We start from the raw sequence: 46,722 nt of genomic DNA on the forward strand, positions 1-46,722 counted from the left end.
CCATGCGTTCAGCTTAATTATTAATGTGTCCAGGGATCTGGGTACATATCAGTGATAGCTCGCTTTTTTTGTACTCATTTTGTACTCAATTTTATACTATTGTACGATTTAGCAGGAAGCGTAAACATTGATTTTACAACACTTTGAAACGATAGGAAACGTTATGAAACGTTAAATATGGAGCCGAGGGGAGTCGAACCCCTGTCCAAGTATATCGACACAATCAAATCTACATTCATAGTTTATCTATTTAAGTTTCGCTACTGATTAGCTGATAAACAAGCATCATCTTAAGCTAGCCTGATAATCTCTTATTCACTTAGACAGGCGGAAAAGTGAATCGTATCCCACTGATTATAGGACCTGGACCCGAGCACATGGGCGATGCCGGACAGATCTTAGCTAGCAGTTATTAAGCTGCGAAAGCTAAAGTGTTTGTTTGTTGTTTGTCAGTTATATTTAACTGTAACGTTTTTACGTAGACGTAACCTACGGAATGCATTGAAAGCTCAACCTATACCTGTCGAATCCGTAACGACCCCGTATAAAAGTAAAAACCTAGGGAATTCCCTAGGTTCCTATTGTAACAAAGTTTTAAATGACATGCAATTCTTTAATAATCACGCATTTTTATTGGAATGAAACTAAATTCATCGTCTTTTGCTTCTTTACGGAGAGCAAAGTGATTCGTTTGGTTTAATGCCTTTAAGTTAAATTTCCCTTCAGAATATTCAACAATGTTCAATGAAGCATTTCCAATAAGTTCTGATAATTGAAAGTCTGGGATTAATTCATGAAGCATATTTCGAATAGTCATGCCGTGGCTGACAATCAGTACATTATGATTCGTATCTCTGTGTTGATTCACTACTTTTAGAAGTCCTTTTTCAACACGTAACCAAAACTCCATAAAGTTTTCCCCAAGGTGATCAGGGTCCAGCTCTTTCAGACCATTAAGTTCTTCTTGGATATTTCTTCCACCTAAGTCGTCAAAGTTTCTTTGAAGTTTTTTATACAACTCGCTCCATAAGTCGTTCGCCGATTTTCCTTCTAAGCTTCCAAAGAAAACTTCGCGAAATTCTGGCATCATTTCAATAGTGAGGTTATCACGGTTGGGATGGTTTTTAAGAAATAGTTGGGCAGTTTCAACGGTTCTACGCAAGTCACTAGTATAGACGGCGTCAAAATGAACATCTCGCATTCCTAAACCAGAACGAATAGCATCAAGGCGACCTTCTTTTGTTAGAGGAGTATCAGACCATCCTTGCATTAAATTGTAGCGGTTAAAGACGGTTTCTCCATGTCGCATAAAATATAAAGTTACCCCTTTTTTCGTCATAAAAAGACCTCCGTTCTTGTTCTTTATTCTATTGTAAACTGATTTTTAAAAAATTGCTAATTTAAAATGAAGAATTACCAAGAAAAAATCCGATTCCCACACAACAGAGACCTCCAATTAGACTTACAATCATATAAAGAATCGCAAGGGGAGTATTACCATTTTGGATTAACTGAAGGGATTCTAAACTGAATGTTGAAAAAGTAGTAAATCCACCACAGACTCCAGTAATTAAAAGCCACTGATCTCCTTCGAACCAATGTCCCTGTTGGAATTTAGCACCTAAATATCCGATGGCAAGCGAACCTAATAAATTAATTAGTAGTGTTTTTGATGGAAATTCATGTTGGAAAGGAAGTTGAGATAGTAAATAACGTAGAATTGCCCCAATCGCTCCACCAATTCCGACAAAAAGTAATGACATAGTATCCTTCTTTCTAATTTGAATATATTCATTATACCTGTTTTTTGCAAAAAATAAAAAGCTGGAGTAAATCCAGCTTTTACTTTATTTAAAGAATAGACTTCCAAGAACAATAATTCCGAGTGCAATTCGGTACCAACCAAACGCTTGGAAATCGTGTTGTTTGATGTATTTTAATAAGAATTTAATTACGAATAGCGAAACAACAAATGAAACAACTGATCCAACTACTAAAATAATAAATTCAGCAAATGAATAGTGGAATCCAAATTTTAATAGTTTTAATCCACTAGCACCAAACATAATTGGAATGCCCATGAAGAATGAAAATTCAGTAGCGATTGAACGACTTGTTCCAACAAGTAAACCACCAAGGATGGTTGATCCAGAACGGCTAGTACCTGGTACAAGAGCTAAGCATTGGAAAAGTCCAATTTTAATAGCCGTCAAAATGTCTAACTCTTTAAAGCTTTTAATTTTCGGCTCGATATTTTTGTGTTGTCTTTCGATGTAAATGAAAGCAACCCCGTATACAATTAAAGCAAGTGCGATAATGATTGGTTTATTAAAATATTCATCCATAAAGTCATTTAAAATGAATCCTAGAATAACGGCTGGGATACATCCGATAATCACTTTCTTCCAAAGATCAATGGTTTCAATGAATTCTTTACGTTTCTTATTTTTTGCAAATGGATTTAATTTGTTGAAATAAACAAGGACAACCGCCAATATGGCACCAAGTTGAATGACAACATTAAACATCTCTAGGAATTTAGCAGAAACGTCTAATTGAATAATCTCGTTCACTAAAATTAAATGACCTGTACTACTAATTGGTAGCCATTCAGTAACGCCTTCGATAATTCCTAAAATAATAGTTTTAATAATCTCTATAAGATTAAGCATTTTTCCACTCCTTTATAAAGTCTGCTAACAACGATTATACTGCTTTCTGGCAAGGATTACCACAATAAAGAAGAAAGTCTCTTCAAAAAAAGAAGAGACTTAAAAGTGGGTTTTATTGAGGTACGACACAAACCACTTCTGGGGCGTAGAAATCTTTTTGAAGAAGTGTGAGTTCACCAGTTTCTAAGTCGCGTTTAAATAGCGTTAAGTTGTCTGATTCTTGGTGTCCAACAACGACATAAGCTTCATCATTACTTAAGTGGAAATCACGAGGAACTGACCCACAACTATTAATAGTTTGTACGAGTGTGAGTAATCCGCTTGATTCATCTACTGAGAAAGTGTATAACGCGTCAAAGCCTCGGTTTGAGGCATAAACAAAACGTCCGTCGCGGGTGATATGAATAGCGCCTCCCCAAGCTTGTTGGTCTTCAGTCGTTAATGCTATCTTGTCTAAGTTTCTAAAAGTTCCATTTTTGTTATTGTAAGAGAGTACTTCTACAGTTGCGTCTAGTTCGCAAATCAGATAAGCAATAGGCAGCGTTGGATGAAATGCAAGGTGACGAGGACCGCTACCAGCTTTTGTCTTATACTGTGCGACTTCTTCTAAGCCTTCTGCTGTACGTTTATATGTAAATACAGTATCGATTCCTAAGTCACATACCACAATCCATTTTTCATCTGGAGTGTAATCTGTATAGTGAACATGTGGAGCTGTTTGATTTTCATGAATGCTAGATCCTGAATGCACTTTTTTATCGACAAAAGAAATCGAATGATTTTTATTATCATAATGGTATAGTTCTACAAAACCTCCGTGATAGTTTGCAGTTAGTAAATCATGCGAACGCTCATTATATCGAATATAGCAAGGAACGGCTTGTTGATCGTAGAATGATGATAAACGTTTGACTGGAGAGGTGAGGGTAAGGTTTGCAGTGACTCCTGCATCCTTGTGCTCTTTTCCAACTGCAAAAAGTAGATGATTCTCTTTTGAATAATATAAGTAGGTTGGATTTTCTAGTGCTGCTTCTAAAGTCAGGTTTTCTAATTGTTCAGTCTCTTTATTCAAAATTACAGAGTAAACACCTTTACTTTCTCTTTTGGTATAAGTTCCTAAATAAAATTTTTCTTTCATGAGATTCCCTCCATGTCACAAGATAAAATAATTATACAATTTTTTCTAAAATCTAATCAAATGTTAATCATAGACGGAGAAAATATGATACACTAGAGGAAAATGTGATAAGGAGGAATCTTATGGATAATAAACCAGAAAACCAAGGAAAGACATGGTTTTGGAGATGGTTTTTAGATAATCAGCTAGTGAGCGGTCTTTTAATCTTATCATTACTACTCATTAATTTAATTTTATTTTCTCAAACGTCTTATTTATTTAATCCGTTAAAAGACTTTATTTCGGCAATTGGAGTTCCTGTTGCTTGTGGAGCAGTAATTTATTATTTAGTAAAACCGATTTATGATTATTTGCTGAATAAAAAGGTTCCAAAGGGAATTGCTATTTTATTAGTAATGGTTGGCGTAATTGTTATTTTTATTATGATTATTACAAGCCTTGTTCCAATTATTCAAAAGCAATTATTAGATTTAGTATCACAACTACCATACTATTATCAAATTATTAGTGAGCAAGTTGAAAAATTCATGCAGACTGGCTTCTTTGAAACGATTCAAGAGCAATTCAACAAGATTAACACTGATTTTATTCAATCAATTACAGAACGATTAAATGGAATTTTGAATTTTACTTTTAGCGGTATAGGTAGTGTTGTAGGAATTATTGGGGATATCGTAATTACGATAATGACAATGCCAGTAATTCTTTATTACCTTCTCAAAGACGGAAATAAAGTGATTCCATTTGTGACTAGAATGTTTCCAACACGATCTCAACACAAGATTAGTGTGATGTTAAATGAAATGAATCAACAAGTGAGTTCTTATATCCGTGGACAAATTACAGTTGCTATCTGTGTTGGATTTACTTATATCATTGGATATACGCTTATTGGATTACCTTACGGAGTTACTATAGGGATGATAGCAGGTCTTCTAACCATTATTCCTTATTTAGGATCTATAATTGGGTTGACGCCAGCTTTAATTATTGGTTTTGTTACCAATCCTACTCTAGCACTCCACGTATTTTTGGTTTTTGTTATTGAACAATTAATTGAAAGTCGTGTCTTACAACCTTTAATTTTAGGATCATCATTAAAAATGCATCCTGTAACAATTTTGATTATTTTACTGGCTGCTGGAAAGATGTTTGGACTTGTTGGGTTATTAATAGCTGTCCCAGTCTATGCAGTGGTTAAAGTATTCATTACGCATTTCTTTGCGTGGTATAAGGAATACTCTGGTCTGTACTACAATGATAAAGTTGAAGAAGTACAGATTGAAGAATAAACTTCCGAATCTCTCTTACAAAACGTATTGTTAAGTAAGGGAGGTTTTTTTATGCTTTATATTTTCATTGCACTAATGGGTGCTTCTATTGGAAGTTTTATCAATGTTGTTAGTGTTCGACTAAATAATGGAGAAAATTTTATATCTACAAGATCTCATTGTCCAAGTTGTGGACATATTCTTCACTTTTGGGATTTAATTCCGATTTTCTCTTATCTTTATCTTAGAGGATGTTGTCGCTACTGCCATCATAAAATTGGGGGACGATATTATTTTATTGAAGTATTCGTCTCTTTATTATTTATTTTGGTAGCTCTATTAAAAGGTCCGCTAGATATCTTAGGATTCTTTTTTTGTTCTTTTTTAGTATTAATCGCATTGATGGATATTGATTCCTATGAAGTTGATTTAAGAGTACTTTTATTGCTATTACTTTTTGAAATAATACTTAGTTCTCATACATGGGAAGAACGAATATTTTCAATGATAATTGGATTCTTGTTTTATGGGATTATTAAGAGTTTAGGGCACTTTATTTGGAAAGAAGAAGCTTTTGGAATGGGAGATGTTTATTTTTTAGCAACATTAGGAATCATTTTTTCTCCAACCCAGATTTTTTTTGTAGGCTTGCTTTCTTTTGTATGTGGAGGAGTATTTTGTTGTTTTTTGCATTTTTTCTTTAGACTAAAAGAGCGAAGTAATAAAATCCCATTTACACCTTTTATAAGTATGAGTGCCATTATAACTTATTTATTTTCAATTCAATGGATTGGCTAGTTAAACGTTATTCTCTTTTGAGTTTTAGTTTGATTTTAAGTATAAAAACTATACTAAGACTATTCTATCTGGCAAATATAAAAACAAAAGAGTGTATCCGAATTGTGAACAAATGTTTTTGATATGTGGATATCTTTTGACAGAAAGCTATAAACTTGTGTAAGATAGACGCCATATAAGAAAGAGAATAGAGGAAATATATGAACAACATTGTAGAGAGACTGAGTAAGCTCAGTTTAATTAATCGAATCGTAATTGGAATGGGAATTGGCATTTTTTTAGGAATTTTTGTTCCTTCTTTAACAGTCGTTGGAATCTTAGGAACTGTCTTTGTAAATGCATTAAAAGCAATTGCGCCTTTGCTAGTATTTTTTATCGTAATGAGTGCTTTAGCTCAACATAAAGAAGGTCATGAAACAAATATGAAGTCAATCGTTCTTCTCTATTTATTTGGAACTTTTGGAGCTGCTTTAGTTGGAGTAATTGCAAGCTTTGCATTTCCTATAACAATGACTCTTGCAGAAAGTACGACAGAAGTCACTGCACCGCAAGGAATCGCTGCAGTATTGGAAACTTTAGTTCTTAAATTAGTAGATAACCCGGTAAATGCATTAGTTTCTGCAAATTATATTGGAATATTATCTTGGGCAGTTCTATTTGGGATGGCATTTAGAAGAGGGGACGAACCTATGAAGAATCTTTTAAAGCAAGTATCAGATGCAACTAGTCATGTAGTGAAGTTAGTAATTAGTTTTGCACCTATTGGAATAATGGGGTTAGTATATACAACTGTCTCAGAAAATGGAGTAGGGGTATTTGCGAATTATGGTAGTTTAATATTAGTACTGATTGGAAGCATGTTTTTTGTAGCTTTTGTTATGAATCCAATCATCGTATTCTTTATGATCAAAGAAAATCCATTTCCGCTTGTTTTACGCTGTTTAAAAGAAAGCGGAGTAACTGCTTTCTTTGTTCGTAGCTCTGCAGCAAATATTCCAGTAAATATGCAACTCTGTAAAGATTTAGGATTGGACGAAGATAGTTATTCTGTATCAATCCCACTAGGGGCAACGATTAATATGGCGGGGGCTGCAATTACAATCACAGTATTAACTTTAGCAGCAGTAAATACTTTAGGAATTCAAGTTGATTTTCTAACAGCATTAGTACTTAGTGTGTTATCAACAATTGCTGCTTGTGGGGCATCTGGTGTCACAGGTGGATCATTATTATTAATCCCTGTAGCATGTAGTTTATTTGGAATTTCTAATGATATCGCTATGCAAGTTGTAGGTGTCGGTTTTATTATCGGCGTTCTACAAGATTCTTGTGAGACTGCATTGAATTCTTCTACAGATGTATTATTTACAGCTGCAGCAGAATTTAGACAATGGAAAAAAGAAGGACGCAACATTCAACTGAATCCTCAGTTAGCAGAATTAGAGTAGTATATTGAAAAACCTCTATTCAACAAATTTGTTGAATAGAGGTTTTTGTTATGCATTTTTTGCATGTCTTCTTTGAGCAGCCGTTTGAATAATTCGATCTGCAAGGTGTTGATTTCTAACGAGAATTGGTCCGTGGAAATAAGAGCAAAACACGTTTTTGTAGTGACAACCTTCCGCATGATCTTCTTCATTATTTCCAAAACCTTTTACTACTTTTCCAAGAGGTTTCATATTTTTACCTAAGTAAGTTCTACCAATATGATTCTCGTATCCTAAATACGTTTCTCCAAATTCTTCGTTAAAGATTTCAACATCACCAATTAAACGATTTGGAAATTGACCGTTAGTGCAAACGTCGATAGCACTAATCCCATTGAGACGTTCGCCACTAGCATTTACGTAATAACGGCCTAATAATTGGAAACCACCGCAAATAGCTACGACAACTCCATCATCTTCAATATACTCGATTAAAGTATCTTTTTTGTTTTGAAGATCTTTTGCAACAACAGTTTGTTCATAATCTTGACCACCGCCAAACATTACGATATCAAATTCTTCTGGATTGAAGTCTTCTTCTAAGCTAATAAGAGTAGTTTCGACTTCGTATCCTAATTTTTTTGCACGGTGTTGTAACATGAGTAAGTTTCCATTATCACCGTATGTGTTCATTAGGTTTCCGTATAAATGACAGATTCTTAATTTCATCCGTTCATCCCTTCCTTAAGGTATCCTTCTTTAGCAAAGTCTTTACGTAAGTCGAGTAGAGCAGTATAAGTTGCTAGTACATTGACTTTTTTTGTTGGAGCTTTGCGAATCCAATCGATTAATTCTGCATTTGTCTTAAAGACTTTCATATTTTCAAAACCTGCGACTTCCATACGAACACCAAGGTCTTCCACACGGATACCACTGATGGCTGTATCGACTGCATTCAAAGCATGTAACCCTTCGAAATCGCCATCCCAAATCCAACTGACATCTTGACCATCTGCAGGGTTATCATTTAAGAGAACACCTAAACTGAAGGGTTCTTTTTCATAACTTAGTAGCTGAACGATTTGGTTAAATCCAACTGGGTTTTTAATTAAGTTCAACATCACTTCTTTATCTTCAACGGCAAAGGTTTCTTGACGACCGAATACGCGCTGAGCTTTAGAGAAGCCTTCTTGGATTTCTTCCGTAGAAAGGCCAAAGAATTTTGCAGCAGAGTATGCAGCTAAGGCATTATAAATATTATATAGTCCAGCAATTGGAATTGAGAAAGTTGTACCGTCAATATCAAATGAAGAACCTGTTAAAGACAATTCATTTAAAGCAGTGACTGCATAATTCAATTCAGGACGTTTGAAGTCGCATTTTGGACAATAGTATTTACCAAGGTTGCTATAAGTAATACTCTTATAATGCAAGATAGATTGGCAGTGAGGACAAAGAACACCATCTGTATTGTAGTGAGCCATCATTTCACTATCTTCAGTATGATTAAATCCAAAATATAGACGTGGATTAGGTAATTCGTCACTATTAAATATTGGCGCATCTCCATTTGCAAGAATGGTTGCAGATGGAGCAAAAGCCGCTCCGTCTAACATAAATTGATAAGTTGTATATATCTCACCAAATCGATCCATTTGGTCGCGAAAAATATTCGTAAACACAAATAGTTTAGGTTCGATATAAGGAGTGATATGCTTAATCGTAGCTTCATCCACCTCTAGAACAGCAATGTTCTTTTCACCCTTTTTAGGAGAATGATTTAAAAAAGTAGATACAATCCCTTGAGTTAGATTTGCTCCAGTTGGGTTTGTTAAAATATTAGGATATTTTTGTTTTAAAAGTTGAACGATAAGGGAAGTTGTTAATGTCTTTCCGTTTGTTCCGCTGACGATAATCACATCGTAGTTCTCCGCTAGAGATTTTAAAATTGTAGGATCAATAGCGTGAGCCACTTTTCCTGGCATGCTACTGCCACCTTTTGTAAAAGTTTTAAGAGCCCATCTAGTGAATTTTCCTGCTCCTAAAGCAACTTGTGTTCTTATATTCAATTTTGACGATCCTTTCCTATAGATTCTTCACTATTGTAGCATACTTTAATCAAAAGTGGTTTAAAAAAACTTTTTAAATACCATGCAAATTTATTAAGGGTAATGTGCTTATAAGAAACGGTTTTTCTTTGCACAAACGTAGCAGTTTATCGTAAGATATTAAAGGTATAGTTTATCAATTGGAGGAATAGAAAGTGGCACAATTATTTTTTAAATATGGTGCAATGAATAGTGGTAAATCCATTGAAATTTTAAAGGTTGCTCATAATTATGAGGAACAGAATAAGCCTGTTTTATTATTTACGAGTGCAATAGATGATCGTGATCAAGTTGGCTATGTATCTAGCCGTATCGGTGTTCGTCGTGAAGCAATTCCAATTTTTGAAGAGACACCTATTTACGAAATTGTCGAAGGGCAAGCTGTAAAACCTTATTGTATTTTGATTGATGAATCTCAATTCTTATCAAAACATCACATTCTTGAACTCGCTCGAATTGTTGACGAATTAAATATTCCAGTAATGGCATTTGGACTTAAGAATGATTTTCAAAACGAATTATTTGAAGGTTCTAAATACTTATTACTTTATGCTGATAAAATCGAAGAAATAAAAACGATTTGTTGGTATTGTCATAAAAAAGCAAGTATGAATATGCGTGTAGTGGATGGTGTACCAGTGTATACGGGAGAACAAATCCAAATTGGGGGTAATGATGCTTATTATCCAGTTTGTCGTTATCACTATAACCATCCTGGTGAAGAACGCTTATAAGAGAAGAAAAAGGAGAAAAGTATGTTCGATCAATTAGATAGTTTTATTATTCGGTACGATGAACTTTCAGAACTATTAAGTGACCCGGAAGTTATCGGCGATACAAAACGCTTCATGGAACTAACAAAAGAAGAAGCGAATTTACGCCCAAAAGTAGAAACCTTTAAACGTTATCAACAAGTGGTTGAAGAAATTAGCGACACAGAGGAAATGCTTGGTGAAAGCTTAGATGCCGAAATGGCAGAAATGGCGAAAGAAGAATTAAGCTCCCTCAAAAAGGAAAAAGTAGAATTAGAAGATAAAATCAAATTCTTACTATTACCAGAGGACCCAAATGATGGTAAAAACATCATCATGGAAATCCGCGGAGCTGCTGGTGGAGACGAAGCTGCGTTATTCGCTGGTGACTTACTAACGATGTATCAAAAATATGCAGAGTCACAAGGCTGGCGTGTAGAAGTGATGGATGCCAACGTTACAGGTATCGGTGGATATAAAGAAGTTATTTTAATGATTACAGGGGATAATGTATTCTCTAAATTAAAATATGAATCTGGTGCGCACCGTGTACAACGTGTTCCATCAACTGAATCTCAAGGACGTGTGCATACTTCAACAGCTACTGTCGTTGTAATGCCTGAAGCAGAAGAAGTAGAAATTGAATTAGAAGATAAAGATATTCGTGTGGATATTTACCATGCATCAGGTGCCGGCGGACAGCACGTTAACAAAACAGCATCTGCCGTACGTTTAACTCACTTGCCAACAGGAATTGTTGTTGCAATGCAAGATGAACGTTCGCAACTGAAGAACCGTGAGAAAGCAATGAAAGTATTACGTGCGCGTGTATACGACAAGATTTCTCAAGAAGCCCAATCTGAATATGATGCAAACCGTAAGTCTGCAGTTGGTACTGGGGACCGTTCAGAACGTATTCGTACGTACAACTTCCCACAAAACCGTGTTACAGACCACCGTATTGGTTTAACACTTCAAAAGTTAGACCAAGTTTTAGCTGGAAAAATTGATGAAATTGTCGATGCTTTAATTCTTTATGATCACACAGAAAAATTGGAGCAATTAAATAATGGAAACAACTAATCCAACGAACCAAGAAGTCCTCATAAGGGCTTCTTGTTTTTTAGAAGAGAAACAACCGAATATAGGGCTTAAAGAATGCCAGAACCTAGTTAGAGAATTAATGCTATTCAAGAATCATTGGACCCTGTCGCAATTTTTATTGAATTTACGACAAGTTGCCAGTGTGACTTTCGAGGACTTGGAACCTGAGTTGTTGCGCTTAAGCAAGTTTGAACCCTTGCAGCAAATTACAGGAGTTGCTGAGTTTCTAGGGAAAGAATTCATGGTCACAAAGGACACTTTAATTCCTCGTCCGGAAACAGAAGAACTTGTCTTAAAAGTTCAATCATTTTTAGAACAGTGCCCTGTTGGGAAAGTTCTAGAAATCGGTGTCGGAACAGGATGCATTATTTTGAGTCTGGAAAGACTGGTTGGAAGACATCGTTATATGGGGTGCGATATTTCTGAAGAAGCACTCATCGTTGCTCAAAAGAATCGAGAAAAGTTCAATCTTCAAACCGAATTGATTTACAGCGACGTGTATAGCAATGTACCTCAGGAGAAGTTTGAGTGTATTATTAGTAATCCACCGTATATCGCTTATTCAGAAGAAGCATTAATGGATGAATCAGTGCGACGGTATGAACCGTCTCAAGCGTTATTTGCAGAGAATGAGGGGCTTGCGATTTACGAAAAGATTGCTAACCGATTAGAAGAATTTTTAACAGATAGTGGGCAAGCCTTTTTTGAAATTGGATTTAACCAAGGAGCAAGCGTACGACGAATTTTTAGTGAAGCTTGTCCAAATCGAAAAGTAACGATTCATAAAGATATTGCAGGTATGGACCGAATGATTATTGTGAGTGGAAAGGAGGCGCAGTAATGGAAACACAAATTTTTACAAAAGAAAACTTAGATATTGCAGCTAAAGCTTTACAACAGGGAGAAATTGTTTCTTTTCCAACGGAAACGGTATATGGATTAGGAGCAATCGCAACAAGTCAAGAAGCTGTTTTAAAGGTGTTTAAAGCCAAAGGACGTCCAAGTGATAATCCGCTGATTGTTCATATTAGTGATATCCAGCAGATGACTTCTACTGTAGAAGAAATCCCTGAAATTGCGCTAACCTTAGCGAAGGCTTTTTGGCCTGGACCACTGACGATGATTCTAAAGGCAAAACCAGGAATTTATGCACCGGCTTTATCCGCTGGACTGCCAACGGTGTCATTTCGTATGCCAAATCATCCATTAACACTAGAATTAATCACAAAAGTGGGTATTCCTCTCGTGGGACCAAGTGCGAACCTATCGACGAAGCCAAGTCCAACAAAAGTAGAACATGTATTTGAAGATATGAATGGTCGTATTCGTGGAATTTTGGATGGAGGCTCATCTACTGTAGGTGTAGAGTCAACGGTGATTGATTTGACGAATGAAGAGGGGCCAGTAATTTTAAGACCGGGTGTGATAACAAAAGAGCAGATTGAATCGGTTATTGGGCCTATTCAGTCTTCTGTCACCACAAAAACTGGAGAGCGTGAAGTACCGAAATCTCCAGGGATGAAATATCGTCATTACGCCCCCAAAACACCAGTGTTGGTTGTAGAAGGGACAGTAGAGTCCTTCACAAAAGCTATCCAAGAAGCTCAAAATAATAGGAAGACAGTCGGTATCATGGCTCAAAACGCAATTGTAGATGCGTTTGAAAGGAGAGTGAAAGGTATTTACAAGATGGGTACGAACGTGGATGCTATGAATCGCTCGTTATTTGATGCGCTTCGAACATTAGATCATTTGGAGTTAGATATAATTTTAGCTCAGAGCGCGCCAGAAGAGGGCGTTGGAATCGCGTATATGAACCGTTTGAAAAAAGCGGCATCCACCGTCCTTTAGGAAAACTCATAGCTTTTCTACAAAAAGTGATAATGTGATAGAATAGGAATGTAAGAATAGAAAGGGGTAGTTGAATGAGTCAATTTACAGAAGATAAAATCATCTTTGAGACGATTGAAAAAGAACTTCATCGTCAGCAACAGGGGATTGAATTGATTGCATCAGAAAACTTCGTATCAGAAGGAGTTTTACGTGCACAAGGAAGTATTCTAACGAATAAGTATGCAGAAGGATATCCAGGACGTCGTTACTATGGCGGATGTGAGTACGTCGATGTCATCGAACAACTAGCGATTGATCGCGTAAAAGAATTGTTTGGAGCTGAATATGCCAATGTTCAACCTCATTCAGGTTCTCAAGCAAATATGGCTGCGTATCGTGCTTTAGTAAAGAAAGGCGATAAGATTTTAGGGATGGACTTAAACCATGGTGGTCACTTGACTCACGGAATGGGAGTAAACTTCTCTGGACAAGATTATCATTTCGTTTCTTATGGAGTAAATCCAGAAACAGAAACAATCGATTACGATGAATTAGAACGTATTGCTAAAGAAGAAAAACCACAATTAATCGTGGCTGGAGCTTCAGCGTACCCACGAGAAATTGACTTCAAACGCATTGGCGAAATTGCTAAGGAAGTTGGAGCTTATTTTATGGTGGATATGGCGCATATTGCTGGTTTAGTCGCCAAAGGAGCCCATCAAAGTCCAGTACCTTATGCTGATGTAGTAACATCAACAACACATAAAACATTGCGTGGACCACGTGGTGGCTTAATTTTAGCAAAAGAAGAATTTGGCAAGAAACTAAATAGCGCCATCTTCCCTGGGATCCAAGGTGGACCGTTAGAACACGTGATTGCTGGTAAAGCAGTTGCTTTCCATGAAGCTCTTCAACCAGCATTTGGTGAGTATATCGAGCAAGTCGTGAAGAATGCTAAAGCAATGGCACAAGTTTTTGAAGGAACAGCTATTCGTGCGATTTCAGGTGGTACTGATAACCATCTATTACTCCTCGATATTAAAGAAACTGGATTAAACGGTAAAGAAGCGCAAGAATTACTTGACACTGTTGGAATTACAGTAAATAAAAACGCCATTCCATTTGATACATTACCACCTGTTAAAACAAGTGGGATTCGTGTCGGAACGGCAGCTATTACTACTCGTGGCTTTGATGAAGCTGCTGCGAAGAAAGTAGCAGAGTTAATCCTTACAACATTAACAAATCCTGAAAATAAAGAAGTGTTAAATAGTGTCCGTCAAGAAGTAAAACAATTGACTGAAACTTTCAAACTATATGCATAAACAACTTCATGTAAAGGTTTGTTACTATTTATGAAAATAATTAAAAGTTTTCAAACTGATACTAGAAATTTACTAGTTTTTTAGGTAAAATAACAGAAGTGACACTAATGTATTGGAAGGAGAATGACAAATGGGAAAATTTCACGTACTTGATCATCCGTTAATTCAACATAAATTAACAATGATTCGTCAAAAAGATTGTGGAACAAAAGTATTCCGCGAAGTTGTAAACGAAATTTCAATGCTAATGGCTTATGAGGTTTCTAGAGATTTACCTCTTGAAGATGTAGAAATCGAAACTCCTCTTGTTAAAACAATATTAAAAACATTAGCTGGTAAAAAAGTAGCAATTATTCCAATCCTTCGTGCTGGTTTAGGGATGGTAGATGGAATTTTAGAATTGATTCCAGCTGCTAAAATTGGTCACGTTGGTATGTATCGCGATCATGATACTTTGCAACCTGTAGAATATTTCGTGAAATTGCCTTCAGATATTTCTGAAAGACAGTTGTTTGTCGTAGATCCAATGCTAGCTACAGGGGGAAGTGCTGTTGCAGCAATTGATGCATTACTTAAACGTGGTGCACAGCCTAACTCTATTAAGTTTTGTTGCTTAGTAGCTGCCCCAGAAGGAGTAGAAACCTTACGTAGCGCACATCCTGAAATCGACATTTATGCAGCAGCATTAGATGAACGATTAAATGAGCATGGATACATTCTTCCAGGATTAGGGGATGCTGGAGATCGTTTATTCGGAACCAAATAATTAATTAATGTAGTCAACGCTTTTGCGATAGACTATTGCCAACGAATCTGACAATAATCACCGTACTGAGCGAATGCCTCAATGTAAGGAGATGTTGTCAGATTTTTTATTTGGTGAAAAGGAGGGAAAATAAGATTCATGGAAGCAACACCAAAAGTGATTGAGATTTTTGGAGTGTCGTTTTCAGTTCCGATTTTGATTTCGTGTGGGGTTAGTGTTTTACTCATTGCGCTATTTACAATATTATCGGCCAGGAAAGTGTCCATGAAGCCAGGAAAGCTACAAAATGCTTTAGAGGCTTTAATGGAATTTACAAAAGGCATTGTTAATAACGCAGTAGATGAGAAAACGGGACAAACATATTATTTATATATTTTTTCACTGTTTTCTTTTGTGTTAGTCGCCAATATGGTGGGCCTCATTTTCTATATCCATTATGAGGATCATAGTTATTTTGCAAGCCCTACTGCCAGCCCAATCGTATGTTTGGCATTGGCGTTGATGACTACATTAATCGCACATTATTCTGGCGTACAGAAGATGGGACTCAAAGGATATATTCAACATTCTTATTTAAGTCCAATGTCGTTTATGCTCCCAATTAAGTTAATTGAAGAGTTTACGAATACAATTACACTGGCTTTTCGTCTTTACGGAAATATATATGCTGGTGAAGTGTTATTAGGCTTAATTGTGATGTTCTCATCCGCAGCCGGATTAATAACGTATATTCTTGCCATTCCGTTAGGTGTAATTTGGCAAGGTTTTTCAGTTGTGATTGGAGCTATTCAAGCGTACGTATTCTGTACGTTAACGATGGTATATATCTCACATAAAGTAATGAAACATTAATTTTTAAGAAATGAGGAATTTAAAATGACAGAATTAGCAGCAGCAATTGCAGTAGTAGGAGCAGCTTTAGCAGCAGCCTACGGGAACCAAGCAGTAATCGTAAAAACAATCGAATCAATGACTCGTCAACCAGAATTAAGCAACGAATTACGTTCAACAATGTTTATCGGGGTTGCCTTAATCGAAGCGATGCCAATCTTCGCAGTATTAATCGCTCTTATCCTTGTTTTCGTCAAATAGATTCAAATGAAGGGATTATTGTCGAAAAGGAGGGGTGAGCGATGTTTGAAGTAATGTTGTCAGGTAATACGAGTACCGTTTTAGGTGATACTTTGGTCGTGCTAGTTTCTATGACATTATTACTTTTCCTAGTAAAATATTTTGCTTGGGATAAAGTAAATGCAATGTTAGAGTCTCGTAGAGATAAAATCTCTAAAGATTTAGATGAAGCTGCAGAAAAGAAAAAAGTAGCGGAAGAAATTCAAGCGAATGCGAATGAAATTATTCATAAAGCAGAACTGAAGGGGAGCGATATTTTAAATAACGCTCGTGAAGCAGCATCAAAAACGCAAGATGAAATGATTAAAGAAGGTAAAGAAGTAGTCTCTCGTATGAAAGCAGAAGGGCAACGAGAAGTAGATTCGATGAAGCAACGTGCCATTGCTCAAGTACAAGATGAGATTGTGGACTTGTCTATTCAACTTGCAAGTCAAATTCTTGAAAAAGAAGTGACAAAAGAAAGACATCAAGAAGTGATTGAGTCCTTTATTAAGGGGTTGGAAGGATAATGGTAAAATATCATAAAGATATCGTTAAAGAAGCCAGCCATTTTTATGCAAAGGCAAAATATGAAGGTCACTTAGATCAAGTAACAAATGAAATTCAAGCAATTTTAGATGGAATTCAAAATACATCTACTTTTAGACAGCTGATGCATTTGGAACATGTTTCGTATGATAAAAAATTGGCAGTTCTAGAATCAACATTTGGTCACTTATCTAGTGAAACGCAGGAGTACTTAGCGACTTTTCCGTCAGAAGATGGTTCTATGAATATCGTAGAAGCACTAGAAGCGTTTCTTGAACTTTATAACGCAAATAAATTAGAAATTGTTTCTGCAATTCCTTTAACGGATGAGCAAATTGAACGTATTGCTATTGCTTTTCAAAATAAAACAGAAAAAGAATACGATTCTTGGGTAAATACAGTTGATCCTTCTGTTATAGGCGGTGTTCAATTAAAAACCAAAGAATTTCTTTTAGATGGAACAATTTCGAATAAATTAAAACAATTCAAAGAAAAAGTTAGCCAAACTGGATTGAAGAGGTGAGATGGCATAAATGGAAATGAGTAATATTACAGCGAGAATTCGTGACCAAATCTCTTCTTTTGAAACGAAAGAACAAATCGAAGAAATCGGAGAGGTTTCTTTCATTGGTGACGGAATTGCTCGTGTCATCGGCCTTACAAACGTAATGGCTGGAGAATTAGTAGAATTTGAAAATGGCGCTTATGGTATGGCACAAAACTTGGAAAAACAAGATGTGGGTGTCATCATTTTTGGTTCTTATGAGAACATTCATGAAGGAGAGCCTGTAAAACGTACAGGCCGTATTTTGGATGTTCCTGTTGGAGATGCGCTTATCGGGCGTGTTGTGGATGCGTTAGGTCGTCCAATTGACGGACTTGGTGCTATCGAAACAACAAAAAAACGTCCAGTAGAAAATGAAGCACCTGGCGTTATGCAACGTCAAAGTGTAAAACAATCATTACCTACAGGGTTAAAAGTAGTCGATGCCTTAGTGCCAATCGGTAAAGGGCAACGTGAGTTAATCATTGGTGACCGTAAAACTGGTAAAACGAGTATTGCAGTGGATACGATTTTGAACCAAAAAGGTAAAAATACATTATGTATTTATGTTGCAATTGGACAAAAAGAATCTACTGTTAAAGCCCTCGTCGAAACATTAAAACGTTATGGAGCCATGGAATATACAACCGTTGTATCTGCCAGCGCTTCTCAACCAGCGCCAATGCTTTATATTGCACCATATGCAGGTACTGCAATGGGTGAAGAGTGGATGTATCAAGGTCGCGACGTGTTAATTGTGTATGATGATTTATCTAAACAAGCGGCCGCTTACCGCGAAATTTCCCTATTACTTCGTCGTCCACCAGGTCGTGAAGCTTATCCAGGGGATGTATTCTACTTACACTCACGTCTACTAGAACGTGCAGCGAAATTAAGTGATGAATTAGGAGCAGGGTCATTAACTGCCTTACCAATCATCGAAACACAAGCCGGAGATATTTCTGCATATATCCCAACAAACGTAATCTCTATTACAGATGGACAAATCTTCTTAGAAAGTGACTTGTTCTACTCTGGGGTACGTCCTGGTTTATCTGCCGGATTATCTGTATCGCGTGTTGGGGGTTCTGCCCAAATTAAAGCGATGAAGAAAGTTTCTGGTACATTACGTATTGACTTAGCAAGTTACCGTGAGTTAGAAGCCTTTACGCAATTTGGTTCTGACTTAGACGCAGCAACTCAACAAAAATTAAATCGTGGTAAACGTACAGTTGAAGTCTTGAAACAAGATGTACACCAACCATTACCAATCGAATATCAAGTTTCGATTTTATTTGCTTTAACACATGGTTTATTAGATGCGATTCCAATCGATCGTATTAAATCATTTGAAAAAGCGTTATATCAACATTTAGAAAGCGAACATAGAGATTTATTGAATGAAATCCGCGATCAACATGTGATTTCGGATGAAGAGAAATTCTACAAAGTGATTGAGAGTTTCAAACAAATTCATTTATTTGAACGTGTTCAATAAGCGTAGAAAGGAGAGGTGACCTGAATGACGGCTTCCTTAAATGATTTAAAGAAGAGAATTGTTTCAACAAAGAAAACAAGTCAAATCACTAGCGCCATGCAGATGGTCTCTGCAGCAAAATTAGCCAAATCAGAGCAAGCAGTGCGTCACTATCAAGACTACGCTCAAAAAATCCGTGAAGTTGTAACTCACTTACTATACGCAAATCACAATAGAGAAGAGATTGTCGATGAAACGTCAGAGGATGGAGAAGTAGTTACTTCTTTTATCGACTATCACGATTTATTAATTGAACGTCCAGTTAAAAAGACTGGATATTTAGTGATTTCATCTGATCAAGGACTTGCTGGGAGTTACAACTCTTCCATTTTCCAATCAACAAGAGAAATGTTAGAGTTAGACCACCAATCAAAGGATGAATATGTCATCTTAACCATTGGGGATGCTGCAAGTCGCTTCTTCAAAAAAATGGGTGTGGATGTACGTCTTGAAATTAATGATGTATCAGATATTCCAACCTTTGAAGAAGTAAGAAAGATTGTGTCAAGTGCGGTCCAAATGTTCCGTGACGGTGAATTTGATGAATTTTACGTTTGCTATAATCACCATGTAAATGCACTTTTATCAAACTATCGTGTTGAAAAAATGTTACCAATTATCGACTTGGATGAAGATGAAGCAAAAGAGTACGAATTGGATTATATTTTCGAACCAAATAAGGAAATAATTATGGACATCTTGCTCCCACAATATGCGGAATCGCTTATTTACGGAGCCATTATCGATGCTAAATCTGCAGAGCATGCCTCTCGTATGACTGCGATGAGAAGTGCTACCGATAATGCCAAAGATTTAATCAGTAACTTAACGCAAGATTTGAACCAGAGACGACAAGCGCAAATTACACAAGAAATTACAGAAATTGTCGGTGGAGCAGCCGCTCTGGAAGAACATTAGGATTTTAGAAGGAGGAAAATGGATTGAGAACTGGAAAGATTTTACAAGTAGTAGGGCCAGTTGTAGACGTGGTATTTCCTTTAGAAGAAGGCGTTCCAGATATTCATAATGCATTACAAGTTGTGAAAACAACAAGTGACGGAAGTGAAAAGACTGTTACATTGGAAACTGCTGTAGAATTAGGGGATGGTGCAGTTCGTACGATTGCTATGGAATCTACAGATGGTTTGCAACGTGGCATGAAAGTAGTGGACTTAGGACGCACAATTAGCGTTCCTGTGGGACCTGAAACATTAGGTCGTGTATTCAACGTTCTAGGAGATACAATCGACTTGAAAGAACCATTCCCAGAAGACTTTACAAGACATGAAATCCATAAACCAGCACCAAAATTTGAAGAATTAAACAGTCAATATGAAATTCTACAAACAGGGATTAAAGTTATTGACCTTTTAGCACCTTATCTTAAAGGTGGTAAAATCGGTTTATTCGGTGGTGCCGGTGTAGGGAAAACCGTATTAATTCAAGAATTAATTCATAATATCGCTGAAGAACTTGGTGGTATTTCAGTATTTACAGGGGTAGGGGAACGTACTCGTGAAGGGAATGACCTTTACCATGAAATGCAAGAATCAGGCGTATCTGCTAAAACAGCGATGGTGTTTGGACAAATGAACGAACCACCAGGAGCTCGTATGCGTGTAGCACTAACAGGGTTAACTATTGCGGAATACTTCCGTGATATGGAAAAACAAGACGTGCTTTTATTCATCGATAACATTTATCGTTTCACGCAAGCAGGTTCAGAAGTGTCAGCGTTACTTGGGCGTATGCCTTCTGCCGTAGGGTATCAACCCACTTTAGCGACAGAAATGGGTCAATTACAAGAACGTATCAGTTCAACTAAAGACGGATCTATTACATCTATTCAAGCGATTTATGTGCCAGCTGATGACTATACAGACCCGGCTCCAGCAACAACATTCGCTCACCTAGATGCAACTACAAACTTAGAGCGTCGTTTAACAGAACAAGGGATTTATCCAGCAGTGGATCCACTTGCTTCAACTTCAAGTGCCCTAACTCCAGAAATTGTTGGGGAAGAACACTATGAAGTAGCGATGAAAGTACAACAAATGCTACAACGTTATCGTGAATTACAAGACATCATTGCCATCTTAGGGATTGATGAATTATCAGATAGCGAAAAAGTTATTGTAAACCGTGCAAGAAGAATTCAATTCTTCTTATCACAAAACTTCCACGTTGCTGAAGCCTTCACTGGACAACCTGGTTCATACGTTCCAATTAAAGATACGGTTCGCGGATTTAAAGGAATTATCGATGGTTTATATGATGATATTCCAGAAGATATGTTCCGTAACGTAGGACCAATCGAAGACGTGATTAAAAAAGCTAAAGCAGCAGGATTTGTTGGAGGAAATTAAAGATGGCTGAACATGAATTACTGGTCGTTGTCACAACACCAGAAGGAAAAGTGTATAACCATCGTTCCTATTCTGTGAGTGCCGATGCAGTCGATGGCGGAATCACCATACTACCGCATCATGCTCCAATCATGCTTCCTTTAAAAATCGGGGCACTTCGAGTGAAACGATTCTTAGAGGATTCGCCAACTGATTATATTGCAATCGGTGGTGGAGTTATGGAAGTGCGGGATAATGTCGTAACGATTATTGCCAACGTGGCTGAACGTGCAAGAGACATTGATGTGACACGTGCCGAACATGCAAAAGATAAAGCTGAAAAAGTTTTAAGCGATACAAGTCGTTCAAAAAGCGATATGGATCGTGCAAAAATTGCTTTAAGTAAAGCAATCAATCGTATTGGTGTTTATAAGCATAGAAGAAAGTAAAAGAGAGGATGCGTGCATCCTCTCTTTTATTGTTCAGACAAAAAAACTAGCAGATATTTCTGCTAGTTTTTAATTTTATAAAATTTCTTTGATGTAGGATTCGATTTCTTCTTGGGAAAGAACACCGGCTGACTTCTTAACGATCTTTCCATTTTTATCCGTGAAGATTAGGGTCGGAATTTCTGTAATTTCGTGATATTTTTGGAAGCTTGAATCAACATCTGAGTAATAATTGAGCGAAAGAGAATGTTCTTTCAAGTATTTTTTCCCATTCTCAATCGGTTCTTTTTGACTAATCATCGCAACGCCAACGAATTCTACTTTATCTCCATATTTCTCTTTTAAAGTATTTAAGATAGGAAGTTCTTGTTGACAGTCTGGACACCAACTTGCCCAAGCATAATAGACTGTTGGTTTTCCAGTGAAGTCTTTTTCTGTTAATTTCTTTCCGCTTTCGTCTTGAAATACGACGTTTGCGTTAGCAGTATTACTGTTATCTGGTAAAAAATAGAAGATAGCTAGTCCTGCAACCATTAATGCTGCAAGTGCTAATAAAAGTTTTTTCATAAAATCCTCTTTCTAATCCTTATTCGTGTATGTCAAACACGTATTTATGTCCTTGAGTAAGGCTATGGTAGAAACCTTTCCCTTCGTATAAGTGGAATACTTGTACGCCAGCAATGTCTTCTTCGTTAGGGTAAACATCTTTAACGAATGGATTATCTTTTAGTACTTCTTCAAGACGTTCACGCCCGATTTCTTTCACAACACCTTCAATACGAATTACTTGGATTAAGTAGTCTTCGCTCTTCATAGCAGTAATAGCAACTTTCGGATTTTGTTTTAATTGTTTGTAGAAGTTTGTTTTTGGACTTGTCATAAAGAACACACCTTTTTCGTTTGCAACACCGATATGAATATGGCGTGCATGAGGTTGGTTGTTCTCGTCTGCAGTCGCAACAACAGCTACATTCATTTCTTCTAAAATACGTAAAATTTCATTGACTTCCATAGTGCTTTCTCCTTACCGTTTTCTTTTTATTCTATCATATATTTGATTATGAAAGAAGACTTGCGATTTCGTCTCGAATTTGTTCAGGCGTTGTAGTAGGAGCAAATCGTTTTAAAATCGTTCCATCTTTAGCTACGAGGAATTTTGTGAAGTTCCATTTGACCTTTTCGCCTAAAAGTCCAGTTGTCTCTTTTTTCAATAAAGCAAAGAGAGGATGAGTTTGGGGGCCATTTACTTTTACCTTGCCGAACATTGGAAACGTCGTATTGTACGTTAATTGGCAATGGGTGGCAGCTTGTTCGGCAGTTAAAGGTTCTTGCCCTGCAAATTGATTACAAGGGAACCCAAGAACAGAGAAGCCTTTCTCATTAAATTCCAAATAGAGTTTTTCCAGGCCTTCAAACTGGGGTGCGAGTCCACATCCGCTTGCGGTATTGACAATCAGCAATAATTGACCTCTAAATTCTTCAAGAGTAGTTGAGCCACCGTCAATAGTTGGAACTTCGATTTCATAGATTGACATTCGTCTTCCTTCTTTCTTATATAAGTCCGTAGTGTTTTAAACCATTTACAATCCCATTATCTGTATTATCTGTTGTAATATATTCAGCAATTTCTTTTAAAATAGGGAGGGCATTGCCCATGGCTACAGGATGAGATACTGCTTGGAGCATTTCGATATCGTTTGGCCCATCTCCGAATGCATAAGTTTTGGCATCTTCTTGGTTTAAGTGTTCTAAAAAGCGTTTGATGCCTTCCGCTTTAGAATTTCCTTTTGAAATTACGTCGACTGAGTACGGTGTATTTCGAAGGAAATCAAGATTTGGGAAAGCTACTTTATATTTTTCTTCGGCTGGTGGAAGCGAGATAAAGAGCATCATGTTAATTGGATTTTCTTTATAGAAATCTGGATTAAGTGCTGGTGGGTTAGAGTGGATAAATCCATAAGCATCTTTAGCTCCTGGAGAGGATGCTACTAAATAGAACTGTTTATCATTGTATGCAGTAAGGCCATATCCATCTTCTTTTACCATTTGATGAAATTTTTCAACTGTTTCAGTTGGAATCTCTGAAGAATAAACAAGCTGATCTCGATAAAGAACGACTTGACCATTCATAAATATTCCTGAGTGGATATTCGCACTCTCCATAATATCGCGTGTTTCTGCAGGAGAACGTCCTGTTGCGATAAAGGGTTCATACCCATTGTTTTTTAGCGTTTGAATGGCCTCTGCAGTAGACGCATCTACTTTTGACTCCCCATTTAGTAGCGTCCCATCCAAATCAAAAAATACAAAACCTTTCATTCCGTCACTCCATTCATTTTTGTCTTTTTCTATTATACCATGTTTTCAAAGTTTTGAATTGTAGTTCGAATTGTAGGCTTTTTGCGTGAAAGAGTAGAAATATCGTGATTTTTGTGTTAAAATTGAAAAGAATTTTAGTTAAGGAGGGAATCCTTTGTACAATTTGATTTTATCACTGATGGTAGTGGTATGCGTATTATTAATTATTGTTGTAGCTATGCAACCTTCTAAGACAAATGCGGCAAGTTCTTTAACAGGTGGAGCGGAGCAATTATTTGGAAAACAAAAAGCACGTGGCTTTGAGGCGTTCTTAATTCGTGTTACTGTTGTTTTAGGAACAATCTTCATGTTATTGGCATTTGCTTTAGCATACATTTCATCAAAATAATGATTTTTAAGTACAATTGTTCGGACATCCAACCAATTGTACTTTTTTTATTTTATAGATTCAGAGGAGTTTAATATGGAAGCATTATGGTTAAGAAAAGAAGGTAATACAAGAGCGGTGATTTTATTTCATGCTTATACTGGGACACCGGCAGATGTGAGAATGCTTGCACAGTTTCTACATCGTCATGATTATGCAGTCTATGTTCCCGTATTTTCTGGCCATGGGACTCCTGATGTCGATGATATTCTTAATAATTCACCTAAGAAATGGTATGAAGATGCTAAAAAAGCAATCGAATTTGTTAAAAATTCGGGGTTTAATACGATTGCATCTTTTGGTCTATCTATGGGAGGAATTATGGCTACAAAGGCCGCAACGGAGCAACTGGTAGATTATGCTGGGACTTTTTGCTCACCGATTTCTGTAAGAAATCCGCAACTTCCTGGGTTGTTAAAAAGTTTTATGATGTATGCTCAAGCTTCTTATTTAAAACTAAATCGTCCTTTTGATAGTATCGAGATGAAGTTGAAAGCCCAAAAACAATTAGATGAACTACAAATCTTTTCAAGTGAAGTAGCATCTAATTTAGATAAAGTAACTGGAAGTTTTTATATTGCACAAGGGGAACAAGATACACTTGTAAATCCTGAAGCCTCTTTAGAATTAAAAGAAGCTTTGGTGAATGCTCAAGTGGAATTGCATTGGTATGAAGAAGCCGGGCATGTCATTACAGTCAGTCCTGTTAGAATGGAATTCCAAGAGACTGTTCTCTCTTTTCTAAATCAACAAGAATGGAGGTAAAGAAATGAGACAATCATTAGAAGAAATCTTAATGGCTTTCTTTATGGAACATGAATCCGAAAGTTTTTTTGTTCAAGAAATTAGTGAGCATTTCGGATTTACTGGTTCAAAGGACTTTAAGATTTTAGTGAAACAATTAGCTGACCTCGAAGATTCTGGAAAAATTGTATTAACACGACAAGGTAAATTTGGATTCAATCAAAAAAATCGTACGTTAGAAGGAACATTCCGATTAAACGATAAAGGATTTGGTTTTGTCACAGTTGAAGAAGGAAAACCAGATATTTTTATCCCAAGAACGGATGTCCATGGCGCTATGGATGGAGACACAGTTGCGATTCGTATCGTACAAGAAGAAAATCCTTATAACGATAAATCTGCAAGCGGAACAATCGTGAAAATCATAGAACGCGCTGTGAAGCAAGTGGTGGGGATTTATACACGTTACCCATCGAAGATTATGATGCAAACAGGCTATTGTGGCGAAATTGCATTAAAAGATTCTAAATTAAAGAAAACGAAATGTTATGTGACTAGAAAGGGATTAAACCCAGTTGACGGAACCGTCGTGATTGCCGAAGTTGACAGTTATGAAACAGAGCGTCACGAACTCGTCTTGAAGGCGCATATCGTCAAAGAAATCGGCTATAAAGACGCTGTCGGCATGGATATTTTAATGATTTTACATCAATTAAAAATTCCAACAGTATTCCCAGACTCTGTTATAGAGGAAGCCAACCGTGTGAGTGATGTGATCTCACCGGAAGAAATCGAAGGGCGTGTGGATTTACGCCAAGAATTAACCGTGACAATTGACGGAGCAGATGCCAAAGACTTAGATGATGCGGTAGCTCTAGTCAAACGCGAAGATGGAACCTTTGTCTTAACGGTATCCATCGCCGACGTTTCTTATTATGTAACGGAAAATTCTGAAATGGATAAGGAAGCATTCGAACGCGGAACAAGTGTGTATTTAACAGACCGTGTGGTTCCAATGTTACCGCAACGATTATCAAACGGAATCTGCTCGCTACATCCATATGAAGAGCGATTAACGTTAACTGCACGCATGGAAATTGACCGTAGCGGAACAATTTATCAGCACGAGATTTTCCCAAGTGTGATTCAATCGAACGAGCGATTAACTTATGATGAAGTGAATGTATTATTCAATACGAATGAAGCTTCCGAAAAAATCACTCCAGAGATTGAAGAAATGCTCTGGAATATGAAAGAATTACATAAGATTCTTGAGCGTAGACGTATGGAACGTGGAGCGATTGACTTTGATACACAAGAAGCAAAAATTCTTGTGGACGAAAAAGGCGCCCCAACTGAAATTGTACTACGTGAACGTGGCGTAGCAGAGCGACTCATTGAGTCCTTTATGCTGGCTGCTAACGAAACAGTGGCTCGTCACTATGAACAATTGAAGGTTCCGTTCATCTATCGTATTCACGAAAATCCGGATAGCGAAAAGCTTCAAAGATTCTTAGAGTTTATTACCGCATTTGGAATTACGATTAAAGGAAAGAACGATTCGATTACACCGAAGAAGTTGCAAAAGGCCTTGAATGAAGTGCGCGGTGAGCCGTATGAAGCGGTAGTATCAACGATGATGCTCCGTTCAATGAAGCAAGCCAAATACGATATTACGCCAACGGGACACTATGGACTGGCAGCCGAAGACTATACGCACTTTACTTCGCCCATCCGTCGTTATCCAGACTTAATCGTTCATCGTATGATTCGTCATTACGGAAAACATCCAGGTCATTTATCGAAGAAAGAAGAAATGCTTCTAGAAGATAAGTTGCAACAAATTGCAGACCAATCGTCTCGTATGGAGCGACTTGCAGTACAGGCGGAACGTGATGTGAATGCATTGAAGAAAGCCGAATATATGCAAGATAAGGTTGGAGAGGAATTCGATGGTATCGTAAGCTCGGTGACAAAATTCGGAATGTTTGTGGAGTTAGCGAATACCGTAGAAGGATTAATTCATATTTCTCACTTGAAACAAGACTACTTTAACTTTATTGAAAGCCATATGATTTTACTTGGCGAACGTACGGGTGTAAGTTACCGTATTGGGGACCGTGTTCGTGTGAAATGTGTGAAAGTAGATGTGGAAGCTAGAGAAGTCGATTTCCTACTCGTAGAAGATGCAAAATTGGCTAAAACTGAACGACCAAGAAAAGGTGAACGCTTTGATGATAAGTCTTCTAAGAAAGGCAAAAAATCAAAAGGACGCCAACGCTTTAAAAAAGCCATTAAAACGAAAAAGAAAAGACGCTAGGAGGTTCGTGAATGCCTAAAGGAACGAACGATAAAGTGCTCGCACAAAATCGAAAAGCAAGTCATGACTATACAATTCTTGAAACGATTGAAGCTGGGATGGTCTTAACCGGAACAGAAATCAAATCGGTTCGTCAAGCGCGTATCAATTTAAAAGATGGATATGTGAGCTTGAAGCAAGGAGAAGCTTTTCTTGTAGGGGTTCATATTAGTCCGTTTGAACAAGGGACGCTTTTCAATCATGACCCATTAAGAACGAGAAAATTATTGCTTCATAAAAAGCAAATTAATTATTTGCTCGAACAAGTAAAGCAAGCCGGAAACACAGTAGTGCCACTGAAGGTTTACATTAAAAATGGCGTTGCGAAGTTATTAATCGGAGTTGCGAAAGGGAAGAAAAATTACGATAAACGTGACGCCTTAAAGCAAAAGGATATGAAACGCGAAATCGACCGTGCGATGAAAGAAAGATATTAAATGAGAAAAAGCTGGACGTTTGTCCGGCTTTTTTAGTTTTAAGAAAATCTAAAATTAATAGCTCTGTTTATTTTGTAGATTTATTTCATATTGGTTTCATATTGGGAATGCAAAATGAAATCAGGGATAAGGAAAGGAAGTGAGCAAATGGATTGGAAGAAACGCGCTGGAGCATACTTAATCAGAAAGAAAATTCGGACAGGAATTTTGTTTTTCATTATGGTACTAATTTCTTCAGCAGTATTAGCAGTTCTTTCGATGCAAGAAAGTACTGGGAAGGTTGAAGAGAAACTCCTTAGTCTTTCAAATTCAGGCTTTCAAGTTGAATCAATCTTAAATGATGGGGGGATACAAAAGAAGCAATTAACTCAAATTGAGAAAACAGATGGAGTTAAAGAGGTTCAATATGAATATGATGCGGTAGGGCAATTGCAAGATGCTAAAGCTGTTCAAAGAGAACAATCTGTTCAACTAGATCAAGGAAATCTCGGTGAGCTAGTGGGTGTTCGAGGAGTTAGTGATAGCAATAATGAAATGAATTTTGCCAGTGGAGCATTAAATATTCAAAGTGGGAGAGCACTAACAAAAGAAGATCGAAATAAAGTTCTTATTCATGAAGAGTTAGCGAAAGAGAACAACTGGACGGTTGGCTCTAAAATCAAAATGAAACTGTTTAAGAATGGAGAAGAAGGTGGAGGCTCTTATGATGAAATCACTGTTGAAGTCGTTGGGATTTTTAACGGGAAATTATCAGAGCAATCTACAGGGCTCACAAGTGATTTAACTGAAAATCGTATGTATATGGATTATAAAACGAGTCAGTTATTAGCAGGTAATAAGGAGTCGAATGAAGTTGTTCATAGAGCTATCTATACTGTAAAAAATCCTTCACAACTAGACTCTGTGATTAAAGAAGTAAAAAAACTTTCACTAAATTGGGAAACTTTACAATTATCCAAAAATGAACAAGTTTTTGAACAAGTATCGGGTCCGATATCTAATTTTAAATCATTAATGATGTTATTAACGGGATCTGTGTTCGCATTAGCAGTCATTATATTATTCTTAATTTTATTATTCACCTTACGTGAAAGAATCCATGAATTTGGAATATTATTATCTCTTGGTATTTCAAGAGGAAAAATTATTAGTCAAATTTTACTGGAGCTGTTTACGATTGCTTCAGGAAGTTATTTAATCGCATTATTCTTTGGTGAGTTTGTGGCAAATCAATTTTACTCAGGATTGATTTCATCAGATGATATACCTGCTCAGGTCAAGTCATTATTTGAATCCAGTTTACCGCAGCTAACACTAATGGAGGGTGCTAAAACATTAGTCATCGTCATTGTCATTATTGTATTAGCAGTACTATTTAGTACAGCTGTAATCTTAATGAAGAAACCAAAGAAAATATTAAGTCAAATGAATTAAAGGAGTGGTCTTATGTCAGTGTTATCATTAGAAAATATTTACTATCGTTATGAGAATGCGCAAAAATATGTATTAAAAGATTTAAATGCACAGTTTGAGGAAGGAAAATTTATTGCTGTTGTAGGTAAATCGGGTGCTGGGAAATCAACATTCTTATCTTTATTAGCAGGGTTGGATAGCCCAACAAAGGGAAAAGTGCTATTTAAAGGAGAAGATATTGCAAAAGGTTCCTACAGCGATCATCGTAGAGATCATATTTGTTTAGTTTTCCAAAACTACAATTTGATTGATTACTTAACACCGCTTGAAAATGTCAAACTTGTAAACGAAAAAGCGGATAAAGAAATTCTTCTAAAATTAGGCTTAGGAGAAGAACTGATTCATAGAAATGTATTGAAACTATCAGGTGGGCAACAACAACGTGTAGCTATTGCTAGAGCTTTAGTATCCAAAGCGCCTATCATTTTAGCAGATGAACCAACAGGGAACTTAGACGAAGGAACAGCTGCTGAAATTATTGATATTTTAAAAATGGCTGCTCACGAAAGCGGAAAGTGTGTAGTTGTAGTGACTCATAGTCCACAAGTAGCCGACGCTTGTGACGAAGTTCTTACGCTGGAAGAAGGACAATTAAAAAAATCAAAAGGAAAGAAGGGGTGAGATAAATGAGAATTATTCAAAATGCTTGGGCATACGTGACTAGAAAGAAATTTAAATCGTTCATAATTTTCTTTATCTTATTCAGTATGGCAACTGTTGCTTTAAGTAGTTTATCTGTAAAACATGCGACAGACACAGCTGCAAAAGAAACCTTTAAATCGATTAATTCGTCTTTTTCAATGCAAATTGACCGTCGTCACAATCAAGGAACTGCTCGTGGTGGGGGTAACTTGAAGGGAAAAGATATTAAAGCCATTGAAGGGATTGAAGGAGTTCAAAAAGCTATTAAACGAATGGAAGTTGTAGCGGACTTAGTTGATCAAGAATTAATCCCAGCTCAAGGTGTTAAATTGGATGCAAACCGTGTGAAACGTTTCGGAAAAGCTGCGATGGTAACGGGAATTAATGATTCAAGTATGGATGAACGTTTTGCGGCTCAAACATTCACATTAACATCTGGAAGACACATTACAGATTCAGATACGAACGTCGCAATGGTTCATGAAGACTTTGCTAAGAAAAACAATTTAAAAGTTGGAGACAAGATTAAATTAAAATCCAATATTTATGATGCGGATAATGAAAAGAAAGCAAACAACGAAACTGAAGTAACGATTGTCGGAACATTTAGTGGAAAAAATAAAGGAAGAGTAACTGCTCCTCAAGAATTATACGAAAATACAATTTTAACAGACTTAAAAACAAGCCGTTTAATGTATGGATTTAGTGAAGAAGATGGCACTTATTTAGATGCAACTTTCCTAGTTTCAGGAGAATATGACATCGATAAGGTAATGGAACAAGCTAAAAAATTAGGAATTAACTGGAAAGCTTATACATTAGTGAAAAGTAGCCAAAACTATCCAACTTTACAAAAATCAATTAACCTTGTGTATGGTCTAACGAATAAATTATTCATCGGAAGTCTAATTTTCTCTGCGATTATTTTAGTGTTAATCTTGTTCTTGTGGACAAACAGCCGTCGTAAGGAAATCGGAATTCGATTAGCATTAGGGATGACAAAGAAAACGATTATTACACAAATGCTATATGAAGTAGGAATGGTAAGTATCGCAAGTTTTGGGGCAGCCTTTTTAGCAGGTGGTCCTGTCAGTGAATGGGTTGGAAAATTAATTTTAGGACAAGTGAATAGTAGTTTAGGAACTCAACTTGCCAACGAGGCAAAATCAGCTAACTTAGGTGGAGGTGCTGCAGTAGATGGATTTAATAAGACGCTAACGGAACTATCAGTAACAGTTTCAAATATGGACAAAGGAATCGTTATTGGACTTGGATTAGTGGTTATTGTCATTGCGGTATTCCTTGCGAGCGCATTGATTTTACAAAAATCACCGAAGAGCTTGTTACAGGATACGGAATAAAGGTAGTTTACAATAGTAAAGATTGTTATAATAGAAAGAGAGGTGATGTTTTTGAATTTATTAATTGTTGAAGATGAAGAGGCTATTCGAGAAGGTGTTCGAGAATTTTTAAGTGAACAAGGATTTACAGTCTTTGAAGCTTGTGATGGTGTCGAAGCTCTCGAAGTATTTAACCGAGAATCCGTTGATTTAATTTTATTAGATATTATGATGCCCCGAAAGAATGGGTTTGAAGTATTAGAAGAAGTTCGACAGAAAAGTAATGTCCCAATATTGATGTTAACAGCCTTACAAGATGAGGAGACTCAAGTAAAAAGCTTTGAATTACTTGTGGATGGATATATTCAAAAACCATTTTCTCTAATGGTCCTTTATAAGAGGATTGAGGCTTTGCTAAAAAGACATTATGGAGAAGTAGAAACCTGGAGTTATCAGGATACAAGTGTTAATTTTACGCGATTTGAAGCGTATGTAAATAATCAATTAGTAGAAGTGACCGCTAAAGAGCTGTCGATTCTAAAACTGCTTGTGAAGCATGAGGGACAAGCTTTGAGCCGTTCACAAATTTTAGATCATGTTTGGTCTAACCATGAAGACCCACCATTTGATCGAGTCGTGGATGTTTATATCAAACAGCTACGTAAAAAGCTAAAATTAGATTGTATTGTTACTATTAAAAATGTTGGATATAAATTGGAGTTAAAATGAGAAGATTAAAACTATTTCCAAAAATTTTCATTTATACTTTTAGTATATTAATATCACTCGTTGCGGTTGCTCATTTATTCTTATATTTTGCTTTCCCGCATTTTTACATGCAAGAACGGCAGCAAGAACTGAGTAGAAAAGCAGATGTTCTTGTACAGAGTCTTTCTCAAGTGGATGAAAAGGGAGCTGCTTCAGCATTACAAGTGTATGCCAATAATGAAGGTATAACAGCGTATTTGAAGCATGAAAGCACTGGAGAAAGTCTAACATTAGGGGCAAAATTACCAATAGATGAGAACAGCAATCAACATTCTGTGATTATCGAAGACCGTGAAGTCACGACTAAGGATGGGAAAAAATTATTTATTCAAGTGGTGTCAACGACGGAAATGGTCAAACAAGCCACGCGAGTCACTTTCCATTATTTACCATTGTCTTTAGCCATCTCGATATTTACGGCAGTAATTTTCTCTTATATTTACGCAAGAAAACTATCAAGACCTCTGATGAGAATGTCTCGAGTCACAGAGAAAATGATGAATTTAGAAAGAGATGCAGCCTTTTTAGAACCAAGTTCAGATGAGATTGGACAGATGGAAGTGCAAATTAATGATTTGTATCAACATTTATTGTCGGTAATTGATGAACTAGAAGAAAAGAATCAAAAAATGATTCGCTTAGAAAAAACAAAAGTGGATTTTCTTCGTAGTGCCTCGCATGAGTTGAAAACACCACTTGCTAGTTTAAGAATTATGCTAGAAAACATGAGCCTTAATGTAGGAAAATACAAAGATCGAGATAAATATCTAGTAGCATCCCTTGGCAAAGTGGACCAGTTATCTGTATTAGTTCAAGAAATATTGGAGCTTTCAAAATTACAAGAAAGCACAATGGAAAAGCAATCGATTCAACTAGAAAAAATGATTCCTATTTGGAACAAAGAATTTAAAATTTTAGCACAAGAAAGAAATTTAATTATTGAAACGGATTTAGAATCTTCAACAATAGAAATGAACCAAATGGCCTTCCAAAAAGTTTGGAATAATTTGATGATTAATGCGATTCGTTACTCGAATGAAGGAGGTGTTATCAAAGTTTCTGCTAAAAATGGTATCTTAAAAATAGAGAATCCTTGTCAACCTCTGACGGAGGAAGAAATAGAGATGGCATATTCATTACTACCATCGACAAGTAATAAAGGAAGTGGTAATGGGGTAGGATTATACATTGTCCATCAATTATTAAAACAAGAAGAAATTAAACACCGCTTTTATGCAACAAATACAGGAATGTGTTTTGAAATAGAAACAGAATAAAAGCTGTATGGAAGGAGTGTTGTTTATTGAATTAATGAAAAAGCTGGATTATCTCTTTTAGGAGATAATCCAGCTTTTTTGTAATAGAACATTAATGTTAAAAATAAGTAAATTAGAAAATAATTTCACAAAAACGCTTACATTTAAAGCGTTTTCGTGTATAATAAAGATATCAATAAAAAGATAGGAAGGTTGATATTATGGCAACAATTGATCGTTTCGCTACAGACACTATACGCAAGAGCAATCCGCATCTTTCGCAATTGAAGGCAACTATTGAACCAGCTTTTTATTCGAACAATGCGACTGAAATTCCGACTCTGGCAGAGGCGTATGAATTAGCGTCACATGCACCCAATACAACTGTATTAGATGCATTCGTAGCAAATGCGAAGGATTTAGGATTACCCGAGGATGCGCATATTCTTTCGGTAGTGGATGGGAGTGTCGTTGGACGTACGGCAAAAGCTCGTCGAATTTTAGGGAATAATCCGTCAGAAGATGCAAAGATTATTCCAATTATTCGCGACGAAATTTATAACAGCGCTTTCAAACCGTTTATTAAAGGAACGGCTATTGTAGGTCTTGATGAAGACTTTATGGTAAAAGCGCACATCACGATGCCTAAAGAACATATTAATAACTTATATTCTTGGTTATTGAACTTCCAAATTTTCAATGACCAATATAAGAGACGTTACGATGCATCGAAACAATATGATGAAAATGACATTTTTATTTTCTTTGATCCTACATGGAGACATCCTGATTACCCAGATGGATTAGCGTTCTTTGATACGAAACATAATTGTGCTGCAATTTTAGGAATGAGTTATTTTGGGGAAATCAAAAAGGGAACATTGACACTTGCTTGGGCAACTGCCGCTCGTAACAACTACGTTTCTTGTCACGGTGGTTTGAAGATTTTCCGTAAAGAAGGCGCTTCTTATGTTGCAAGCTTCTTTGGATTATCTGGATCAGGGAAGTCTACATTAACGCACGCAAAACATGATAATAAATATGATATTGAAGTATTACACGACGATGCATTTGTGATTTCAGTAGAAGATGGTTCATCTGTAGCTTTGGAACCTTCTTACTTCGACAAAACAAATGACTATCCAGCAGGTCACAGAGAACAAGATTACTTCGTAACGGTTCAAAACTGCGGTGTGACTCTGGATGAAAACGGCCGTAAAGTATTAGTAACAGAAGATATTCGGAACGGTAACGGGCGAACAATTAAATCTCGTTATTCAACCCCGAACCGCGTCGATAAGATTCAAGAACCAATTCAATCTATTTTCTGGATTATGAAAGATGATGCACTTCCACCATTAGTGAAAATCACAGACCCACGTTTAGCATCTATTTTAGGATGTACTTTAATGACAAAACGTTCAACAGCTGAAAATACAGGGGCTGGAGCAAACTTAGATGCGCTCGTTATCGAACCATACGCAAATCCATTCCGTGTCTATCCATTAGTAGAAGACTACGAAAAATTCAAAGCTTTATTTGATAAAGGAGTAGATTGCTACATTATCAATACAGGGGATTTCTTAGGTAAGAAAGTGACGAAAGAAGTGTCTCTTGGTGTAATTGAAACAGTTGTTGATGGCAAAGCAAAATTTGAATTGTTTGGCGGCCTTCCAGGAATGGAATACTTACCAGTAGAAGGCTATGAAGTGCCTGAAATGAACGGAGACTACGCTGAATTGATTCGTGATCGTATGCAATTCCGTTTGGATTACTTGAAAGCATTTAATGATGCAAATCAAGAACATCAAATTCCAACAGATGCTCTTGAAAGCATCAAGACAATCGAACGCTTTATCGACGTATTATAGTGGAAGGAGTGTTCGGTGATGACTCGAAAAATAGGAATTACAGATACAATCTTACGGGATGCTCATCAATCGTTGATGGCAACCCGTATGCGAATTGAAGATATGCTCCCTGTTTTAGATCAATTAGACGAAGCAGGATTTGCCTCTTTAGAATGTTGGGGTGGAGCAACGTTTGACGCCTGTATTCGTTTCTTAGACGAAGACCCATGGGACAGACTTCGCACCTTGAAAAAACATTTAAAGAAAACACCGCTTCAAATGCTGTTACGCGGACAAAATATTTTGGGATATCGTCACTATGCCGATGATGTTGTAGAAAAATTTGTCGAAAAATCAGCAGAAAATGGGATTGATATTTTCAGGATTTTCGATGCGTTAAATGACGTTCGTAACTTGGAAGCTTCACTAAATGCCGTGAAGAAGACAGGTAAAGAAGCGCAAATGACAATCTGTTACACGATTAGTGATGCGCATACGATTGACTATTACAAAGAACTAGCAGCTAAAATGCAAGAAATGGGTGCGGATTCTATCTGTGTGAAAGACATGGCTGGAATTTTAACACCAGCTCGTGGTATTGAGCTTGTTCGTGCATTAAAAGAAGTGATTACTGTTCCAATCGTTGTACACACTCACTGCACAAGTGGTATTGCGCAACTCACTTATCAAGCAGTCATTGAAGCTGGTGCGGACCGTATCGACACAGCTCTTTCACCACTCAGTGAAGGAACTAGTCAACCGCCTACGGAATCGTTAGCGATTGCGCTTCGTGAACTTGGCTATGACATCTCCGTTGATTTGGCAAAATTAGAACCAATTGCAGACCACTTCCGAGTAATTAAAGATAAATACATTAAAGATGGAACATTAAATCCAAAAATGTTAACACCAGATCCACGTGCGCTTTTATATCAGGTTCCTGGTGGGATGTTATCGAATATGTATTCTCAATTAACTCAAGCAGGTGCAACGGATAAATACGAAGAAGTATTAAAAGAAGTGCCAAAAGTAAGAGCAGACCTTGGATATCCACCACTCGTAACTCCAATGAGCCAAATGGTGGGAACTCAAGCAACGATGAATGTTCTTACTGGCAAACGCTATAAAGTGGTTTCAAACGAAGTGAAAGCATACTTACTTGGTTCATATGGACAATCACCAGTACCCATTCAAGAAAGCTTCAGAAGATCAATCATTGGGGATCAAGAAGTTATCACGGATCGACCAGCAAATCATTTGCCACCTGAATTCGAAACACTCAAAGCAGAACTTGGAGATTTAGCAAGAAGTGACGAAGACGTCTTAACTTACGCACTTTTCCCTAAAGTCGGCAAAGAATTCTTGCTTAAGAAAAATGGACAATGGCAAAAACCATCTGAAATCGTGAAGATTTTTGCGACTGTAAAGTGAGGAGAGAGTTATGCAACTAAGTTTATTAGAAATCTTATGGATCACAATCGTTTCAATGGGAATTGTGTTTGTGATGTTGACGATTCTAATGTTCCTCATGCAAGGAAGCTCTAAAGTTATCCAAATCCTGGAAGCAAAGAGTCATACAACAGTTGGAGTTGTGGGGAAACCAGTTGAGGTGAAACCTGAGGCTCCAACAAATGATGGAACACTATTTGAAACGAATAAACTTGCTAGAGTAGCCGCATTAGTAGCTTTAACGAAAGCAAGTGCGGATGTACCAGACAAGCACTTTGAGATTGTATCGATTGAAAAGAAGGTGGACTAAATGAAAAAATATGAAGTAGAAGTAAATGGCGAAACATTTATCGTCTCACTAAAAGAAATTTCAAATGAAGAAGCAACGCAGAAATTAGCAGCAGCTCCAGCACCTAATGCGCCAATGGAAGAAAAGAAAGCTGCTCCAGCTCCAACAGGAGACGGTGAAGTAGTGCCAGCTCCAATGGCAGGGATTGTATTATCGGTCAATAAAAATGTCGGTGATGCAGTGGAAAAAGGAGATATACTTGTGATTTTAGAAGCCATGAAGATGGAAAATGAAATCCTTGCTCCTTGTGACGGTGTTGTGAAAGCAATTCATGTATCAAGTAATGAATCTGTCGAATCGAACCAACCACTCTTAACGATTTAGGAGGCGATGGTTTATGGAAGTCATTCAACAGTTGATTGAAACGAGTGGGCTCTATAATTTAACAATTCAAAATATCATTATGTTAATTATCGCCTGCGTGTTTCTATATCTAGGAATTAAACGAGGGTATGAACCATACTTAATGGTTCCGATTGCGTTCGGGATGCTCCTTGTAAACTTACCGTTAGCAGGATTAATGGATGCTCCTACTGAAAATGGACCTGGTGGACTCTTGTATTACTTATATCAAGGAACGAACCTTGGGATTTATCCACCGTTGATTTTCCTTTGCTTAGGGGCCTCAACAGACTTTGGACCTCTACTAGCAAATCCGAAAACTATCTTGCTTGGTGGGGCAGCTCAATTCGGTATTTTCGTCGCATTCTTCCTTTCAGTAATGTGGGGAATGACACCGCAAGAAGCTGCTTCAGTAGGGATTATCGGGGGTGCGGATGGACCAACCGCCTTGTTCTTAACAACAAGACTTGCACCGCACTTATTACCAGCAATCGCCCTAGCAGCGTACTCGTACATGGCGCTTGTGCCAATTATTCAACCGCCAATTATTCGCGCGCTCACAACGAAGAAAGAACGTCTAGTGAAGATGACAGAAAACCGTAAAGTCAGTGAAACGGAAAAAATTCTTTTCCCAATCATCGTTACAATTTTTGTCAGCTTATTAGTACCAAGTGCAACACCTTTAGTAGGATGCTTAATGCTCGGTAACTTAATTAAAGAAATTAAGGTAGTTCCAAACATTACAAAAGTTCTACAAAATGCGATGATGTACGGTGTTACTATTATTTTAGGATTAACCGTTGGAGCAAAAGCAACAGGGGAATTATTCTTATCCGTATCGACTCTTAAAATTACTTTATTAGGGTTAATCGCGTTTGCTGGAGGAACAGCAGCGGGGGTTCTAATGGGTAAATTGATGTACAAATTATCAGGCGGTAAGATTAATCCAATGATTGGTGCTGCAGGGGTATCTGCTGTACCAATGGCCGCCCGTGTTGTACAAAAAGAAGGGCAAAGAGAAGACCCAAGTAATTACTTATTAATGCACGCAATGGGACCAAACGTAGCCGGAGTTATCGGCAGTGCGATTGCGGCGGGGGTATTACTCGCATTCTTCTCATAATAGAAGCACTCCTTTCAAACAAAAAACAGAAGAAGAGAAATCTTCTTCTGTTTTTTTGCGTAGTTTGGAATGAGGTGGTGAAGATGGAAGAGACAGTTGGGCGAATCCAGGCAGTGTTTCAATCGATGCTAGAAGAGCGTAAAGTTTCTCCTAATGCAGTGCTAGATGTGGGGATTACTATCAAAAATAGGCAGAAGCAGTGCCAATTTTGTGGGAATACCGATTCGTTGGAATTTGCGAAAGGACCTTGTATCAATTGCGTAGAAGGTGAATGTTTGTATTGCTTGAAGTGCATTGCAATGGGAAAGGTGAAGGAGTGTAGTGTCGTAATTGCGACACCTGAAGAACAGCAGCCTTTTCCAAAAAGAACAGAAGCATTAGCGCACTATAAACATACATTGAGCACAAAACAGGAACAGCTATCTTTGGAATGCTTGAATGTTGTAAAGCAAACTGGTTTTCGTGAGCACCTACTTTGGGCAGTGACAGGTTCAGGGAAAACGGAGATGATTTTTTCGAGCATCGAATGGATGTTACAGCAAGGAAAGAGAGTCGCTATTGCCGCACCAAGAATTGATGTATGTGTGGAGTTGGCGCCTCGTTTGAAGGAAGCTTTCCCAGCAGTTGAACAAAACGTCTTGCACTCGCAGTCGGATGAAGGGTACAAGAGAGTGGCGCTTACGATTGCGACGACGCACCAGATGCTCAGGTTCTACCGCGCATTTGATTTAGTGGTGATTGATGAGACGGACTCGTTTCCATACCGTGATAACGAATTACTGATTCGCGCGGTTCATCGAGCGGTCAAAGAGGATGGGTGCTTGCTGTATTTAACAGCAACACCTTCCCAGACGCTAGAAAAAAGAATCAAACGGAAAGAACTGTCGGTATCTTTGTTACCAGAGCGATATCACAAGAAACCACTAGTAGTACCAACGATGAGTTTTATCGGAGATTTAGACAAAAGATTGAAAAAGAAGAAAGTGCCAAAATCTGTTCAGCGTTTTATAGAGGAACATGTTAAAGCAGGCAAACGGTTTTTGTTATTTGTACCACGAATTACACTCCTTGTTCCGATTGAAATAGTTCTCAGACGACAGTTTCCAAATGCAAAATTCGAGACGGTTAGTTCTAAAGAACCGTATCGGCAAGAGAGAATTGCGCAGATGAGAGCAGGAGAGCTCGATTTTCTAGTGACGACGACGATTCTCGAGCGAGGAGTCACTTTTCCCGGAGTCGATGTTTGTGTCGTCAATGCCCACGAAGAGGAATTCTCAAGAGAGGTATTGGTGCAGATCGCAGGACGCGTTGGACGGACCGCAGAATGCCCGACAGGAGAAGTTGTGTATTTTCATAATGGGAAAACAAAGGCGATGGTTCAGGCGGTCTGGGAAATCAAAGACTTAAATCAACAAGCGCTTCTTGGGAGGGAGTCCAAATGAAATGTTTATGGTGCGGAGAAGAAGTTGATCGAGCTCAGCCAATACTCTCGTTTTTACTGGGTTCAAACCGAAAGTGTACTTGCGTCCATTGTGAAAAGCCTTTTATGGAATTAAAAAAACATCCGACTTGCCTAGAGTGCGGACGACTGATGACGAAAGTGGAAGTTTGCCCGGATTGTCAAAAATGGCATCAAGTAAAAGAAGCAGTTCTTTTAAAGAACACTGCCTTATATGCTTATGACGAAGCAGGGCGAAAGTTTATGGAGTTGTTCAAATTTGTTGGAGATACAAGAGTGACGGTGTTGGTTATAAAAGAATTAAGGCAAGAGTTGCTTAAGTATCAAAAGAATGGTTTCGTTCTTTGTCCATTACCTTCGTCCGAAGCAAGTCTAATGAAGAGAGAGTTCGAGACGATTCCGTATATACTGGAACAGTGTCATGTATCTACCGTTTCGCTTTTAGAACATATAGGCAGTGGAAAGAAGCAATCGGAGAAAACAAGGCAAGAACGCTTGCAGTTGAAGCAACCCTTCAAAATAAAAGAGAGTGTGGTGATTCCAAAGAAAGTTTTATTGGTGGATGATGTTTATACGACAGGCGCTACGTTACATTTGGCCGCAAAAGCATTAACGGAAATGGGTGTTGAAGAAGTGGAATCTCTGACATTATTTAGATAAAAAGTGTATCATAAATGTTTTTGTATCATTAATGATACAAAAGCATTCATTAAACTAGCCCAAGCAGTAATCAGCTTGGGCTAGTTGACTTAGTTAATTTTAGAATCTTGTAGTGACATATTGGTCAAGAGCGAGCAGAGCATTTGCGACATCTTCGGCGGTATAGTCAACGGCCATTTGGTGGATGGTTTCACCTTCTTGTGTTGCAAGTGTTCCAATCTTGAGTAAGTCTTCATAAGGAACAGAATCCAATTTCACTTCTTTAAGCGTAGTTGGTAATCCGAGTGCTTTGTAGAAAGTAATGTATTTATCAAGTTCTTCTTTTGGACGATTTTCTAATACCAGTTGTGTTAATGTACCATAGGCGACTTTTTCACCGTGAGTAAGAGAATGAATGTCTCCATGAATTGCAGTGAATCCGTTATGGATGGCATGAGCAGCTGCCAGACCAGCAGATTCAAAACCGATACCGCTGAGAAGTGTGTTGGCTTCGACAACGGCTTCTAAAGCTGGAGTAACTACTTTTGCGTTTGCCGCTGCTACAGCTTGTAGACCATTTTCGAATAAAGTACTTTCGCAAACACGAGCGATTGCTTCTGCTGCAAGAGTGGGCACTTGACCGACCATTGTGCCTCCTTGGGCTTCAATAACCGCACGAGCCTCTACCCAAGTTGCAAGCGCGTCAGCAATACCTGAGATTAATAATCGAACAGGAGAGTTAGCAATGACTTTTGTATCCACTAAAACTAATTCAGGATTTTTCTTATAGAAACGATAGCGTTCGAACACGCCTTCAGCTGAATAAATAACAGACAGAGCAGAAGTTGGAGCGTCAGTCGAAGCAATCGTTGGTAAAATTGCTACTGGACAATTCGAATCATCTGCAATCGCTTTAGCTGTATCGATAGATTTACCACCACCTAAGCCGATGACAACATTCAAGTGATGTTCCTTCACGACTTCAGCAACGCGGTGAACTTCATCATTGGTTGCTTCACCATGGAAGATTTCACGATGAACAAACGCACCTTCTTTAAGGAGATTTTCTTCTAGTTCTTTACCGACTAAATCATAAACAATAGGGTCGCAAAGAAGAAGATGTCGATCACCAAGGGCCAAAACGTGAGAAAGCCCAGTTTTAAGAACATCTTTCCCTTGAACATAACGAGACGGACTAGCAAATACTTTTTCCATAATCATAACTCCTTTATAGTTTGTTTATAATTCTACTATACAATTAAAACGGTTTCTTTTGATGAAGTTTTTATGATGTTTTGTTAAAGTGTTTGAGATTCAATGTATTTAACGGGGTTGAAAAAGGAAAGTAAGAATAGAGATTTTATAAAACTAAGGAAAAACTATTTAGGTAATGAAAACAAAAAAGATAAAGAAAAGTTCGCAAAAATAAAGACTTTCCTTACTAATTCTTAATGAAAGAGAGCTTGAAAACGGTTGTAAAAACAAGGGCCATGCTTTATAATAAAACTATAGAAATCAAACGAAGCAATTCCTAAGAGTGGTCCTTAGGGTATTTCTTCAAATCTGGTTTTCCAGATGAAAGGGGAGAGTATTATGTTTAAATATAATATCCGTGGAGAAAATATTGAGGTCACAGAAGCGATTCGCCAATACGCAGAAAAGAAAATTAGCAAACTTGAAAAGTATTTTACTGACGTAGCTAATGCGACTGCTTACGTTAACTTGAAAGTCTACACTGAAAAGACTGCAAAAGTTGAGGTAACAATTCCACTTCCTTATTTAGTTCTACGTGCTGAGGAAACTTCAATTGATTTATATGGAAGCATTGACTTAGTAGTAGATAAACTGGAAAGACAAGTTCGTAAACATAAAACAAAAATCAATCGTAAATCTCGTGAAAAAGGTTTTGATATTGTGTTACCAACACTTCCAGAAACTCCGGAAGAAGAGGAAACAGGATTAGAAATCGTTCGTACAAAACGAATTGATTTGAAACCAATGGATAGTGAAGAAGCTGTTCTTCAAATGAACATGTTAGGCCATAACTTCTTTATCTATCAAGATGCTGAAACGAACGAAACAAACATTGTTTACCGTCGTAAAGATGGAAAATATGGTTTGATTGAAACAAATTAATAAAAAAATCGGGTGACTTTGAAAAAAGTCACCTTTTTTTGCTTTCTTAATTAGCTAAACAATGGTAAAATGAATAAGATGCAATAGGTCTAGTTACCAATTTGTAGGACTTTATTAGTTTTAAAATATTCATCATCTACATACTTTAAGATAAGGACGATTGATGAAGATAAAAAAGGAGTTAATTAAATGGCAAATTTTTTGAGACAGTTAGTTGAAAATGATAAGCGCGAATTACGCCGTTTAGGGAAATTAGCGGATAAAGTAATTGCTTTAGAATCTCAAATGGCTGCATTAGAAGATGCTGATTTTCCAGTAAAAACTGAAGAATTTAAAGAGAGATATGCTAAAGGGGAAAGTTTAGATGCTCTTCTTCCTGAAGCTTTCGCGTTAGTACGTGAAGGAGCTAAACGTGTATTAGGCTTATTCCCATATAAAGTTCAAATCATGGGAGGAATTACACTTCATGATGGGAACATTGCGGAAATGCGTACTGGTGAAGGTAAAACTTTAACAGCGACAATGCCTGTATATTTAAACGCATTATCAGGAGACGGAGTACACGTAGTTACAGTTAACGAATACTTAGCAAGTCGTGACGCACGCGAAATGGGTGAGTTATATAACTTCCTAGGACTATCTGTAGGGTTAAACTTAACAGGAATGTCTTCAGAAGAAAAACGTGCAGCTTATGCTAGTGATATCACTTATAGCACAAACAGTGAATTAGGATTTGACTACTTACGTGACAACATGGTGGTTTACAAATCACAAATGGTACAACGTCCATTGAACTACGCAGTTGTCGATGAAACAGACTCAATCTTAATCGACGAAGCGCGTACGCCATTGATCATTTCAGGACAAGCTGAAAAATCAACAGTATTATACCAACGTGCAGATATGTTTGTTAAAGGCTTAAAAGAGGAAGAAGATTACACAATCGACTTAACTTCTAAAACAATCTCATTAACAGACGAAGGGATTAACAAAGCGGAACAAACATTCCGCCTACCAAACCTTTACGATGTTGATAATGCAGCACTTGTGCACCATATCGACCAAGCTTTACGTGCAAACTACATTATGTTACGCGACATCGACTATGTAGTGGATGAAGGTAAAGTTAAAATCGTTGATGGATTTACTGGACGTATCATGGAAGGTCGTCGTTACTCAGATGGTCTTCACCAAGCGATTGAAGCTAAAGAAGGCGTAGAAGTTGAAAACGAATCTAAGACAATGGCGACAATCACTTACCAAAACTACTTCCGTATGTATCGTAAATTATCAGGAATGACAGGGACTGCCAAGACTGAAGAAGAAGAATTCAGAGAAATTTACAATATGAACGTTGTAGCTATTCCGACAAACCGACCAATTCAACGTGTTGACGGACAAGACTTAATTTATCCATCTCTACGTAGTAAATTTAAAGCGGTTGTTAACGATATTAAACAACGTCACGAAGTTGGACAACCGATCCTTGTAGGGACTGTTGCAGTTGAAACAAGTGAATTGATTTCGAACTTACTACGCGAAGAAGGGATTCCTCACGAAGTACTAAACGCGAAAAACCACTTTAAAGAAGCAGAAATTATCATGTCAGCAGGTCAACGTGGTGCTGTAACAATCGCGACAAACATGGCCGGACGTGGTACTGACATTAAGCTTGGTAAAGGCGTGAAAGAACTAGGTGGACTTTGCGTAATCGGAACAGAACGTCACGAAAGCCGTCGTATCGATAACCAATTACGTGGACGTAGTGGACGTCAAGGGGACCCAGGTGCAACACAATTCTACCTTTCATTAGAAGATGATTTAATGAAACGTTTCGGTGGAGAAAAGATGCAAGCTATCTGGGAACGTCTAAACTTAACAGATGAAGAAGATGATAACTTCATCCAAAGTAAGATGTTAACCAAACAAGTTGAGTCGTCACAAAAACGTGTTGAAGGAAACAACTACGATACACGTAAAAGTGTCCTAGAGTACGATGAAGTAATGCGTGAACAACGTGAAATCATCTACTCTCAACGTTTACAAATTATCAATGAAGAGAAATCTCTTGAAAATGTAACTAAAGGAATGATTCGCCGTACTATCCACCGTGTAGTGGAAAGCCATACTTTAGCGGATCAAAAAGAATGGAACTTAGAGGGAATTGTGGACTTTGCTCACAACTCAATCTGTGCTCCAGATGAACTTTCACTTAGCGATTTAGAAGGCAAAGCAGCTGCTGAAATCGAAGAACTCTTATATGAAAAAGCAATGGAAATATACAAAGAAAAACAAGAGCAATTGAATGGCGACAATCAAATGCTTGAGTTCGAAAAAGTAGTTATCTTACGTGTGGTTGACCGTAAGTGGACAGATCACATCGATGATATGGACCAATTACGTCAAAGTGTTGGTTTACGTGGATATGCACAAATCGATCCATTAACGGAGTACCAAACTGAAGGGTACGAACGATTCCAACAAATGATTGCTGAAATCGACTATGATGTAACACGTATCTTGATGAAATCTCAAATTCGTCAAAACTTACAACGTGAACAAGTTCAAGGAGTTCGTAGTGTTGTGGCAACAGGTCACGATAGAACTTCTGATGACGATTCAGAAAAAGATTAATAAATGAAGGAGACGGCGAAGAATTTCGCCGTTTTCTGTTAGAAAGAGGTCAATATGGAAATTAGTGAAATTAGAAATGCGCTTGAAACCATGAATGAGCAAATTATCAGCTATAGGAGGTCTCTTTGACTTAGATCGCCTAGAAGAAGATATCGCTGCTTACGAACAAGAGATGTCAGAACCATCTTTTTGGGACGATAGCGAAAAAGCGAATCAAGTCATTCAAAAGAATAATGAATTAAAGTCGATTTATGATACTTTCCATAAAATGGAATTAGCTCATGAAGAAACAAGTTTATTATTTGAAATGTATAAAGAAGAGCCAGATGAAGAGGTGCATGCGGAAATCGTTGAGGCGATTCAGTCTCTTGAAAAAGACTTACAACAGTACGAATTAAGTATGTTACTGAACGGTCCACATGATAAAAATAGTGCGATTTTAGAAATTCACCCAGGAGCTGGTGGTACGGAATCGCAAGACTGGGGAAGTATGCTACTTCGTATGTATATGCGCTGGGCTGAAAAGCATGGCTACCGTGTGGAAACGGTCGATTATCAAGACGGAGATGAAGCAGGGATTAAATCTGTAACCTTGTCGATAGAGGGGTTAAATGCATACGGATATTTACGCTCTGAAAAAGGCGTACATCGTCTCGTTCGTATTTCACCGTTTGATGCGGCTGGAAAACGCCATACGTCTTTCTGTTCGGTAGACGTCGTTCCTCAAATGGATGGAGATATTGATATTGAAATTAATCCAGATGACTTAAAAGTGGATGTGTATCGTGCCAGTGGTGCTGGTGGACAACATATTAATAAGACGTCTTCTGCGGTACGTATTACGCATATTCCAACTGGAATCGTGACACAAAGTCAGGCTCAACGGTCTCAATTTAAAAACAGAGACCAAGCGATGGCGATGTTGAAGGCGAAATTATTCCAATTAGAAGAAGAGAAGAAGGCGGCAGAATTAGCAGCTATACGTGGTGAGCAAAAAGATATCGCCTGGGGTTCTCAAATTCGAAATTATGTCTTCCACCCCTATTCAATGGTAAAAGACTTACGTTCTGGATATGAGACAGGAAATATTGGGGCGGTCATGGATGGAGACTTAGATCCGTTTATGGATGCGTACTTAAAATGGACGCTTGAGGGAACTAAGGCTGGAGAAGAAGCATAGAGATGGACACCTAGTGAATGCTAGGTGTTTTTATCGGCTCTTTGTCAAATAGTGTTGATGAAGAAATT

47 protein-coding genes and 1 other RNA gene are annotated in these 46,722 nt (G+C 37.5%); 36 read left to right on the top strand and 12 right to left on the bottom strand.

From position 1 onward, the window contains the following. Positions 1–175: 175 nt before the first annotated feature. From ssrA to HMPREF3106_RS00800, 5 genes are all read right to left on the bottom strand, one after another. Positions 176–542: a transfer-messenger RNA gene (gene ssrA / locus HMPREF3106_RS00780) on the bottom strand. A gap of 71 nt (positions 543–613) precedes the next feature. Then, on the bottom strand, positions 614–1,339 hold the full coding sequence (locus HMPREF3106_RS00785; protein ID WP_005604852.1) for a histidine phosphatase family protein: 726 nt from the start codon (positions 1,337–1,339) through the stop codon (positions 614–616). A gap of 61 nt (positions 1,340–1,400) precedes the next feature. Further along, entirely contained in the window at positions 1,401–1,763 is a 363-nt protein-coding gene (gene crcB, locus HMPREF3106_RS00790; RefSeq protein WP_070443794.1) for a fluoride efflux transporter CrcB, read from the bottom strand. 84 nt (positions 1,764–1,847) lie between these two features. Continuing rightward, a complete protein-coding gene (locus tag HMPREF3106_RS00795) occupies positions 1,848–2,672 on the bottom strand; it encodes an undecaprenyl-diphosphate phosphatase (protein ID WP_005604856.1) in 825 nt (274 codons plus the stop codon). Positions 2,673–2,784: 112 nt separating this feature from the next. Next, entirely contained in the window at positions 2,785–3,810 is a 1,026-nt protein-coding gene (locus tag HMPREF3106_RS00800; RefSeq protein ID WP_070443798.1) for a lactonase family protein, read from the bottom strand. Between the two features lie 122 nt (positions 3,811–3,932). On the opposite strand from HMPREF3106_RS00800, the gene HMPREF3106_RS00805 reads away from it, so the two are divergent. The 3 genes from HMPREF3106_RS00805 (at position 3,933) to sstT (ending at position 7,327) form a co-directional block, all read left to right on the top strand. Continuing rightward, positions 3,933–5,102, top strand: a complete 1,170-nt coding sequence (locus HMPREF3106_RS00805) for an AI-2E family transporter (RefSeq protein WP_005604860.1) — start codon at positions 3,933–3,935, stop codon at positions 5,100–5,102. Positions 5,103–5,153: 51 nt separating this feature from the next. Then, a complete protein-coding gene (locus HMPREF3106_RS00810; RefSeq protein WP_070443801.1) occupies positions 5,154–5,879 on the top strand; it encodes a prepilin peptidase in 726 nt (241 codons plus the stop codon). A 200-nt stretch (positions 5,880–6,079) separates the two neighbouring features. Continuing rightward, complete coding sequence (gene sstT / locus HMPREF3106_RS00815) at positions 6,080–7,327, top strand: serine/threonine transporter SstT (RefSeq protein WP_070443804.1); 1,248 nt, start codon at positions 6,080–6,082, stop codon at positions 7,325–7,327. A gap of 48 nt (positions 7,328–7,375) precedes the next feature. Here the strand turns inward: sstT and HMPREF3106_RS00820 are convergent, their stop codons facing one another. Then, positions 7,376–8,035, bottom strand: coding sequence for a type 1 glutamine amidotransferase (locus HMPREF3106_RS00820; protein WP_005604865.1), 660 nt, complete (start codon positions 8,033–8,035; stop codon positions 7,376–7,378). Next, positions 8,032–9,375, bottom strand: a complete 1,344-nt coding sequence (locus HMPREF3106_RS00825) for a Mur ligase family protein (RefSeq protein ID WP_070443807.1) — start codon at positions 9,373–9,375, stop codon at positions 8,032–8,034. Before HMPREF3106_RS00825 ends, HMPREF3106_RS00820 begins: the two co-directional genes overlap by 4 nt. Before the next feature lie 194 nt (positions 9,376–9,569). Here HMPREF3106_RS00825 and HMPREF3106_RS00830 point away from each other — a divergent pair, with 194 nt between their 5' ends. The 14 genes from HMPREF3106_RS00830 (at position 9,570) to HMPREF3106_RS00895 (ending at position 21,728) form a co-directional block, all read left to right on the top strand. After that, a complete protein-coding gene (locus HMPREF3106_RS00830) occupies positions 9,570–10,148 on the top strand; it encodes a thymidine kinase (RefSeq protein WP_005604870.1) in 579 nt (192 codons plus the stop codon). Positions 10,149–10,169: 21 nt separating this feature from the next. Next, on the top strand, positions 10,170–11,249 hold the full coding sequence (gene prfA, locus HMPREF3106_RS00835; protein ID WP_005604871.1) for a peptide chain release factor 1: 1,080 nt from the start codon (positions 10,170–10,172) through the stop codon (positions 11,247–11,249). After that, entirely contained in the window at positions 11,236–12,111 is an 876-nt protein-coding gene (gene prmC, locus HMPREF3106_RS00840) for a peptide chain release factor N(5)-glutamine methyltransferase (RefSeq protein ID WP_049555863.1), read from the top strand. The genes prfA and prmC overlap by 14 nt, the downstream gene beginning before the upstream one ends. Next, entirely contained in the window at positions 12,111–13,121 is a 1,011-nt protein-coding gene (locus HMPREF3106_RS00845; protein ID WP_049555862.1) for an L-threonylcarbamoyladenylate synthase, read from the top strand. Before prmC ends, HMPREF3106_RS00845 begins: the two co-directional genes overlap by 1 nt. 74 nt (positions 13,122–13,195) lie before the next feature. Next, complete coding sequence (gene glyA, locus HMPREF3106_RS00850; RefSeq protein WP_070443810.1) at positions 13,196–14,428, top strand: serine hydroxymethyltransferase; 1,233 nt, start codon at positions 13,196–13,198, stop codon at positions 14,426–14,428. A gap of 130 nt (positions 14,429–14,558) precedes the next feature. After that, positions 14,559–15,194, top strand: a complete 636-nt coding sequence (upp, locus tag HMPREF3106_RS00855; RefSeq protein ID WP_070443813.1) for a uracil phosphoribosyltransferase — start codon at positions 14,559–14,561, stop codon at positions 15,192–15,194. 138 nt (positions 15,195–15,332) lie between these two features. Next, positions 15,333–16,046, top strand: coding sequence for a F0F1 ATP synthase subunit A (atpB, locus tag HMPREF3106_RS00860; RefSeq protein WP_049555859.1), 714 nt, complete (start codon positions 15,333–15,335; stop codon positions 16,044–16,046). A gap of 24 nt (positions 16,047–16,070) precedes the next feature. Beyond that, a complete protein-coding gene (atpE, locus tag HMPREF3106_RS00865) occupies positions 16,071–16,286 on the top strand; it encodes a F0F1 ATP synthase subunit C (RefSeq protein ID WP_005604878.1) in 216 nt (71 codons plus the stop codon). A 41-nt stretch (positions 16,287–16,327) separates the two neighbouring features. Then, complete coding sequence (atpF, locus tag HMPREF3106_RS00870) at positions 16,328–16,834, top strand: F0F1 ATP synthase subunit B (protein WP_070443816.1); 507 nt, start codon at positions 16,328–16,330, stop codon at positions 16,832–16,834. Continuing rightward, complete coding sequence (atpH, locus tag HMPREF3106_RS00875) at positions 16,834–17,376, top strand: ATP synthase F1 subunit delta (protein ID WP_005604880.1); 543 nt, start codon at positions 16,834–16,836, stop codon at positions 17,374–17,376. Before atpF ends, atpH begins: the two co-directional genes overlap by 1 nt. Before the next feature lie 10 nt (positions 17,377–17,386). Then, on the top strand, positions 17,387–18,895 hold the full coding sequence (gene atpA / locus HMPREF3106_RS00880; protein WP_070436993.1) for a F0F1 ATP synthase subunit alpha: 1,509 nt from the start codon (positions 17,387–17,389) through the stop codon (positions 18,893–18,895). 24 nt (positions 18,896–18,919) lie between these two features. Further along, a complete protein-coding gene (locus HMPREF3106_RS00885) occupies positions 18,920–19,852 on the top strand; it encodes a F0F1 ATP synthase subunit gamma (protein ID WP_005604882.1) in 933 nt (310 codons plus the stop codon). A gap of 23 nt (positions 19,853–19,875) precedes the next feature. Next, positions 19,876–21,300 carry a F0F1 ATP synthase subunit beta gene (atpD, locus tag HMPREF3106_RS00890; protein WP_005604883.1) on the top strand — a complete coding sequence of 475 codons (1,425 nt, stop codon included), beginning with the start codon at positions 19,876–19,878 and terminating at the stop codon, positions 21,298–21,300. Between the two features lie 2 nt (positions 21,301–21,302). After that, positions 21,303–21,728, top strand: coding sequence for a F0F1 ATP synthase subunit epsilon (locus tag HMPREF3106_RS00895; protein WP_005604885.1), 426 nt, complete (start codon positions 21,303–21,305; stop codon positions 21,726–21,728). A gap of 75 nt (positions 21,729–21,803) precedes the next feature. On the opposite strand, the gene HMPREF3106_RS00900 is transcribed toward HMPREF3106_RS00895, so the two are convergent. The 4 genes from HMPREF3106_RS00900 to HMPREF3106_RS00915 are packed head-to-tail and all read right to left on the bottom strand — an operon-like array spanning position 21,804 to position 24,047. Further along, positions 21,804–22,295, bottom strand: a complete 492-nt coding sequence (locus HMPREF3106_RS00900; protein WP_070443819.1) for a TlpA family protein disulfide reductase — start codon at positions 22,293–22,295, stop codon at positions 21,804–21,806. A gap of 19 nt (positions 22,296–22,314) precedes the next feature. Then, positions 22,315–22,740: a pyridoxamine 5'-phosphate oxidase family protein gene (locus HMPREF3106_RS00905; protein WP_049555857.1), complete on the bottom strand. Its 426-nt coding sequence runs from the start codon at positions 22,738–22,740 to the stop codon at positions 22,315–22,317. Between the two features lie 46 nt (positions 22,741–22,786). Further along, positions 22,787–23,263, bottom strand: coding sequence for a glutathione peroxidase (locus HMPREF3106_RS00910; RefSeq protein ID WP_070443822.1), 477 nt, complete (start codon positions 23,261–23,263; stop codon positions 22,787–22,789). A gap of 16 nt (positions 23,264–23,279) precedes the next feature. Continuing rightward, the gene (locus tag HMPREF3106_RS00915; protein ID WP_070443825.1) at positions 23,280–24,047 is read right to left on the bottom strand and encodes a Cof-type HAD-IIB family hydrolase; all 768 of its coding nucleotides are present in this window, start codon (positions 24,045–24,047) and stop codon (positions 23,280–23,282) included. Positions 24,048–24,201: 154 nt separating this feature from the next. Here HMPREF3106_RS00915 and secG point away from each other — a divergent pair, with 154 nt between their 5' ends. From secG to HMPREF3106_RS00995, 16 genes are all read left to right on the top strand, one after another. Beyond that, positions 24,202–24,435 carry a preprotein translocase subunit SecG gene (gene secG, locus HMPREF3106_RS00920; protein WP_039848716.1) on the top strand — a complete coding sequence of 78 codons (234 nt, stop codon included), beginning with the start codon at positions 24,202–24,204 and terminating at the stop codon, positions 24,433–24,435. Positions 24,436–24,510: 75 nt separating this feature from the next. Further along, the gene (locus HMPREF3106_RS00925) at positions 24,511–25,239 is read left to right on the top strand and encodes an alpha/beta hydrolase (protein ID WP_070443828.1); all 729 of its coding nucleotides are present in this window, start codon (positions 24,511–24,513) and stop codon (positions 25,237–25,239) included. 4 nt (positions 25,240–25,243) lie between these two features. Then, entirely contained in the window at positions 25,244–27,538 is a 2,295-nt protein-coding gene (gene rnr / locus HMPREF3106_RS00930; protein ID WP_070443831.1) for a ribonuclease R, read from the top strand. 11 nt (positions 27,539–27,549) lie between these two features. Next, on the top strand, positions 27,550–28,014 hold the full coding sequence (gene smpB / locus HMPREF3106_RS00935) for an SsrA-binding protein SmpB (RefSeq protein WP_005604901.1): 465 nt from the start codon (positions 27,550–27,552) through the stop codon (positions 28,012–28,014). A 147-nt stretch (positions 28,015–28,161) separates the two neighbouring features. After that, positions 28,162–29,448 (top strand): ABC transporter permease, encoded by a 1,287-nt coding sequence (locus HMPREF3106_RS00940; protein ID WP_070437000.1) that lies wholly within the window; start codon positions 28,162–28,164, stop codon positions 29,446–29,448. A gap of 12 nt (positions 29,449–29,460) precedes the next feature. After that, positions 29,461–30,108 carry an ABC transporter ATP-binding protein gene (locus HMPREF3106_RS00945; RefSeq protein ID WP_005604905.1) on the top strand — a complete coding sequence of 216 codons (648 nt, stop codon included), beginning with the start codon at positions 29,461–29,463 and terminating at the stop codon, positions 30,106–30,108. A 5-nt stretch (positions 30,109–30,113) separates the two neighbouring features. Next, on the top strand, positions 30,114–31,490 hold the full coding sequence (locus HMPREF3106_RS00950) for an ABC transporter permease (RefSeq protein WP_070437001.1): 1,377 nt from the start codon (positions 30,114–30,116) through the stop codon (positions 31,488–31,490). 51 nt (positions 31,491–31,541) lie between these two features. Next, positions 31,542–32,198, top strand: coding sequence for a response regulator transcription factor (locus HMPREF3106_RS00955; RefSeq protein WP_039848833.1), 657 nt, complete (start codon positions 31,542–31,544; stop codon positions 32,196–32,198). Next, the gene (locus HMPREF3106_RS00960) at positions 32,195–33,514 is read left to right on the top strand and encodes a sensor histidine kinase (RefSeq protein ID WP_070437002.1); all 1,320 of its coding nucleotides are present in this window, start codon (positions 32,195–32,197) and stop codon (positions 33,512–33,514) included. Before HMPREF3106_RS00955 ends, HMPREF3106_RS00960 begins: the two co-directional genes overlap by 4 nt. A gap of 200 nt (positions 33,515–33,714) precedes the next feature. Next, entirely contained in the window at positions 33,715–35,364 is a 1,650-nt protein-coding gene (locus HMPREF3106_RS00965; protein WP_070437003.1) for a phosphoenolpyruvate carboxykinase (ATP), read from the top strand. An 18-nt stretch (positions 35,365–35,382) separates the two neighbouring features. Next, complete coding sequence (locus HMPREF3106_RS00970) at positions 35,383–36,774, top strand: oxaloacetate decarboxylase subunit alpha (RefSeq protein ID WP_070437004.1); 1,392 nt, start codon at positions 35,383–35,385, stop codon at positions 36,772–36,774. A 10-nt stretch (positions 36,775–36,784) separates the two neighbouring features. Beyond that, positions 36,785–37,102, top strand: a complete 318-nt coding sequence (locus HMPREF3106_RS00975; protein ID WP_070437005.1) for an OadG family protein — start codon at positions 36,785–36,787, stop codon at positions 37,100–37,102. Continuing rightward, positions 37,103–37,465 carry a biotin/lipoyl-containing protein gene (locus tag HMPREF3106_RS00980; RefSeq protein ID WP_070437006.1) on the top strand — a complete coding sequence of 121 codons (363 nt, stop codon included), beginning with the start codon at positions 37,103–37,105 and terminating at the stop codon, positions 37,463–37,465. Positions 37,466–37,478: 13 nt separating this feature from the next. Continuing rightward, entirely contained in the window at positions 37,479–38,606 is a 1,128-nt protein-coding gene (locus HMPREF3106_RS00985) for a sodium ion-translocating decarboxylase subunit beta (RefSeq protein WP_005604919.1), read from the top strand. Positions 38,607–38,689: 83 nt separating this feature from the next. Next, positions 38,690–40,048 carry an ATP-dependent helicase ComFA gene (locus HMPREF3106_RS00990; RefSeq protein ID WP_070437007.1) on the top strand — a complete coding sequence of 453 codons (1,359 nt, stop codon included), beginning with the start codon at positions 38,690–38,692 and terminating at the stop codon, positions 40,046–40,048. A gap of 104 nt (positions 40,049–40,152) precedes the next feature. After that, a complete protein-coding gene (locus HMPREF3106_RS00995; protein WP_168132801.1) occupies positions 40,153–40,725 on the top strand; it encodes a ComF family protein in 573 nt (190 codons plus the stop codon). A gap of 99 nt (positions 40,726–40,824) precedes the next feature. On the opposite strand, the gene HMPREF3106_RS01000 is transcribed toward HMPREF3106_RS00995, so the two are convergent. Then, positions 40,825–41,919 carry a glycerol dehydrogenase gene (locus HMPREF3106_RS01000; protein ID WP_070443834.1) on the bottom strand — a complete coding sequence of 365 codons (1,095 nt, stop codon included), beginning with the start codon at positions 41,917–41,919 and terminating at the stop codon, positions 40,825–40,827. Between the two features lie 378 nt (positions 41,920–42,297). Here HMPREF3106_RS01000 and hpf point away from each other — a divergent pair, with 378 nt between their 5' ends. From hpf to prfB, 3 genes are all read left to right on the top strand, one after another. After that, positions 42,298–42,840, top strand: coding sequence for a ribosome hibernation-promoting factor, HPF/YfiA family (gene hpf, locus HMPREF3106_RS01005; RefSeq protein WP_070437010.1), 543 nt, complete (start codon positions 42,298–42,300; stop codon positions 42,838–42,840). 189 nt (positions 42,841–43,029) lie between these two features. Further along, a complete protein-coding gene (gene secA / locus HMPREF3106_RS01010) occupies positions 43,030–45,474 on the top strand; it encodes a preprotein translocase subunit SecA (protein ID WP_070443837.1) in 2,445 nt (814 codons plus the stop codon). Positions 45,475–45,528: 54 nt separating this feature from the next. Then, a protein-coding gene (prfB, locus tag HMPREF3106_RS01015; RefSeq protein ID WP_210384818.1) for a peptide chain release factor 2 occupies positions 45,529–46,654 on the top strand; the annotation gives its coding sequence in 2 pieces (ribosomal slippage) (positions 45,529–45,600 and positions 45,602–46,654; 1,125 coding nt in all). Positions 46,655–46,722 lie beyond the last annotated feature (68 nt).

The sequence above is a fragment of the Granulicatella sp. HMSC31F03 genome (assembly GCF_001807725.1).
In the GTDB taxonomy this organism is placed as follows: Bacteria; Bacillota; Bacilli; order Lactobacillales; family Aerococcaceae; genus Granulicatella; species Granulicatella adiacens.

What these genes read in the sequence shown, in the direction of transcription:
- crcB (WP_070443794.1), bottom strand. Translation starts at nt 1,763, where the DNA reads ATGTCATTACTTTTTGTCGGAATTGGTGGAGCGATTGGGGCAATTCTA.
- HMPREF3106_RS00785 (WP_005604852.1), bottom strand. Translation starts at nt 1,339, where the DNA reads ATGACGAAAAAAGGGGTAACTTTATATTTTATGCGACATGGAGAAACC.
- atpF (WP_070443816.1), top strand. Translation starts at nt 16,328, where the DNA reads ATGTTTGAAGTAATGTTGTCAGGTAATACGAGTACCGTTTTAGGTGAT.
- sstT (WP_070443804.1), top strand. Translation starts at nt 6,080, where the DNA reads ATGAACAACATTGTAGAGAGACTGAGTAAGCTCAGTTTAATTAATCGA.
- HMPREF3106_RS01000 (WP_070443834.1), bottom strand. Translation starts at nt 41,919, where the DNA reads ATGGAAAAAGTATTTGCTAGTCCGTCTCGTTATGTTCAAGGGAAAGAT.
- prmC (WP_049555863.1), top strand. Translation starts at nt 11,236, where the DNA reads ATGGAAACAACTAATCCAACGAACCAAGAAGTCCTCATAAGGGCTTCT.
- HMPREF3106_RS00995 (WP_168132801.1), top strand. Translation starts at nt 40,153, where the DNA reads ATGGAATTAAAAAAACATCCGACTTGCCTAGAGTGCGGACGACTGATG.
- rnr (WP_070443831.1), top strand. Translation starts at nt 25,244, where the DNA reads ATGAGACAATCATTAGAAGAAATCTTAATGGCTTTCTTTATGGAACAT.
- upp (WP_070443813.1), top strand. Translation starts at nt 14,559, where the DNA reads ATGGGAAAATTTCACGTACTTGATCATCCGTTAATTCAACATAAATTA.
- HMPREF3106_RS00975 (WP_070437005.1), top strand. Translation starts at nt 36,785, where the DNA reads ATGCAACTAAGTTTATTAGAAATCTTATGGATCACAATCGTTTCAATG.
- atpH (WP_005604880.1), top strand. Translation starts at nt 16,834, where the DNA reads ATGGTAAAATATCATAAAGATATCGTTAAAGAAGCCAGCCATTTTTAT.
- atpA (WP_070436993.1), top strand. Translation starts at nt 17,387, where the DNA reads ATGGAAATGAGTAATATTACAGCGAGAATTCGTGACCAAATCTCTTCT.
- HMPREF3106_RS00795 (WP_005604856.1), bottom strand. Translation starts at nt 2,672, where the DNA reads ATGCTTAATCTTATAGAGATTATTAAAACTATTATTTTAGGAATTATC.
- HMPREF3106_RS00845 (WP_049555862.1), top strand. Translation starts at nt 12,111, where the DNA reads ATGGAAACACAAATTTTTACAAAAGAAAACTTAGATATTGCAGCTAAA.
- hpf (WP_070437010.1), top strand. Translation starts at nt 42,298, where the DNA reads ATGTTTAAATATAATATCCGTGGAGAAAATATTGAGGTCACAGAAGCG.
- HMPREF3106_RS00915 (WP_070443825.1), bottom strand. Translation starts at nt 24,047, where the DNA reads ATGAAAGGTTTTGTATTTTTTGATTTGGATGGGACGCTACTAAATGGG.
- HMPREF3106_RS00945 (WP_005604905.1), top strand. Translation starts at nt 29,461, where the DNA reads ATGTCAGTGTTATCATTAGAAAATATTTACTATCGTTATGAGAATGCG.
- HMPREF3106_RS00965 (WP_070437003.1), top strand. Translation starts at nt 33,715, where the DNA reads ATGGCAACAATTGATCGTTTCGCTACAGACACTATACGCAAGAGCAAT.
- HMPREF3106_RS00900 (WP_070443819.1), bottom strand. Translation starts at nt 22,295, where the DNA reads ATGAAAAAACTTTTATTAGCACTTGCAGCATTAATGGTTGCAGGACTA.
- HMPREF3106_RS00950 (WP_070437001.1), top strand. Translation starts at nt 30,114, where the DNA reads ATGAGAATTATTCAAAATGCTTGGGCATACGTGACTAGAAAGAAATTT.
- atpE (WP_005604878.1), top strand. Translation starts at nt 16,071, where the DNA reads ATGACAGAATTAGCAGCAGCAATTGCAGTAGTAGGAGCAGCTTTAGCA.
- HMPREF3106_RS00960 (WP_070437002.1), top strand. Translation starts at nt 32,195, where the DNA reads ATGAGAAGATTAAAACTATTTCCAAAAATTTTCATTTATACTTTTAGT.
- HMPREF3106_RS00980 (WP_070437006.1), top strand. Translation starts at nt 37,103, where the DNA reads ATGAAAAAATATGAAGTAGAAGTAAATGGCGAAACATTTATCGTCTCA.
- atpB (WP_049555859.1), top strand. Translation starts at nt 15,333, where the DNA reads ATGGAAGCAACACCAAAAGTGATTGAGATTTTTGGAGTGTCGTTTTCA.
- HMPREF3106_RS00805 (WP_005604860.1), top strand. Translation starts at nt 3,933, where the DNA reads ATGGATAATAAACCAGAAAACCAAGGAAAGACATGGTTTTGGAGATGG.
- HMPREF3106_RS00910 (WP_070443822.1), bottom strand. Translation starts at nt 23,263, where the DNA reads ATGTCAATCTATGAAATCGAAGTTCCAACTATTGACGGTGGCTCAACT.
- smpB (WP_005604901.1), top strand. Translation starts at nt 27,550, where the DNA reads ATGCCTAAAGGAACGAACGATAAAGTGCTCGCACAAAATCGAAAAGCA.
- HMPREF3106_RS00895 (WP_005604885.1), top strand. Translation starts at nt 21,303, where the DNA reads ATGGCTGAACATGAATTACTGGTCGTTGTCACAACACCAGAAGGAAAA.
- prfA (WP_005604871.1), top strand. Translation starts at nt 10,170, where the DNA reads ATGTTCGATCAATTAGATAGTTTTATTATTCGGTACGATGAACTTTCA.
- HMPREF3106_RS00885 (WP_005604882.1), top strand. Translation starts at nt 18,920, where the DNA reads ATGACGGCTTCCTTAAATGATTTAAAGAAGAGAATTGTTTCAACAAAG.
- HMPREF3106_RS00940 (WP_070437000.1), top strand. Translation starts at nt 28,162, where the DNA reads ATGGATTGGAAGAAACGCGCTGGAGCATACTTAATCAGAAAGAAAATT.
- HMPREF3106_RS00985 (WP_005604919.1), top strand. Translation starts at nt 37,479, where the DNA reads ATGGAAGTCATTCAACAGTTGATTGAAACGAGTGGGCTCTATAATTTA.
- HMPREF3106_RS00970 (WP_070437004.1), top strand. Translation starts at nt 35,383, where the DNA reads ATGACTCGAAAAATAGGAATTACAGATACAATCTTACGGGATGCTCAT.
- HMPREF3106_RS00820 (WP_005604865.1), bottom strand. Translation starts at nt 8,035, where the DNA reads ATGAAATTAAGAATCTGTCATTTATACGGAAACCTAATGAACACATAC.
- HMPREF3106_RS00810 (WP_070443801.1), top strand. Translation starts at nt 5,154, where the DNA reads ATGCTTTATATTTTCATTGCACTAATGGGTGCTTCTATTGGAAGTTTT.
- HMPREF3106_RS00905 (WP_049555857.1), bottom strand. Translation starts at nt 22,740, where the DNA reads ATGGAAGTCAATGAAATTTTACGTATTTTAGAAGAAATGAATGTAGCT.
- HMPREF3106_RS00800 (WP_070443798.1), bottom strand. Translation starts at nt 3,810, where the DNA reads ATGAAAGAAAAATTTTATTTAGGAACTTATACCAAAAGAGAAAGTAAA.
- secA (WP_070443837.1), top strand. Translation starts at nt 43,030, where the DNA reads ATGGCAAATTTTTTGAGACAGTTAGTTGAAAATGATAAGCGCGAATTA.
- HMPREF3106_RS00925 (WP_070443828.1), top strand. Translation starts at nt 24,511, where the DNA reads ATGGAAGCATTATGGTTAAGAAAAGAAGGTAATACAAGAGCGGTGATT.
- glyA (WP_070443810.1), top strand. Translation starts at nt 13,196, where the DNA reads ATGAGTCAATTTACAGAAGATAAAATCATCTTTGAGACGATTGAAAAA.
- HMPREF3106_RS00990 (WP_070437007.1), top strand. Translation starts at nt 38,690, where the DNA reads ATGGAAGAGACAGTTGGGCGAATCCAGGCAGTGTTTCAATCGATGCTA.